General features: G+C 63.3%; 47 protein-coding genes and 5 pseudogenes (1 of these 52 only partly in view). 35 read left to right on the forward strand and 17 right to left on the reverse strand.

Annotation, left to right across the window (positions count from 1 at the left end; genetic code table 11):
- Positions 1 to 124: 124 nt before the first annotated feature.
- Positions 125 to 391 (forward strand): annotated as a pseudogene (locus DN412_RS26960) (IS630 family transposase); the annotation flags it as partial.
- A gap of 297 nt (positions 392 to 688) precedes the next feature.
- Entirely contained in the window at positions 689 to 1,489 is an 801-nt protein-coding gene (locus DN412_RS26965; RefSeq protein ID WP_115214378.1) for an IclR family transcriptional regulator, read from the forward strand.
- Positions 1,490 to 1,543: 54 nt separating this feature from the next.
- On the opposite strand, the gene DN412_RS26970 is transcribed toward DN412_RS26965, so the two are convergent.
- A complete protein-coding gene (locus DN412_RS26970; protein WP_115214424.1) occupies positions 1,544 to 2,785 on the reverse strand; it encodes a tyrosine-type recombinase/integrase in 1,242 nt (413 codons plus the stop codon).
- Between the two features lie 147 nt (positions 2,786 to 2,932).
- Here DN412_RS26970 and DN412_RS26975 point away from each other — a divergent pair, with 147 nt between their 5' ends.
- From DN412_RS26975 to ybgF, 4 genes are all read left to right on the forward strand, one after another.
- Entirely contained in the window at positions 2,933 to 4,138 is a 1,206-nt protein-coding gene (locus tag DN412_RS26975; protein ID WP_115214379.1) for a DNA-binding protein, read from the forward strand.
- A 94-nt stretch (positions 4,139 to 4,232) separates the two neighbouring features.
- A complete protein-coding gene (locus tag DN412_RS26980) occupies positions 4,233 to 5,498 on the forward strand; it encodes an H-NS histone family protein (protein WP_115214380.1) in 1,266 nt (421 codons plus the stop codon).
- 184 nt (positions 5,499 to 5,682) lie between these two features.
- Positions 5,683 to 5,952 (forward strand): H-NS histone family protein, encoded by a 270-nt coding sequence (locus tag DN412_RS26990; RefSeq protein WP_115214381.1) that lies wholly within the window; start codon positions 5,683 to 5,685, stop codon positions 5,950 to 5,952.
- Positions 5,953 to 6,068: 116 nt separating this feature from the next.
- Entirely contained in the window at positions 6,069 to 6,788 is a 720-nt protein-coding gene (gene ybgF, locus DN412_RS26995) for a tol-pal system protein YbgF (protein ID WP_115214382.1), read from the forward strand.
- A gap of 165 nt (positions 6,789 to 6,953) precedes the next feature.
- Here the strand turns inward: ybgF and DN412_RS27000 are convergent, their stop codons facing one another.
- From DN412_RS27000 to DN412_RS27030, 7 genes and pseudogenes are all read right to left on the reverse strand, one after another.
- Positions 6,954 to 7,166 (reverse strand): hypothetical protein, encoded by a 213-nt coding sequence (locus tag DN412_RS27000; protein ID WP_208647663.1) that lies wholly within the window; start codon positions 7,164 to 7,166, stop codon positions 6,954 to 6,956.
- 288 nt (positions 7,167 to 7,454) lie between these two features.
- On the reverse strand, positions 7,455 to 7,802 hold the full coding sequence (locus DN412_RS27005; RefSeq protein ID WP_115214384.1) for a hypothetical protein: 348 nt from the start codon (positions 7,800 to 7,802) through the stop codon (positions 7,455 to 7,457).
- 388 nt (positions 7,803 to 8,190) lie between these two features.
- A pseudogene (locus DN412_RS27010) lies at positions 8,191 to 9,839 on the reverse strand (3-(methylthio)propionyl-CoA ligase).
- 208 nt (positions 9,840 to 10,047) lie between these two features.
- Complete coding sequence (locus DN412_RS27015; RefSeq protein WP_115214385.1) at positions 10,048 to 10,887, reverse strand: SDR family NAD(P)-dependent oxidoreductase; 840 nt, start codon at positions 10,885 to 10,887, stop codon at positions 10,048 to 10,050.
- A gap of 6 nt (positions 10,888 to 10,893) precedes the next feature.
- A complete protein-coding gene (locus tag DN412_RS27020) occupies positions 10,894 to 12,168 on the reverse strand; it encodes an MFS transporter (RefSeq protein WP_115214386.1) in 1,275 nt (424 codons plus the stop codon).
- 81 nt (positions 12,169 to 12,249) lie between these two features.
- Entirely contained in the window at positions 12,250 to 13,305 is a 1,056-nt protein-coding gene (locus tag DN412_RS27025) for a beta-keto acid cleavage family enzyme (RefSeq protein WP_115214387.1), read from the reverse strand.
- A gap of 71 nt (positions 13,306 to 13,376) precedes the next feature.
- The gene (locus tag DN412_RS27030) at positions 13,377 to 13,784 is read right to left on the reverse strand and encodes a carboxymuconolactone decarboxylase family protein (RefSeq protein WP_115214388.1); all 408 of its coding nucleotides are present in this window, start codon (positions 13,782 to 13,784) and stop codon (positions 13,377 to 13,379) included.
- Positions 13,785 to 13,926: 142 nt separating this feature from the next.
- Between DN412_RS27030 and DN412_RS27035 the strand changes: the two genes are divergently transcribed.
- From DN412_RS27035 to DN412_RS27060, 6 genes and pseudogenes are all read left to right on the forward strand, one after another.
- Positions 13,927 to 15,285 (forward strand): AraC family transcriptional regulator, encoded by a 1,359-nt coding sequence (locus tag DN412_RS27035; RefSeq protein ID WP_115214389.1) that lies wholly within the window; start codon positions 13,927 to 13,929, stop codon positions 15,283 to 15,285.
- Positions 15,286 to 15,586: 301 nt separating this feature from the next.
- Positions 15,587 to 17,842, forward strand: a complete 2,256-nt coding sequence (locus DN412_RS27040) for a patatin-like phospholipase family protein (RefSeq protein ID WP_115214425.1) — start codon at positions 15,587 to 15,589, stop codon at positions 17,840 to 17,842.
- A gap of 120 nt (positions 17,843 to 17,962) precedes the next feature.
- A complete protein-coding gene (locus tag DN412_RS27045) occupies positions 17,963 to 19,048 on the forward strand; it encodes a calcium:cation antiporter (protein WP_115214390.1) in 1,086 nt (361 codons plus the stop codon).
- Between the two features lie 893 nt (positions 19,049 to 19,941).
- Positions 19,942 to 20,211: a type II toxin-antitoxin system ParD family antitoxin gene (locus tag DN412_RS27050; RefSeq protein WP_115214391.1), complete on the forward strand. Its 270-nt coding sequence runs from the start codon at positions 19,942 to 19,944 to the stop codon at positions 20,209 to 20,211.
- Positions 20,208 to 20,513 (forward strand): type II toxin-antitoxin system RelE/ParE family toxin, encoded by a 306-nt coding sequence (locus DN412_RS27055; RefSeq protein ID WP_115214392.1) that lies wholly within the window; start codon positions 20,208 to 20,210, stop codon positions 20,511 to 20,513. Before DN412_RS27050 ends, DN412_RS27055 begins: the two co-directional genes overlap by 4 nt.
- Positions 20,514 to 20,667: 154 nt before the next feature.
- A pseudogene (locus tag DN412_RS27060) lies at positions 20,668 to 20,861 on the forward strand (ISKra4-like element ISBte1 family transposase); the annotation flags it as partial.
- Here DN412_RS27060 and DN412_RS45955 read toward each other — a convergent pair.
- A complete protein-coding gene (locus tag DN412_RS45955; protein WP_208647664.1) occupies positions 20,811 to 20,996 on the reverse strand; it encodes a group II intron maturase-specific domain-containing protein in 186 nt (61 codons plus the stop codon). The pseudogene DN412_RS27060 and the gene DN412_RS45955 sit on opposite strands and share 51 nt — an antisense overlap.
- Before the next feature lie 210 nt (positions 20,997 to 21,206).
- On the opposite strand from DN412_RS45955, the gene DN412_RS27070 reads away from it, so the two are divergent.
- From DN412_RS27070 to DN412_RS27110, 9 genes and pseudogenes are all read left to right on the forward strand, one after another.
- The gene (locus DN412_RS27070) at positions 21,207 to 22,127 is read left to right on the forward strand and encodes a DUF2242 domain-containing protein (RefSeq protein ID WP_115214394.1); all 921 of its coding nucleotides are present in this window, start codon (positions 21,207 to 21,209) and stop codon (positions 22,125 to 22,127) included.
- 554 nt (positions 22,128 to 22,681) lie between these two features.
- The gene (locus tag DN412_RS44710; protein ID WP_244222798.1) at positions 22,682 to 22,906 is read left to right on the forward strand and encodes a SpoIIAA family protein; all 225 of its coding nucleotides are present in this window, start codon (positions 22,682 to 22,684) and stop codon (positions 22,904 to 22,906) included.
- Positions 22,907 to 23,367: 461 nt separating this feature from the next.
- Positions 23,368 to 23,544, forward strand: a pseudogene (locus tag DN412_RS44105) (APC family permease); the annotation flags it as partial.
- Positions 23,536 to 23,797: pseudogene (locus tag DN412_RS27085) on the forward strand (H-NS family nucleoid-associated regulatory protein). The pseudogenes DN412_RS44105 and DN412_RS27085, both read left to right, overlap by 9 nt.
- Before the next feature lie 273 nt (positions 23,798 to 24,070).
- Complete coding sequence (locus tag DN412_RS27090) at positions 24,071 to 24,379, forward strand: type II toxin-antitoxin system RelB/DinJ family antitoxin (protein ID WP_115214395.1); 309 nt, start codon at positions 24,071 to 24,073, stop codon at positions 24,377 to 24,379.
- A gap of 49 nt (positions 24,380 to 24,428) precedes the next feature.
- Positions 24,429 to 24,632: a type II toxin-antitoxin system YafQ family toxin gene (locus tag DN412_RS27095; protein WP_482764219.1), complete on the forward strand. Its 204-nt coding sequence runs from the start codon at positions 24,429 to 24,431 to the stop codon at positions 24,630 to 24,632.
- A gap of 89 nt (positions 24,633 to 24,721) precedes the next feature.
- The gene (locus DN412_RS27100) at positions 24,722 to 27,571 is read left to right on the forward strand and encodes an ankyrin repeat domain-containing protein (RefSeq protein ID WP_115214397.1); all 2,850 of its coding nucleotides are present in this window, start codon (positions 24,722 to 24,724) and stop codon (positions 27,569 to 27,571) included.
- A 620-nt stretch (positions 27,572 to 28,191) separates the two neighbouring features.
- Positions 28,192 to 28,878 (forward strand): DUF6088 family protein, encoded by a 687-nt coding sequence (locus DN412_RS27105; protein ID WP_115214398.1) that lies wholly within the window; start codon positions 28,192 to 28,194, stop codon positions 28,876 to 28,878.
- Positions 28,868 to 29,911, forward strand: a complete 1,044-nt coding sequence (locus tag DN412_RS27110; protein ID WP_115214399.1) for a nucleotidyl transferase AbiEii/AbiGii toxin family protein — start codon at positions 28,868 to 28,870, stop codon at positions 29,909 to 29,911. The genes DN412_RS27105 and DN412_RS27110 overlap by 11 nt, the downstream gene beginning before the upstream one ends.
- A gap of 278 nt (positions 29,912 to 30,189) precedes the next feature.
- On the opposite strand, the gene DN412_RS27115 is transcribed toward DN412_RS27110, so the two are convergent.
- Together DN412_RS27115 and DN412_RS27125 are read right to left on the reverse strand one after the other, a co-directional pair.
- Entirely contained in the window at positions 30,190 to 30,438 is a 249-nt protein-coding gene (locus DN412_RS27115; protein ID WP_167471136.1) for a hypothetical protein, read from the reverse strand.
- A gap of 430 nt (positions 30,439 to 30,868) precedes the next feature.
- Positions 30,869 to 31,096, reverse strand: a complete 228-nt coding sequence (locus DN412_RS27125) for a hypothetical protein (RefSeq protein ID WP_115214402.1) — start codon at positions 31,094 to 31,096, stop codon at positions 30,869 to 30,871.
- A 570-nt stretch (positions 31,097 to 31,666) separates the two neighbouring features.
- Here DN412_RS27125 and DN412_RS27130 point away from each other — a divergent pair.
- The 7 genes from DN412_RS27130 to DN412_RS45960 all read left to right on the forward strand — a co-directional run bounded on the left by DN412_RS27130 (position 31,667) and on the right by DN412_RS45960 (position 42,213).
- Positions 31,667 to 33,439: a hypothetical protein gene (locus tag DN412_RS27130; protein ID WP_244222799.1), complete on the forward strand. Its 1,773-nt coding sequence runs from the start codon at positions 31,667 to 31,669 to the stop codon at positions 33,437 to 33,439.
- 411 nt (positions 33,440 to 33,850) lie between these two features.
- Complete coding sequence (locus DN412_RS27135; protein ID WP_115214404.1) at positions 33,851 to 35,281, forward strand: Wadjet anti-phage system protein JetA family protein; 1,431 nt, start codon at positions 33,851 to 33,853, stop codon at positions 35,279 to 35,281.
- Positions 35,274 to 35,960 carry a DUF4194 domain-containing protein gene (locus DN412_RS27140; protein ID WP_115214405.1) on the forward strand — a complete coding sequence of 229 codons (687 nt, stop codon included), beginning with the start codon at positions 35,274 to 35,276 and terminating at the stop codon, positions 35,958 to 35,960. Before DN412_RS27135 ends, DN412_RS27140 begins: the two co-directional genes overlap by 8 nt.
- Positions 35,950 to 39,621: an SbcC/MukB-like Walker B domain-containing protein gene (locus DN412_RS27145; RefSeq protein WP_115214406.1), complete on the forward strand. Its 3,672-nt coding sequence runs from the start codon at positions 35,950 to 35,952 to the stop codon at positions 39,619 to 39,621. Before DN412_RS27140 ends, DN412_RS27145 begins: the two co-directional genes overlap by 11 nt.
- Positions 39,618 to 40,781: a Wadjet anti-phage system protein JetD domain-containing protein gene (locus DN412_RS27150; RefSeq protein WP_115214407.1), complete on the forward strand. Its 1,164-nt coding sequence runs from the start codon at positions 39,618 to 39,620 to the stop codon at positions 40,779 to 40,781. Before DN412_RS27145 ends, DN412_RS27150 begins: the two co-directional genes overlap by 4 nt.
- 661 nt (positions 40,782 to 41,442) lie before the next feature.
- Positions 41,443 to 41,805: a DJ-1/PfpI family protein gene (locus tag DN412_RS27155; RefSeq protein WP_115214408.1), complete on the forward strand. Its 363-nt coding sequence runs from the start codon at positions 41,443 to 41,445 to the stop codon at positions 41,803 to 41,805.
- Between the two features lie 90 nt (positions 41,806 to 41,895).
- Positions 41,896 to 42,213: a helix-turn-helix domain-containing protein gene (locus tag DN412_RS45960; RefSeq protein WP_115214409.1), complete on the forward strand. Its 318-nt coding sequence runs from the start codon at positions 41,896 to 41,898 to the stop codon at positions 42,211 to 42,213.
- Between the two features lie 32 nt (positions 42,214 to 42,245).
- Here DN412_RS45960 and DN412_RS27165 read toward each other — a convergent pair whose 3' ends face one another.
- The 6 genes from DN412_RS27165 to DN412_RS27190 all read right to left on the reverse strand — a co-directional run bounded on the left by DN412_RS27165 (position 42,246) and on the right by DN412_RS27190 (position 50,615).
- Positions 42,246 to 43,589, reverse strand: coding sequence for an MFS transporter (locus tag DN412_RS27165; protein WP_115214410.1), 1,344 nt, complete (start codon positions 43,587 to 43,589; stop codon positions 42,246 to 42,248).
- Between the two features lie 178 nt (positions 43,590 to 43,767).
- Positions 43,768 to 44,583: an enoyl-CoA hydratase/isomerase family protein gene (locus DN412_RS27170; protein WP_115214411.1), complete on the reverse strand. Its 816-nt coding sequence runs from the start codon at positions 44,581 to 44,583 to the stop codon at positions 43,768 to 43,770.
- 3 nt (positions 44,584 to 44,586) lie between these two features.
- The gene (locus tag DN412_RS27175; RefSeq protein ID WP_115214412.1) at positions 44,587 to 46,197 is read right to left on the reverse strand and encodes an AMP-binding protein; all 1,611 of its coding nucleotides are present in this window, start codon (positions 46,195 to 46,197) and stop codon (positions 44,587 to 44,589) included.
- Positions 46,190 to 46,768 (reverse strand): (2Fe-2S)-binding protein, encoded by a 579-nt coding sequence (locus DN412_RS27180; protein WP_115214413.1) that lies wholly within the window; start codon positions 46,766 to 46,768, stop codon positions 46,190 to 46,192. The genes DN412_RS27175 and DN412_RS27180 overlap by 8 nt, the downstream gene beginning before the upstream one ends.
- Positions 46,765 to 47,580, reverse strand: coding sequence for an FAD binding domain-containing protein (locus tag DN412_RS27185; protein WP_115214414.1), 816 nt, complete (start codon positions 47,578 to 47,580; stop codon positions 46,765 to 46,767). Before DN412_RS27185 ends, DN412_RS27180 begins: the two co-directional genes overlap by 4 nt.
- Positions 47,577 to 50,615, reverse strand: a complete 3,039-nt coding sequence (locus DN412_RS27190; RefSeq protein ID WP_279635244.1) for a xanthine dehydrogenase family protein molybdopterin-binding subunit — start codon at positions 50,613 to 50,615, stop codon at positions 47,577 to 47,579. Before DN412_RS27190 ends, DN412_RS27185 begins: the two co-directional genes overlap by 4 nt.
- Positions 50,616 to 51,065: 450 nt before the next feature.
- Between DN412_RS27190 and DN412_RS27195 the strand changes: the two genes are divergently transcribed.
- The 7 genes from DN412_RS27195 to DN412_RS27230 form a co-directional block, all read left to right on the forward strand.
- Positions 51,066 to 51,971 (forward strand): LysR family transcriptional regulator, encoded by a 906-nt coding sequence (locus tag DN412_RS27195; protein ID WP_115214415.1) that lies wholly within the window; start codon positions 51,066 to 51,068, stop codon positions 51,969 to 51,971.
- 324 nt (positions 51,972 to 52,295) lie between these two features.
- Positions 52,296 to 52,586: a hypothetical protein gene (locus DN412_RS27205; RefSeq protein WP_115214416.1), complete on the forward strand. Its 291-nt coding sequence runs from the start codon at positions 52,296 to 52,298 to the stop codon at positions 52,584 to 52,586.
- A 148-nt stretch (positions 52,587 to 52,734) separates the two neighbouring features.
- Positions 52,735 to 55,734: a Tn3 family transposase gene (locus DN412_RS27210; protein ID WP_115214417.1), complete on the forward strand. Its 3,000-nt coding sequence runs from the start codon at positions 52,735 to 52,737 to the stop codon at positions 55,732 to 55,734.
- A gap of 28 nt (positions 55,735 to 55,762) precedes the next feature.
- Positions 55,763 to 56,113 carry a Tn3 family transposase post-transcriptional regulator TnpC gene (gene tnpC / locus DN412_RS27215; protein ID WP_115214418.1) on the forward strand — a complete coding sequence of 117 codons (351 nt, stop codon included), beginning with the start codon at positions 55,763 to 55,765 and terminating at the stop codon, positions 56,111 to 56,113.
- Positions 56,114 to 56,289: 176 nt separating this feature from the next.
- Complete coding sequence (locus tag DN412_RS45965; protein WP_115214419.1) at positions 56,290 to 56,586, forward strand: IS1096 element passenger TnpR family protein; 297 nt, start codon at positions 56,290 to 56,292, stop codon at positions 56,584 to 56,586.
- A 67-nt stretch (positions 56,587 to 56,653) separates the two neighbouring features.
- Positions 56,654 to 56,899, forward strand: a complete 246-nt coding sequence (locus tag DN412_RS27225; protein WP_115214420.1) for an AbrB/MazE/SpoVT family DNA-binding domain-containing protein — start codon at positions 56,654 to 56,656, stop codon at positions 56,897 to 56,899.
- Positions 56,896 to 57,138, forward strand: partial view of a PIN domain-containing protein gene (locus DN412_RS27230; RefSeq protein ID WP_115214421.1) — the 5' portion only. Its footprint extends 153 nt past the window's final position; the window shows 243 of its 396 coding nt (coding positions 1-243); it begins with the start codon at positions 56,896 to 56,898; its stop codon lies beyond the right edge, outside the window. Before DN412_RS27225 ends, DN412_RS27230 begins: the two co-directional genes overlap by 4 nt.

Raw genomic sequence — 57,138 nt, forward strand, 5'->3', positions numbered from 1 at the left:
ATTCTCAGTGGTTAAACCGGCTCCGGCGACGGGGCTTTGAAAGGCTTGAGCGAAATGCGGGGAAACTCGCACGTTTCGTTCTTAGGGGAGGGCCCGGTGGCAACATCGGGTCCTTACCCGACCACACTGCGCCCAGGCCGTCTGGCAGGCGTTTAACGCGCGGCACGATGAGCGGTTTCACTTCCACTTCACGCCGTTGCACGCGAGTTGGGTCAATCAGATCGAACTCTGGTTTGCCCGCTACACGCGCCGGGTACTGCGTCACGCGAGCCACACGAGCATCGCGCATCTGCGCGAACGCACCGAGCAGTTTATCCACGCGCACAATCAGGTGGCACGCCCGTTCAAATGGAGTTTCCGGGGCTACCCGTTGCAAACCGGCGCATTGTAATCAAGGNAGCGGGCGTTGGGAAACATTGCCAGGCAACGGCACACTCGACGAGATGGCTGAGGTGGTCGTCACGCTCCTGCACCCGTATCTGCAGCCCGATAATTATTAAAGCTAATTAAGGGATGTTGTACTAGCTTGGGGGTCAGGGGGCGCGCCAAGGTGCGCGTTTCGCGGTTTACGCAACCTGCATGCCAATATTCGATCTGCATCGATCAATTCGTAATAGATAAAAACCACTAGTTGCTTCGTGTGAATCGATATGCGATTCTAATGACCTCAATCCTGAGATCCCTAGTGATGCCAGACTCTCATCCCCCGGTCGAAGAAGCGGCCAGCCTGCTGTTCAACCAGTCGCTGGAAAAAGGGCTGGCCGTGCTGGCCGCCTTCAGCGCCGTTCGGCGCACCATGACCATCGGCGAGGTTGCCGAGGCGGCTGGCATCAACAAGAGTTCCGCGCAGCGCATGGTCTTCACGCTGGAGCACCTGGGCTACCTGCGCAAACATCCCAAGACACGGCGCTATCAGTTGACGCCGCGGGTGATGCGGATCGGATTCAATTACCTGGCCGCCGATCCGCTGATCGACGTGGCCAATCCATTCCTGTCGGAACTGACCAAGCTGACGACGGAAACCACCTGCCTGACGGAGCCGGACCAAGCGGACATGGTCTATGTCGCGCGCTTTGTCAGCGCCCAGTTCGTGCCGGTACACATGCCGATCGGCAGCCGCATCCCCATGTACTGCACCGGCTCCGGCCGCGCCTACCTGAGCGCTTTGCCGGAAGGCGAGGCGCTGACACTGCTCGAGCGCTCGGAACGCGTCGCGCACACGCCGCATACACGCACGGATGTCGCGGAAATCGTGGCGACGCTGCGTGAAGCGCGACAGCGCGGCTATGCGATCAATTGCGAGGAACTGTTTCACGGCGACATGACGCTTGCCGCGCCGGTGATCGCCGGCAACGGACGGCCGCTTGGCGCCATCCATGTGGTCGCGCCCACCAGCCGGTGGTCGTTGGAAGAGGCGCAGGCGCGGCTGGCGCCGCCGTTGCTGCAGAGCGCGCGTGCCATCAGCAGTTCGGTGCGTGCGCTGGGTTAAGCCGGGTACAGGGACAGGGGCGATGGAGGGAGAGGCCCAGCGCGAGGATACGCCTTAAGCCTTGCCTGAAGCCTTGTTGCTCCAGCCGATACGATGCCGCTCCTGCGTGGCCGCGTGCCGCGCATCCTCTTCGCTGTGCAGGTACGCGCTCGTGGTAGCGATCGAGGCATGGCCAAAGTTGTCGCGCACAAAACGCAGGTCGACCTGCTGGTCGGTCATGTGCGAGCCCGCGGTGTGGCGCAGCCAGTGCGCCGAGGCACTGGCCAACACCGCGGCCTGCGCCTCCCATTCGGGCCCGCGCGCCCGCAGGTGTTCGGCCGCCAGGCCGAACACCTCTTTCAGAATCAGGTGCAGCGCCCCGCGTGACAGGGCCTTGTCGCGCCCCTGATCACGGCCGATGACTGGCAGCACCAGCGGGCGTGTCTCCCCGGGCCGCGGCGTGGCCGGCAGTCCGTGCGCGCGGCGGTAGCGCGCCAGTTCGGCGATCAGCTCGTCGGTGGCCGGTACCAGTCGGGTCCTATTACCCTTGCCGGTCACCTCGAGCCACCAGCGTTCAGTGCCCTGGGCATCGCGCCGGCAGAAGAATGCCCCCATGGCCGTGCCGGTGACCTCAGATGCCCGAAGCCCGCCCAGATAAAGCACCGTACAGAGCCAACGGCAGCGCGCCGCATGCAGGCGCTCGCGCTCGGTCGCGGTCGGCATCGCCGCGACGGTGTCTTTCACGGTCGCCCACCAGTCATGGCTCAGGTAGCGCGTGATGCGCGGTTGGGTGGGCGCGCGCCGGCGGCGGGCCAGCGCGAGCGGGTTGCCGGCCAGGTAGCCGGCTTCGGTGAGCCAGGCAAACAGCGCATTCAGGATAACCATCGCCTGGCGCACGCTGCCGGGCGACAGCGGCCCGGCAAAGGGGCGCCAGTCCGGATGGCTGCGTGCGAGCTTCTTGCTGCCGGCCAGGACCCAGCGCGCGGCCGGCTGCGGATCGGCGAGGAAACGTTCGTACGTGAGCAGATCCTCGTGCGTCAGCGAGGACAGGGGCTTGCCCAACTGCAGCACGGCCCACAGCAGCAGCCGCTCGGCTTCGCGCCGGTAGGTGGCCAGCGTCGCGGCGCTGTCGGCATAGCGCGCCAGCCAGGCGGTCACGGCGGCCAGGTCGTCGGCCGCGGCGATGCGGGTGGCGTTGGCGGGGGCGCGGTTGCTGCCGGCCGCGCCGGACAGCGCCGGGGTCAGGCGCAAGCGCTCGAGCGGGGTGGGAAGCGGGGCGGCCAGGCTATCCAAAGGTTTGATCGGGAGCAGTTCCATGGTGTATCGGCCGAAGCACATGCTATTTGCGTCACTATAGCATATAGGTAGACATAAGCGCAGTTATGTCTAAACTATTGAAACAATCGTTAGCAATTAAACGTATTACGTAGTAATATATCGAGTCATTCCACTCCCTTTTTCCCGATGCCGGCAGCCGACCTGGATCTGACCGACGCTGCGCTGCAGGCCGCCATGGCCAATGACATTGCCGACCTGCGCAGCCGTTTTCCCGAAACCCGTGCGCTCTATCGCGAGGTCTGCGGGCTGCTGTTTTTTCGCTACGGCGTGACGCCCACCGCCAACAAGCTCTACAGCCTGGTGCGCAAGGGCAGCATGGGCACGCCCGCGGAGGTGCTGCAGCAGTTCTGGCGGGAGCTGCGCGGCCGGACGCGCGTGACCATCGACCATCCGGACCTGCCGGACCCCCTCAAGCAGATCGCCGCCGAGGCGGTCCAGACCATCTGGCAGTCGGCCAACGAAGCGGCGACCGCCGAACTGGCGACGCTGCGCGCGGAAGCCCGGCACGCCGCGAGCGAAGCGGAAGCCGAGCGCGATGCGGCGCGCGTGGAGACGGCCGCCGCGCGCGAGGATGCGGCGGCCATTGCCGCCCAGCTGGCGGAAGCGCGGCAGGCGCACGACACGGTGCAGGCAGACCTGGCCGCGGAGCGACAGGCGCACGCCGCCACGCAGGCCCGGCTCGAGGCGGGGAGGACGGAACTGGAGGCGGGCCGGCGCCAGCTGGACGCCTTGCGAACCCAATTCTCGGCGGAGCTGGAGCGCGCGCGCGAGGCGGTGACGCTCGCGCAGGAACGCGCCGAAGCCAGCGAGCGGCGCAGCTTGCGCGAACTCGACCAGGAGCGCACCGCGCGCCAGAAGAGCGAGCGCACGGCCGAAGACCTGCGCGCCGAACTGGCGGCGGCACGCAGCGAGGCGCGCGATGCGGCCGTGGCGCAGGCGGAGGGCCGCGCCAAGCTCGAAGCGCAGGCCGCGGCGCTGACCGAGCGGCTCGCGGTAGCCGAGCAGGCGCAACGCAAGGCGGCGGGCGACCTGGAGGCCGTGCAGGCGGAACTCGCCGCGGCACTGCGCCGGGCCGAGCGCGGCGAAGCCGAAGCGGCGCTCGCGCGCCAGTTGCTGGCCACCCTGCGCGTCGCGCCGCCCGAACGGGACGGCGGTGGTGGAAGGCGGCGCAAGGGCGGCAGTTCGGCGGCGACCGCGCCGGAAGAGCAGGGCGACGGTCAGGGGGAAGCTCAGCAGGATGAGTTGGCCGGAGAACAGGGCGACGAGCCGGGGGCGGCGCTACCCAACAATCAGGACGAAGGCAACGACGGCAGCGATGACAGCAAAGACTGAGCGGGGAACGCGATCCGCTGAAGCGAACGACACGCAAGAGACAAGGTCTCACCGTCCATGGAATAAGGAAGCGTCTGCACCTGCAGTGTCTTCAATGAAGGAGAGCGAATTGACCCCGAAGCAAGTGGTGGAACCCGTTGTCGCGAGCCAGGCGACGGACGGACTTGGTCAGATGGAGCTTCCCATCGCGGAGGCGATGCGCGACGCGGATCCCGTCATGGGTGAAGCCAGGGATGCAGGCGTCGGTCGTGGCAGCGCTGACACGCAGGCCCGACGCATGGACTTCTGGTCCACCAGCCGGGATAGCGGCCCGACGGCGACCGTGTCATATCGGCGCCGGCGGCCTTACGCAGCCCCGGACGCTTCAACGAACGACGTGGCACCGGAAGCATCGAGGGAAGCCGCCGCCTCGGAAGCGTTGAGGGAATCTGACGCGCCGGCAGCGCCCATGGAAGCCATGCCCTCGGAAGCGACCACGGAAGCCGTGGCCGAAGCTCCGGTTGAAGTCCTGGCCACGGACGAGCCGACGGAAGCTGCCGCCCAGGACGAACGGACCGAAACGGCCGCCCCGGTAGCACCGCTTGACGCCCCAGCTCCGGAAGCGGCGCCGGAAGCGAGGCAGGCCCCGAAGCGCGGTCGGAAGCCGAAAGCGCTCACCGAAACTGCCGCGGCGGAAGCTGCGCCGGAAGAGACGCGGGCCCCGAAGCGCGGTCGGAAGCCGAAAGCGCTCACCGAAACTGCCGCGGCGGAAGCTGCGCCGGAAGAGACGCTGGCCCCGAAGCGCGGTCGGAAGCCGAAAGTGCTCACCGAAACCGCCGCTCCGGAAGCTGCGCCGGAAGAGAGGCGGACCCCGAAGGGCGGTCGGAAGCCGAAAATCCTAGCTGAACTTGCCGCTCCGGAAGTCCCGACTCAAGAGACCCCAACCCGGAAGCGCGGGCCGAAGCAGATAGCACTGCCTGGAGTGGAGGCTGCCCCGGAAGCGCCGACTCAGAAGACGCGAACCCGGAAGCCGCGACAGGAGCAAAAAGCGCCTACCGCAACCCAAAGCCCGTCCAAATCCTCACTGCTCGCTCAACTGGCATCTGTCAATGCGCAACTTGAGCAGTTGCGAGCCACGGAAGTGCCAAAGGTCGTGGAGGAGATTCAGCAGTGGATGCAGGAGTACGACCTCAGCATTGAGGACATTGCGGGCAAGCCCAGTGTTGAGCCCGCTGCCCGCGCTGTTCCGACCAAGACGAAGGCCGCGCCGCGCCCGAGGTACCGCAATCCCAAGACGGGCCAGACCTGGTCGGGGCGCGGTCGGGCACCCGCGTGGATTGGCAAGAAGCCCGAGCGTTTCCTCATCGATCGCTTGTCCTGAACGACAGGTTGGCGGGCGCGGCCGGTCCGCCCCCCTTCTGACGAGCAAACTCGGCAGGCCGGAAGTTCGGCGGCCACTGCGTAGGAAGACCAAGGGGAAGAGCTGTGCAACGAGCCGGGGGCGGCGGCGCTGCCTGGCAATCAGGACGAAGGCAACGACAGCAGTGACGGCAGTGACGGCAGCGATGACAGCAAAGACTGAGCGGGCGGACGCGATCCGCTGGATTCAGGCGCAGATGGACGACTACGGGCTCACCTTGGAAGACCTCGACGCGGCGGGGTGCTTCGCGCCGCCGCCGCCGCCGCCGCCGCCTCCACCGCCCGCACCACCGGCGCCGGTGGTCTGCTACCGCAATGCGGAAGGGCTGACCTGGGACGGGCAGGGCGAGATGCCCTCGTGGCTCAAGCGGGCCGTCAATGCGGGGCAGAGCGTCGAGTTTTTCCGGGTGGGATAGGCCCGCCGATGCATTCGGCCCTCAGACCAACGGCAATCTGACGAGGGCTCACCGACACAACCCACGACGACCCATTTATGAAAGTACGCGTTTTTACCCTGTTGTAGCTCGCCGCCATGACGAGCGGCGGTATGCTGCCACCCACGCCGGCACACGCCGGCGTGTTCGACGATGAGCAGGCGCGCAAAACGGTCATCAACCTGCGCGACCAGTTCAACAGCTTCCAGGGCACGGCTACCCAGCGCATTGAGCAGAACAGCCGCACCACGCTCGACCTGCAGAACCAGTTCGAAGGTCTACGCCAGGAACTGGCGCGGCTACGCGGCCAGAACGAAGTGCTGCAGAACACGGTAGCGACGCTGCAGAAGCAGCAGAAGGACTATTACGCCGACCTGGATGCGCGCCTGAAGAAATTCGAGCCGCAGCACGCTTCGGTCGAAGACCGCCAAGGCACGTCGCAGCCGGGCGAGAAGCCCGAATACGACGCCGCGCTCAAGCATTTCCAGGCGGGCGACTTCAAGAGCGCCGGGAATGCGTTCTCGTCGTTTATCAAGAAGTATCCGCAGAGCCCGTACCTGCCGCTGGCCCAGTACTGGCTCGGCAACTCGCTCTACGCGCAGCGCGACTACAAGGGGTCCACCTGGGTGCTGCAGAAAATGATCCATGCCAACCCGACGCATCCCAAGGTGCCGGACGCCATGATCGCGGTGGCCAATAATCAGATCGAGTCCGGCCAGAAGGCTGCCGCGCGCAAAACGCTGGAACAGGTGGTGGCCAGGTATCCCGGTACCGAAGGCGCGCGTGCGGCGATCAACCGGTTGAAGACGCTGAAGTAAGTGCGGGCGGGTTCCAGCCAGCCCGCACAGTGCGCCAAAGGGCCGCCGTGGGGTCATCGATTAGAAGGGACTCCCCGTCCCGAGGTTTCGGCGGAAGCCGCCAGTTGGCACCAACGTGCCATGATGGCGCGTCGAGGCTGCATCACAACCCATGCTGCCGGCTGGCTAAACGGGTACTGACACAGCTGCAGGTGCAATGGCAGTTTTCACGCGAGCGGACCTGGTCCACTTCTTGTCGAGCACGGCGACAACGATCAGCCCAAGCGACGGGCTCAGGATCAACGAGAAGATAATCCATGTGGCGCCGGAGCGTCCCAGTGCGTTGGCAAAAAGGCCAACCGCGAAGGAGCAGGTGATCCAGGCAACAATTGCAAGCATGGCGGCAGATCCCATGAATCAAAGTGATCGCCACGCGAAACGGCGAGCCACCAGTATGGGCACAACTGCAATCAGTAGCACTTGGGGAAAGGCATTAAGGGAAAGCGCTAAATGGACCACTGGATCCGGTGCAGATTGCCGACTATGGGACTGGACGCTGGAAGGCCTCTGAAAGGGCGGGGCGCTTCGGCCAGTCGCCGCCTCCACCCGACCGCCGGTGGTCTGCTATCGCAACGCGGGAAGGCTAGCCCGCGACAGGAAGGACGAGATGCAGTCGAGCATGCGGCGTCAGTGCTCGTCAATGCTTCGCATGGCCAAGGGCGTTTGATTTTGCGCTGCGGCTGTCACTGAGTCGGTTCCTAATACACCGTTCAATGCCATTTTCGCGCCAGACTTCTTGAGGACCGGTCCCCAATCGACCAGCCGATAGACCGGTCCGTCCTTCTCGATACGAACCCCGGCCTGCGCCGCCGCTTGCTTAACTAGCATGGTCACAGTCTTCTTATCGATGCCAGTCCGCGCTACCACCTTGACCAAGGTCGCATCGGTGATGGCGTCGATCGCAGCCAGAACGGTAAGCATTCGCCGCAGGTCGCCCCTGGGGTATTTCGGCACGTCGTTGTCATCAACTGGCATCAATTACCCGCTCACGATGTTGGATCGGATTACCCGCTACAGTCTTTTAACGGCAGAGAAACGACGGGGTTGACATTTGCAGTGCGCGTGGCCATGGCGCAGCCCGGGGGCATGCGCTCTGACGGTCCAGATGATTCACACTAGTCCCGACTCGGCCAACCTAGATGCCGCGGCGCCAGCCCGACAGTCCCAGAACGACCCTTCTCCGTCATCGGCAGTTCAGAGTCGAACGGCCGAAATGGCCAGAGCCGCGGTCATTCCAACCGAGCCTTGGACGTCCGAGAAGGTCGGCAAGAGCTCCTCTTGGCCGGGAGCAAGCTGTAGTTGCCTTCAACCCTAAGTTCGCGGCATTCCGCCTGCCACCAAGGGGAACTGTCCGCAATATCGATCAACTCAGAGGTTCGCCCAGCAGGTGATCACCGAACTGTTCCCGCAAGCGGTTTTTCAGGATCTTGCCGGTCGCACCCAAGGAAATTGCATCGACGAAGACCACGTCATCCGGGGTCCGCCATCTTGCGACTTTTCCTTCATAGAAGGCGAGCAACTGCTCACCCGTGAGCTCTGCTCCCGGCTTCCTGGCGACGATCAGCAAGGGGCGCTCATCCCATTTGGCATGCTTCGCCGCGATGCAGGCCGCCTGCGACACCGCCGGATGAGCCATCGCAATGTTCTCCAGATCAATCGACCCTATCCATTCGCCTCCCGATTTGATCACGTCCTTGCTGCGGTCAGTAATCTGCATGAAGCCATCGGCATCGATGGTAGCAACGTCTCCAGTCGGGAACCAGCCGTGCGCTTCGCCATCGATCTGAAGCGGGCTGCCGCCTTCATTCCTGAAGTAGTTGCGCACCACCCATGGCCCGCGCACCAGCAGGTCGCCGGAGGTCACGCCGTCCCAAGGCAGTTCTTGACCGTCCGCACTGACGATCTTCACATCGACGCCAAATACTGCGCGACCTTGCTTGGACTGCACTTCATAGCGGTCTTCCGGGAGCATTTCCATATGCCTGGATTTCATTGCGCCGACCGTACCGAGCGGACTCAGCTCGGTCATTCCCCATGCATGCAATACCGCTACGCCGTAGTCCTCCTGGAATTTTCGCAGCATGGAAGGCGGGCAGGCCGCGCCGCCAATGATGGTGCGCTTCATGGTCGAAAACTCGAGGCCGCTCTGTTCGAGATAGCCCAACAGGCCCTGCCAGACCGTTGGCACGCCGGCGGAGAGCGTGACCTTCTCGGCTTCAAACAAGTCATAGAGCGATTTTCCGTCCAGTCCCTGGCCAGGGAATACGAGCTTGGCGCCAGTCATGCATGCGACGTACGGAATGCCCCAGGCATAACATGGAACATTGGCCCCACCGGCAGGATCACGTCGCGTGCCGAGCAGTTCAGCGCATCCGGCAGCGCCGCCGCATAGGTATGCAACAATGTGGAGCGATGGGTGTACAGGACGTCCTTCGGATTGCCGGTGGTGCCGGACGTATAGCACAGCGTACTGGCGGTATCCTCGTCGAAGATCGGCCACGTATAGGCCGTAGAACTTTGCTCGATCAGGTCTTCGTAGCACTGCAGGTTCGCGATGATGGAATCCCGCGGCATATGCGTGCGATCGGTCATCGCGATAAAGGCCTTGACGGTCTTGCAGCGGCCCGCAATGGCCTGGACCAGCGGCAGGAAGGTCAGGTCGAAGAAGATGTACTGGTCTTCCGCATGATTGGCGATATAGACGACCTGGTCCTCATGCCGTCGAGGATTGATAGTGTGCATCACCGCGCCCATGCCGGAGATGCCGTAGTACAGCTCCATATGACGATAGCCGTTCCATGCCAGCGTGCCGACGCGGTCGGACGCGTTCACACCCAGGCTGGTCAGCGCGTTGGCCATCTGGCGGGCGCGGCGGTGACAGTCGCGGAAGGTGTAGCGATGGAGGTCGCCCTCAACCCGGCGTGACACGATCTCCGTATCGCCGTGGTGTCGATCCGCATGCACGATCAGTGAGGAGATCAACAACTGCTTATGCATCATCAAACCGTTCATGGGTCAATTCACCTTCTGTAGTCTTGCGTAAGTCTTGGTGTCACGCCGCGAGGCCGGCCTTGGCCTGTGGCGGTATTCGGGCTGTGCCGCAAGCTTGATCCGTTCCTGCGTGGTCATCTGGTCCCGCTGCCCTGTCCGGGGTTGCGTTCTTATGCCACCGGGCAGAGCCTTCGCGGGAAGATCGTGCTGGGGCATGTGGTGCGCACGGTCAGATCACGACTCCGCCATTGGGGCTGATCACCTGTCCGACCAGGTAATGGTCGCCGGCCAGGTAGGTCACGGTCGACGCATATTCCTGCATCGTGCCCAGGCGTCCAGCCGGGACGACCTGCCAGAACTGGTTGCGCTTTTCCTTACCAGCGGCCGCGAAATATTCCGTAAATTCTGGAGTTGCCACACCGCCTGGAGCCATGGCATTGACAAAGATATTGGCGCCGGCTACTTCGGCAGCCACCGATTTGGTGAAGGCGATTACCGCGCCTTTGGTCGCGCAGTAATTCGGGCTATGCGCGCTCATCGCCGAGAAGCCGGCAATCGATGCGATGTTGATGATCTTGCCGTCGCGCTGGGGTTCCATCAGCTTGAGCGCTTCGCGTGTGCAATAGAACACGCCGTGCACATTAACGTCCCAGTAGCGATGCCAATCTTCGTCGCTCATATGGCTGGTAAAGCCCAGCGACTGGCGCGGCACCGGGGAGGTGATATAGGCATAGTGCTTGTTGCGGCGCTCGACGTCGATTGGCCGGTTCGGCACGAGCGCGGCATTATTGACCAGGATGTGCAACGTGCCGAAGCGTTCGGCGATAGCGGCGAACATGTTGTCAACTTCGATGCTCGAGGACACGTCGCAGCGCAGCGCGAGGCACTGTTCGCCGGCCGCTTCCACCGCTGCGCGCGTTTGCTCGAGTGCGGGCATGTCGATGTCACAGATCATGACGTGCGCACCCGCCATGGCGAGGTCGATCGCGATAGCGCCACCCATGCCGCGACCGGCGCCAGTGACCAGGGCGACTCGCCCTTGCAGATTTTTCCTTTGATTCTGCGTCATGATTCCTTACCTTGTGGTTTGCAGGGGATGAATGTCGATGGCCGGCTGCTGGCACGACGCGCGCGCGGCCAGCGCGAAGAACAGTGCCGAAGAAATTGCCAGCACATCCGTGGTCAGCAGCACGCGTGTCAGAGGCACAGTGGTGCCATTTGCGATGAGGTAGTCTGTCGCAGCGCCCACGGCCACGGTGCCAATGGCGATCGCGAAGACGTTGATGCATAGCATCGTGAAGCCAGAGATCGTCGACCGCATTTTTTGCGGTGCCATGCTAGTGATAGCCGCATTGGCCGGGCCGTAAAGTGCCAGCGGCAGGAAGAAGCCCACGCACATGCCGATGTAGAATAGTGCGGATCCGGCAGGGGCGAAACGATAGGCGATGATGAACGGTGCGCAGAACACGACGAGCAGCGTCATGAACGTGGCATGTCCGCCAGGTAGTTTGCGCGCCATGCGGTCGCTGAGGACGCCACCCACCACCGAGCCGAGCGTGCCGAACAGCAGTTGCAGCGCGCCGATGCGGGTGGCGATGCCGGCGGCATCCATGCCGCGCTCATTCACCATCCACAGTTGCGTAAAAGAGAGGCTAGCGAAGGCGATGTGCGTTAGCACGAAGCCAGCAATGGTGAAGCGAAGCGCGCGATGCCCCCTGATCAGCCGAAGTACGGTGAGCACTTGTTGCAGGGCGGGCGCGCCCCGATCCTCGGGCGCAAGCTGGCCGCGATATTCCTTCAGCAATGCCAGCGGCATGGCGATGGCGACGCCGATCACGCCCAAGGCATAGAAGGTCGTGCGCCAGCCGTGCGCGGCACCAATGGTGCCGGCCAGCAGGAAGCTGCAGCCGATGCCCAGCGGGATGCCCATGAAGAACAAGCCCATCGCCGTGCCGCGCCGCTTCTCGGAGAACAACTCGGCCAGCAAGCCCACCGCGGCTGGCACCAGGGCCGCCTCGCCGCTGGCGACAAAGAAGCGCGCGATCGCCATTTGCTCGAAGGTCTGTGCATGGCCAGAAGCCCAGGTGCAGACGCTCCAGATCAGCACGCCGGCCGCGATGATCCGCGTCCGGCTGAAACGATCCGCGAGCGTGCCCATGAACATCGCCATGACGCCGAAGCTCAGCACCCAGACCGCGCCGACCAGGAATCCGTATTGCGCATTGTTGATCGCCAGATCCTTGATGATTTGCGGCGAGAATCCCAGCAGCACGTTACGGTCGATGTGCGCAAGCAGGTGGATCGTCAACAACGTTGCCAGAACGGCAGAGGGGCATTTTTTCCAGAACATCAGATGTCTCCAGAGCGCAGGATCATTTGTCTGCCGGACGGAATACGGTACGCTGCCGCAGTCCGTCCGGGACTCGCCGGCTTACGCTACCTTGCGCAAAGGAACACCGCGCTGCGCCGGCGCACGGTTGGGCACCATGCCCAAGGCTTTCAGCGTCTCATCGGTGGATTGCCAATGGGTGCCAATCTGGTAGATCCGGCGGGCATCGTCGCCGGTGGCGATGTCGCGATTGAGCTCACGCGCAATGCGCACCATCTTCTCGATCTGCTGCACCGAGGTCGCCCGTTTGCCGTCCGGGCCGAACAGCGTGTCTTCGATGCCGACGCGCACATGCAGGCCCAACGCGATGGCCATGGTGTTCATTGGCACGACATTGCGATTCAGGGTTTCCAGCGTGAGCACAGCACCATCTGGCGTGCGTCGGGCGAACTCCAGCATGTCGGCCGGGTGCAGGCCTGAAGCACCACCGCCGATGGCGACGTAATTCAGGTTCAGCGGGCCTTGGTACAGACCCCTACGGATTAGGCGCTCGAGCGTCTCCAGTTGCGCCAGGTTGCCAAGCATGAATTGAGGCTGGATACCATTAGCCACCAGCCGCCTGATGTGTTCCTCATGCCACGACGGGTTGGACGGGGAGACCATGTCCCGGTACGCCGCCTGCACTGCGGGATTGGTGAACGACGTGTCGGCGATGTCCGCCTCGGTCATCAACTCCATGATGTTCATCTGGCCGGTGTTGATGGCAACGGTGACCTGATCCGGCCGGGGATTGAGCTCCGCAATCATATGGCGCGTGTCGTCACTGGGCCACTTGGCGGCTTTTCCTTCATCTTCCGGAGCGAACGAGATGGAACCGCCCACTTGCAATACCATCTTGGGCACGGCTTCGCGCAGGCGGGCCAGCATCTCATTGAACATGGACAGGCGCTTGCTGCCCTTGCCGTCGGCCTCGCGCACGTGGACGTGAAGCACCGTGGCGCCGGCGTTGTAGCAGTCGACCGCCTTCTGGACCTGCTCATCCATGGTGACTGGGATATCGTCGGAGTCGCCAGGAATCCATTGCGGCCCGTAGGGCGCAACCTGAATCACGAGTTTTTCCTGGTTTTCGGGCAGCAGGGAGTCGTCTAGGAAATGCATGGCTTGTCGTCCTCGATGATGTTCGTGGGTTAAGGGATCTGGTGGGGGGGATTGGGGGGGCGGCTTGGTACTCAGGCGGCAGCCCGGGTGGTGGTCGTCCTGGCCTGCTCGATGGCCGCCAGTTCCTCCAGAAGAATCGGTGCCCCCAGGCTGCTGGTATGGATGCCAAGCACACTTACCGCCTGCAGCACGGCAGCAATCTCTGCCCTGGTGGCGCCCAGCTCGAGCGCCTTGCGGATGTGACGGCGCGTGCCCGGTGCGTACATATGGGTGCAGGACGCGTCCACCGCGATGGCGATGAATTCGAGCACCTTCGGCTCCAGCACGCCCGACATCACCGTGTGCGCGCCCATTGCCATGAATTTCTCAGTCCAGGCGGGATCCAGTTCCGCAATGGGATCCCAGGCCGGATTCCAGGAACCGGTTGCGCGCAGGTGATCGCAAACCGGGGTAGCGGTGCCGCTCGTCTTATCGCTCATTACTCGTCTCCTTGACTGTCTTGACTGGCGCGCCGCATATGCGCGCCTCGTGTGTCTGGAGGCAAGTATCGGACACGGGCGGATTGCCAATTTGACATCCCGGGAGTTTGAATTTACATATTGGGTAGTACGGGAAAACCTTATGGCCTACTTAGTTCGCAGTGCCGCCCTGACCGACTACGTCAGGGTGGCGCGATCCGTTGGGATTGATCCCTATCGGCACTTGCGTGATGCCGGCATTGACCGGTCTGCGTTATTGGCCCCGGACATCATGATTCCAGCCGAGGCGGTGGGGCGCCTGCTGGAAGCATCGGCCGAGGCCGCCGGCATCGAGGATCTTGGCCTGCGTATGGCGGAGTCCCGCCAGCTCTCCAACCTCGGGCCGCTCGGTTTTGTGACACAGGAGCAGCCCACGCTACGCAAGGCGCTCGACTCGGTGTCGCACTACCTGCGGCTGCAGAACGAAGCGCTCCACATGCGCATCGAGGAAGCGGAGGGCATCGTCATCATCCGGGAGGACCTGCTCGCCGGCTACGCTGGCTCCATGCGGCAGGCAATGCAATTGGTGCTGGGCGTCTTGCACAGGACGCTGAGCACGCTTCTCGGCGCCGCGTGGCGGCCGCATACCATCTGCTTCACGCATGCCGCTCCCGCCAGCCTCGCCATGTACGCGCGGGTGTTTGGGGCCCCGGTTCTGTTCAGGCAGGATTTTGATGGTCTAGTGTGCCAGGCGGCCGATCTTGAAGTCGCGATCCCGGCCTACGATCCGGTCATGGCGCAGCAGGTGCGCCGTTACCTGGATGCGATGCTCGCTCAGTCCAGCGCGACGATGCCCGACAAGGTGAGGAAGCTCGTCATCACACTACTTCCGTCGGGCACCTGTTCGGTGGATCGCGTGGCGCAGCATCTGGGCGTCGGTCGCAGGACCGTATATAGTCGCCTCGCGCAGCACGGCGAAAGCTACCTGGCTATCGTCGACGGTGTGCGGGAGGACCTGGTGAAGCGGTATATCGATAGCGACGATCGGCCGCTGTCTGAAGTCGCGACGCTGGTGGGATTTTCATCATTGAGCGCATTTTCCCGCTGGTTTGGGCGCCGCTTCGGATGTAGCGTTTCGAGGTGGCGGAGCAGAAGGGGTAATGCTGCGGCACCCAAGGATTCAGGCACAAATGCGTCATATGACATTGGCAACGCTGCGGCAGCCGGACACTATGGCGGCGTGCCTGCCGTCCTGGCCCCTTCCGATCTTCCTGCCGATCCCGAGGCGGTACGCGCCATCGCGCTGGAGCAGAACCGGCTGGCGCGCGCACTGTGGGAGCAGCTCGAGAGCTTGAAGCACCAGGTCGCGCAGCCTGACCGTGCGCAGTCTGGCGCCAGTTCCGAGCGCCTGCTGGGGCAGGCCGAACCCCTTGCAGCGCCGCTGGATCTGCCGCCGCCACCGGTGGCAGCCAAGGCCAAGGGGGCAGGGGCAAGGCACACCCGCAAGATCCAACGATCCTGATCGCGAATAGGGAGGCTCTCAAAAGACGCTCGCGATCGATGACCAGAATCGCGATCCTCCCGCCGAGGCATACCCGCCGCAGGTATTGACTGAAGTTCATGCCGATCGCGTTGCCGACGAGAAAAGGCGGCAACAGATTCAGTACGAACTGACACACGGCCACGTAGCAAAGGGGGCAGCGGCTGAACTTTGGTCCACTATCGGCCCGGCGTTTTACGGTCTAGCCTGAAGCAATCTGCTTCCTTGAACCCCGCCCATGAATGCCGAAGCGATATCAAGAAAGCATCAGATCCCGGCATGGATGGTCCAGGGAGAGAAAGCGCGCCCGTCAAGGCGCGCATACCCCAGGCGCCTTGGGTGCGTACTGGCCGCCGCATTCATCACGCTCCTGTCACCGATTCGTGCGGCGGCGCAGTCTCCTGCCGCTCCCCTCGGCCGGCCCCGAATCTGCCTGGTGCTGTCCGGCGGCGGTGCCCGTGGCGCTGCCCATATCGGAGTGTTGAAGGTCCTGGAATCGCTGCGCGTGCCAGTTGACTGCATCACGGGCACCAGCATGGGTTCGCTGGTCGGTGCGGCTTATGCCACCGGCGTCACCCCGGACGAGATGGAGGCGTTGGTGTCCGGCTTGTCCAGCAAAGAGCTGTTCAGGGAGCGGCCCCCACGGCAGGATCTTGCCATCCGGCGCAAGCTGGAAGACCGCACCAATCTCTTCACCCCCGAAGTGGGCGTCAAGGACGGCAGCGTGGTGCTGCCCAAGGGCGCCATCACCGGCGTGCAGCTCGAGAAGGTGCTGCGCGGGCTGGCGCGGGCGCCGGGCTATCGCAATTTCGATGCCTTGCCGATTCCATACCGCGCGGTAGCGACCGACCTGGTGACGGGCACCGCCGTGGTATTCAGCAAGGGCGAGCTGGCCAGTGTCATGCGCGCCAGCATGTCGGTGCCCGGTGTCGTCGCGCCGATCGACTACGAGGGGCATCTGCTGGTCGACGGGGGGCTGACAAACAACCTGCCCGTGGATGTGGCGCGCGCCATGGGTGCCGACATCATCATTGCCGTCAACCTCGGTACGCCGCTCATGCGGCGCGAAGAACTGGGCTCCTTGCTCGGAGTGACCGGGCAAATGCTGAATATCCTCACCGAACAAAACGTGCGTGCCTCGCTGGCCCAGCTCAGGCCCGAAGACATCCTGATCTTGCCCGAACTGGGCGAATTCTCGGCAACCGACTTTGACCATCTGCCAAAGACCATCCCCATCGGCGAGGCCGCTGCACGCAAGTTGGAGGATCGGCTGGCGCCGCTTGGCCTGCCGCCACAGGCCTATGCCGCATTGCGCAAACGCCAGCAGGACGTTGCGCCACCCGACCTGCGCCCGGTCGACGAGATCCGCTTCGCACCGTTGGAGCGCGTCAATCCGGACTTCGCTGCCGCCACCATGGAGACCAGGCCTGGCCTCCCCATCCAGCAGGCTGAGCTGGATCAGGATATGAGCCGGCTGTTCGGCACCGGGGACTTTGAATACGTCAACTACCGCATTCTCGAGGAGCCCGGCAAGCGGATCCTGTCGGTTGACGCCATCGAAAAATCATACGGGCCAAACTACCTGCGCTTCGGACTGGGACTGAGCACCGACTTCCGCGGCGAGTCCTATTTCAACCTGCTGGCCAGTCATCGCCGCACCTGGATCAATTCGCTCGGCGCCGAATGGCGCACCGATGTCCAGGCAGGACAGACGAGCAGCCTGACCAGCGAGTTCTACCAGCCGCTGAATACCCGGCAGTCCCTCTTTGTGGCACCGCGTGTGGAACTGGAGCGCCGTCCCGTCTACGTGTTCCGCGACACAGACCGTATCGCAACATATGACCTGCGCCGGTATGACATTGCCCTGGATGTCGGCAGCCAGTTCACCAAGTACGGCGAAGCCAGGCTTGGCGTGCTGTTTGGTCGCGAGAACGTAAGCCTTAGTACCGGACCCGCTTTTCTTTCGCCGGGCCCCGACTATGCCAAGCGCGGCGCCGTTACGGGCCGGCTCCTGCTCGACCAACTGGACAGCACGAGCTTCCCGCGCTCGGGTTACGCCGCCACGGCACATGTCTTTGCCTCCGAGCCGGGCCTGGGCGCCAGCCAGGCGTACGTCAAGGCCGATGCCGACGGCAGTTATGCGTGGTCAGAAGGCCGGCACACGCTCAACTTCGGCTTCAAGGCTGGCAGCAATATTGGCGGCAATCCGCTGCCGCGCTATGACTTATTCCAGTGGGGAGGCTTCCTGCAGCAGTCGGGCTACAGCACCGGACAGTTGATAGGGGGCAACCTCGAATTCGTGCGGGCCGTCTACTACTACAAGCTGGCCAGGCAGTCCTTGCTGGAAGGCGTGTATGGAGGCTTCTCGCTGGAAGCGGGCCGTATGGGTGCGCCGCTGGTGCCGGGGAGCCCCACCGGCGTGCTCAAATCCGGGTCGTTGTTTGTAGCGCTCGATACTCCGGTCGGGCCACTATACGTCGCCTATGGGCGTGCTGCGGCGGGTCACTATAGCTTCTATCTGTACCTGGGCAAACCGTGACGCCGGACATTAAACCGGCATTGTCAAGGTATGCTTGTTTTGCACTGCAGCCGCAGATCGTCTCCGTTCGCCCCGTGCGGACATCCGCATCAAAAGCAAGAACGGAAGGAGAATGCAGAGATGACACTTACCTCCAGCAAATTGCCTGCATGGACGATCGTTGCGCCGTGTGTCGCCTTGGTCACGCTGGCTGCCGGCGCATTGCTGCCCGGCCAAGGCTGGCTGATCGCGCTGATGGGCATCGCACTGGCCGGCTCGGTCTTTGCGAGCGTTCATCACGCCGAAGTTGTCGCCCACAAGGTCGGCGAGCCGTTCGGTACGTTGGTGTTGGCCCTTGCCATCACGGTCATCGAAGTGGCACTGATTGTCTCGGTCATGCTCTCTTCCGGCCCGGAAAATGCGGGCCTTGCGCGCGACACCGTGTTTGCGGCAGTAATGATCATCTGCAACGGCATCGTCGGGCTGTGCCTGTTTGTAGGCGGCCTGCATCATCGCGAACAGGCCTTCCAGGCGCCGGGAGCCAATGCGGCCATGGCGGTGCTGGCCGCGCTGCTGGTGCTGACAATGGTGTTGCCGAGCTACACGAGTTCCACGCCAGGGCCGATGCTGACGCCCGCACAACTGGGCTTTTCAGGCGTGATGTCGCTGGTGCTGTACGGATGCTTCGTCTTCGTGCAGACCGTCCGCCATCGCGACTATTTCCTGGTGGAAGGCAGCTCGGATGAAAACGAGCACCTCCCGCCGCCGCCTGCGCGCGTGGCGATGGCAAGTGGCTTGTTGCTGATTGTCTGCCTGGTGGCGGTTGTGGGACTCGCCAAGTTGCTGTCACCGTCGGTGGAGAACGCCATTCTGTCAGCAGGCGCTCCGCCGGCTGTCGTGGGTATTGTGATTGCCGCGCTCGTGCTGCTGCCAGAATGCCTGGCGGCATTGCGAGCGGCGCGCGGCGATCGCCTCCAGACAAGCCTGAACCTGGCACTGGGCTCAGCGCTGGCCAGCATCGGCCTGACGATTCCGACGGTCGCCGCTGTCTTCATCTGGACCGGCCAGCCGCTTGCACTGGGGCTCGGTGGCAAGGATATTGTGTTGCTGTTCCTGACGCTGATCGTGCTGACGCTGACCCTCGGCATGGGCCGTTCTACCATCCTGCAAGGCGTGGTTCATCTCGTGATATTTGCGGCCTACCTGTTCTTGTCAGTAGTTCCATGAGGATAACCAATCGCGGCGCGCGTCAATCTACCATCATGAAATCTATCCGGTGCTCAATTGCGGCGATGACAGCTTTCGCTCTTATGCTTGCAATGGGCAATGCATCGGCGTACGTGGATCATTTCTTACATGGAACGATTCTTGGCACGTTGAGCAGAAGCCAGGCAGATACCTTTACATGAACCTTTAAGGAAGTGCTATCGGACACGCCTGACGGCGGCAAGGTCTCACTCCAGATCCCAGCAGACGGAAGGCGTGCTGCCATTGAAGGCAGTCTCACGCTGCAACGTACCAAGGTGGAGAACGGGGAACGCTGTCGCCAGATGCGAACCGAAGTAAAGCGTGGCAGCCAGAAGGAAAGCTGGGTGGGCTGGTTCTGCAAGCAAGCGAACGGCGAATGGAAGGCAAAACGCGGGAGGTGAGTAGTCGCCCTGAGGAGTTCCTCATGGTGGCATTGATGGGATGGATGCCTCTACCCGTACCCCTATCGCGCGCGACGAACCGCCATCCGAGGGATGGGGTTTATGGTATTTGTGGCTCGCCAGGGGAACTCGGTCGCGAATGGCTGCGATCAGCGAGATAGCGGTCGTCCAAAATTTGGAGTCCATCGACGCTTAGTGGCCGGCTACTGCCGCTGCGCTCCCAGAGCGCTGCGCGCGTGGCCAGGATTCACGTGACGCCGGAGTTGCCAGGGCGCGGCAATAAGGTTCGATAACGCCAGTATCGGCAGGGTGCGCGCCCCGCGGAATACAGTGGACCCCAGCTTTAGGCAAGGGCACCGGGTTCCTTTAAATCCACTTTCATGGATAGCATTTGATAACTATTATCAAGGGGCGATACACTTATGGCACCGGCCGGCGCGATGCGCCGCCCCCCTCTGAAAAGGAGCAAACATGATCAGTGCCGACCTTGGTCAACAACTCGAGCGCTACGTGACCGAACTTGTCGCCTCGGGCCGCTATGGCTCCAAGAGCGAAGTGCTGCGCGAAGGCGTGCGCCTGATTCAGGACCGCGAAGCGCAGCTGATAGCGCTGGACGCGGCGCTCGCGCAAAGCCTGGCCGAGGCAGACGCGGGCCGCGGCACCAACGCGGCCACCGTGTTCGACCGCCTCGAGGCTAAATACCGCGCTGCGGCGGGCGGCACACCCGGGCGCGGCGCATGATCGTCGTTCGCCTGACGCCACTGGCGGAGGCCGAACTCGAAGCCATCGCCGACTACATTGCCCGCGACAACCCGCGCCGCGCGCTCTCCTTTGTGCAAGAGCTGCGCGACCGGTGCCTGTCGCTCGCCGACATGCCGCTCGCCTTCCCGCTGGTGCCCCGCTACGAGGCCCGCGGCATCCGGCACCGCGTACACGGCAATTACCAGATCTTCTACCGCGTGGTGGGCGATCCGCCCTCGCGAATCGACGTGCTACACGTGCTGCACAGCGCCCGCAACTATGCCGCGCTGCTGTTCAACTGAGCTCCGGCCGACGCCGTCCCCGCCATGCCATGGTCAACTACGCCCAGAGTCCCGGAACGCTTACTGCGCGCGACGTGCGACGACCTGCTGCGCCCTGCGATCCTACGTGCTATTCCAACAAATCAATACCTTACTGTCCACTGCTAACTAGCTTATCGTGAACTACGGCGACCGCTATCGCCATGGGGACCCCCATTGCAATCGGGATTCGTCGAATCAGCCGTCAACCAGGTAGTCAGCAAGCGGTTTGTCAAGCGGCAACAAATGGCCTGGCGGCCGCGGCAGGCCCACGCACTTCTACAAGTCCGCACTGCCGTGCTCAATGACCAGCTCCGATCGCACATGGAGTCGCTTGTATTTCCGTTGTGCCCAGTGCACCAGGGCGATATCAACCGTCCGCAGTGCATAGATAAGGGCTGACCGATGGAACCGCCCATAGTACTGAAGCCAGCCGCGTAGAGTCGGACGGATCCGCTCTGCCAACTCATTCAGGTGGCGACCACCACGCGGAAGTCCGCGCGCGTGCGCTCGGAACCCCCGGTCAACAGACGAATCTATAATGACGGCCCGGCCATGCGAGATGGCGTCGCCACAAACGACTGGTGCAAATGATAATTACACGGCACGTGCAGCGGCATCGTCCCGACCGCGCCTCACGGCGCGTCACACGGCCGAGCGCTTTTGATTGACGCCATGCTCCACCGATTCCGCCAGTTGTCCGTTTTGTGCGCGATTGCCGCCGTCTTGTCGGCATGCAGTTTAAGTTCGGCGCCGGCGCCGACGCCGCTCTATCAGCAGGAGCAGTTCGACACGGCGACGAGCCCATACGCGCGCACGTTCAAGGCGAATTCCGACGCGACTTGTGAAGCCGCGCGCCGGGCGCTGCTGAGCCAGGGTTACGTGTCGAGTTCGGCCCATCCCGATACGATCGATGGCAGCAAGAATTTCCAGCCGAGCGACGACACGCACGTCGTGATCGCCTTTCACGTCGTCTGCGCGGACGCGAACGCAGATGGCACGTCGAGCACCGCCTATGTGAACGCGGTACAGGACCGCTACGCGCTGAAGAAGACCAGCACGTCGGCCAGCGTCGGCCTGAGCGTGCTCGGCTCGCTGTCGTTGCCGATCGGCTCGGGCAGCGACTCGATGGTCAAAATTGCGAGCGAGACAATTCCGGCCGGCGTGTTCTACGAGCGCTTCTTCAATCCGGTCGACCATTTTCTGAAGGTCGATCCGGTGCGGCGCGACCGTGCGACGGTGAAGGCCGCGGAGAAGGCGCACGTTGCGCCGCTGCCCGAGCCCGCGCCGACGCATCCGGGCGAGCCGATGAAGATGACGACGCCCGCCGTGCCGACGCCGCCCGCCCCGCCCGTTCCAGTGCAGCCGCCCGCTGCAGCACCTGCACCTGCACTGGAACCGGCACCGGTTCCAGCGACACCGTCGCCTTCGCCGACGTCGAAGGCGCGTAATGGATCACCGGCCGCTGCAGCACCCGCCGCGAAGCTCGACGCTACAGCGCCGACGGCCGGGGCCGCACCAGCCGCACCAGCCGCACCAGCCACACCGTTTGCACCGTCCGCGCCACCCGCCGCGGGCGCGAGCGGCACGAACTGAGCTCAGGCCGTGAAGCGCAGCTCGATAACCCTTTTTCCTGTAGCCGAGGTGCCGTGGCTGGAAGCGCACCTGTGACTCGGGTCAATGTTGATGGACGGACGGACTCCTACGCCCGGCGCCTTGCTGGCCACAGGCGTGGCCGGCGGTAGTACCGGAGGCGGCATCGCTGCGAGCGCTGGGAACATCACTCTGCCTGATGGAATATGCGTGTGGAAGCCCGGGTCTTTGCCGCTATGTGAGGCGTTCGGCAATCGAACCAATGTCACACTGGTCCGGGCGTTGTCAGTCCCGAGGCATGTCGAATGAGCCGAAGGCAAGGAGGGCAGGGACGGGATTTGCCAGCAAACCGCGCACGACTCACATATCACGTCGTGAGACAAAGTGGACAAGACAGGAGATGACCCTGTGGTACGGGACGTGCATACGGAGCATCGCGGTCAGCGCCAGCGGCGAGGTTACGCGGGAGGACTACGAGAAGGTGCTGATGCCCGCCGGCTATCGCACGGCACGACAAGGTACGCATTTACTACGAACTCGGACCCGGCTTCGCCAGGATGGCGGTCGGCGCCATGTGGGATGACTTCAGGCTGGGCGTGACGCGCTACCCGCACTGGGAGGGCATCGCGGTGGTAACGGACCTCGACTGGATCCGTCACGCCGCCGATATCTTTCGATTCCTGGTGCCGGGCCATGTCAGGAGCTTCCAGATGGCCCAGTCCCGCGAGGCACGGGACTGGATCTCCGGTTCGCTCAATACGGCAGGCACGCGCGCTCGCTGAGCGGGGGCGCATTTCACCTCTAGGATGCTGTTGAACTCGTCCGTCTGGGTCAGGAGGCCGGTGTCTGGGGGCACGAGAACGGGCCCCCGCCGCCTGCGTTTGCCAGGCGGATGCCGTGCGTTAACCGCTGGAGCTCATCGCGCTGAACTGCTGCGTCAGGTAAGTGTTGGTGTTTTTCATCTGCGCCATGACTACGTCCAGCTGTGTGAACTGCGCGCGATAGTTGGCGTCGTATCGTTGACACGGTCCTGGCGTTGCCGTGAAGTCATACGTTGCTCTAATTGCCGGCCTTAGAGGCGACCGGAGGTGTCTTTCCGGCAACGCAATCTCTACTGCCAGTTCGCATTGACCGGTTTGCGAGCTGAAGAAATGGCAGCCTTGGAGGCGCAATGAAGCTTGCCAGCACATCCCGCACGGAGCGAAAGTTGGGGCCATCAATGGCGCCCGCGAGTCGCACGCCCATGGACCAACCCGCCACGCTCAACGCCGATTCGCTGGGCCTCGTCGAATCGGTGATCATGGGCATCGCCGGCACCGCGCCCGCCTACAGCATCGAGATCACGACTTCCACAATCATCGGGACGGCTGGCACGTTGTCACCGGCGAGTATCCTGGTGTGCGGGCTCATCATGTTCGGCAAGCAAAAACTCAGCCGGGGGCGGGCGATCCGCTGGATCCAGGCGGAGATGGCCGACTACGGGCTGACCATGGAGGAGCTGGAAGCGGCCGGGTGCTTCGATCCACCGCCCCCTCCGCCACCACCGCCACCGCCAGTGGTCTGCTACCGCAACGCCGAGGGACTCAGCTGGGACGGGACAGGGCGAGATGCCGTCGTGGCTGAAGCGCGCGGTCAATGCGGGGCAGAGTAAGGAATTTTTTCGGATAGGATAAGAGCCTTCAAAAACGAGGATGTGTAGTGGCGTGTTGAAGATTCTCGCCAAACCGGAGGCTTGCCCTTGGCTCCGGATGCCTCCTGCAAGCTTTTTGGCCGTACGTGAGTTGTGATCCTATAGGCACCATAAGTACGCCAACTTGCAATGGCAGCGTTCTGTAGCTACAATGTTCCTACAGCGTCGGATGTAAGTTCTTCGTGTCTTAAAAGTCATATCCAAGTCATCTTTCAATTATCTTTCTCATTTGTCTCGGCGCTGGTTGGAGGTTCCTATGTTTGCCACTGAAGTTAAAACTACCGACGTGCGCGCTCGTATTGAACCCGATCTGAAGGAAAGCGCCCAACGCGTACTTGCCGCCAACGGCTTGACGATCTCCGACGCTGTTCGTCTTTTCCTTCGTCAGGTTGTGCTGTCGCAAGGAATTCCGTTTGAAGTCAGGATTCCGAACGCTGCTACGTTGAGCGCACTGAGGGAATCGGAAGCATTGGCCGCTAAGGCACGCTTCCGCTCTGCTCAGGAAATGTTTGATGAACTCGAAAACAAAGAAGGCAGCGCTGCCTCGTCTGTACGACACGACTAAGGAATTCAAGAAAGACTGGCAACGGCTTAGCCATTCGGGCCGGTACAATATGGGTGAGTTGAAGCGGACAATGCTTCTGCTCATCGCAAATGACGGCCCGCTGCCCGAGGAATACTTGGACCATCCGCTCAAAGGCGATTGGGCCAACCACAGGGAATGCCACGTCGGCGGTGATTTTCTACTGATCTACCGTCTCGACGATGAGAGCCTTATCTTTGTTCGGGCCGGGACGCACGCAGAACTCTTTGAATAATCATTACTCTGTCAAGGATAAGGACCGCTCAGGCGGTCTTTTTTTTAAAATGGCCGCTCTTTCCGCAAACCGACTGGTCAGGCCCGACAATGAAGATCCTCGAATACATCGGCCTTGATATTTCCCGCGTCAGGAGCACTTACCGCAAGGTTGCGGATGCGATCGGCCGCGACGATTTCCGGGCGGCCCAGGTCAAGAAGCTTGCCAGCCTCTCGCATGGCAAGTTCTACCGCGCCCGCTTGGACGACGCTAACCGCCTGCTGTTTTCGCTCGTGCGCCACGATGGGCAGGTCTGCGCGCTGCTACTGGAAGTGATCGAGAACCACGATTACCGCGGTAGCCGTTTCCTGCGCGGCGCGGATATCGATGAAGACAAGATTCCCGAGATCGACGCGGCCGAGGCGGCGCTGGAAGCGGATCCGGTGCGCTACCTGCATCCGGATCGCACCGATATCCACGTGCTGGACAAGCCAATCTCCTTTGACGACGCACAGGAGGCGGTCTACCGTGAGCCGGCTCCGCTGGTGCTGGTCGGCTCCGCGGGTAGCGGCAAGACCGCGCTGACGCTGGAGAAGCTCAAGCATGCGGAAGGGGCGGTGCTGTATGTCACGCATTCAGCCTACCTGGCGCGCAATGCACGCGATCTCTACTACGCCAACGGCTTTGAGCATTCGGCGCAGGAAGCTGAATTCCTGTCTTACCGGGAGTTCGTCGAGTCGATCCGCGTGCCGCAGGGCCGCGAGGCTGGCTGGCGGGACTTTGCGCAGTGGTTTGAGCGCCAGCGCCAGCAGTTCCGCGATGTCGACGGTCACCAGGCCTTCGAGGAAATCCGTGGCGTGATCACGGCATCGGCGCACGGCGTGCTGGATCGCGATGCCTACCTGGCCCTGGGCGTGCGCCAGTCCATCTTTGGCGCTGACATGCGGAGCCGGGTCTATGACCTCTTCGAGCGGTATCGGGCCTGGCTTGCTGACAGCCGTCTCTATGACCTCAATCTTGTCGCCCTGGAGTGGTTGCCGCTGGCGGCGGCCCGCTATGATTTCGTGGTTATCGATGAGGTCCAGGACCTGACCATGGCGCAGCTGGCGCTGGTGCTCAAGACCCTCAGCAAGCCCGGCCGGTTCCTGCTCTGCGGCGACTCCAACCAGATCGTCCACCCGAATTTTTTCAGCTGGAGCCAGGTCAAGAGCCTGTTCTGGCACGACGCACAGCTTGCCGAACAGCAGGCGCTGCGCGTCCTGACTGCCAACTTCCGCAACGGTACCGAGGCGACACGTGTGGCCAACACGTTGCTGAAGATCAAGCATCGCCGCTTTGGCTCGATCGATCGCGAGAGCAATTTCCTGGTCGATGCGCTGGGTGGGGATGCTGGCCAGGTGACGCTGCTGCCGGACAAGGACAACGTCAAGCGGGAACTGGACCAGAGTATCCGCCGGTCGACCCAGTGCGCGGTGCTGGTGCTGCGCGACGAGGACAAGGCGGAGGCGAGAAAGCACTTCTCCACGCCACTGCTGTTTTCCATTCATGAAGCGAAGGGGCTGGAGTACGAGAATATCGTGCTCTATCGCTTTGTTTCCGACCAGCGTGCCGAGTTCGCCGAGATTGCCGATGGCGTGGGCAGACAGGACCTGGCAGCCGACACGCTGACCTACCGGCGCGCCAGGGACAAGCACGACAAGTCGCTGGAAGTCTACAAGTTCTTTGTCAATGCGCTCTACGTGGCGCTCACGCGCGCCACCAAAAATCTTTACCTAATCGAGTCAGATGCGGAGCATCCGTTGTTCGGGCTCCTCGATCTTGCGCACGGCAGCCAGGCCAGGGTCGAGGCACGCCAGGCTACGCTGGAAGACTGGCAGAAAGAGGCGAGGAAGCTAGAGCTGCAGGGCAAGCAGGAGCAGGCCGACGCCATCCGCAGCAGCATCCTGAAGGAGGTGCCGCCGCCGTGGCCGGTGTTCGACCAGGCGAAACTGCAGGAGTTGCTGCTCAAAGTATTCCGCGTGCAGGTGCCGGGGAGCAAGCCCAAGCAGCAACTCTATGAGATCGCCGCCAGTTATGACGAGCCGGGCCTGGCGGCATGGCTCGCACAGGAGGCCGGCTTTGTCGCGGCTCGGCAGTTTTCCGGTGAACGCAGCGGCCTAGCCCGCAAGAGCTTTGCGGCGTACTTTGCAGGCAATTTCAAGGACATCTTGCGGCAGTGCGAACGCCACGGCGTAGAACACCGCCTGCCGATGAACCAGACGCCGCTTATGGCGGCCGCTGCCGCCGGCAATGTGGCGCTGGTCGAGGCACTGCTGGAGCGCGGTGCCGATCGCGACAATTTCGACCACTATGGCCACAACGCCTTGCATTGGGCGATGCTGGAGGCGTTCCGCTCGCCCCGGTTCGCCAGCGGGCCTTTTGGGGCGCTCTATGAATTGCTGGCGCCGGCTGCTATCGATGTTAACAATGGAACACGGCTGGTGCGCATCGACCGGCATCAGTCTGAATACTTCCTGTTCCAGACCATGTGGGCGCTGTTCAAGTCGCGCTTCACGCATCACCAACGCCGGCCCTACGCCGCCTTTGAAACGCAGGCCATTCTGGAGGCTTGGGAGTTTCTGCCTGCCAGTGTGGTGCGACCAGAGCGCAACAAGCGGCAGCACCTGTCCGGCGTGCTGGCAAGAAACGAAGCGGAGCGCGACTACGCGTACAACCGCATGCTCTTCAGGCGCTTTGGGCAAGGTTGGTACCAGCTCAATCCTGAATTGTCGGTGCGGCGCCGGGCGGAAGGCGAAGACGTCTGGGTGCCGGTTTACGCGGCGCTCAACCTGGCGTTGATCAACGAGCTTTCATGGCCACCCGTCTGGCCGCAAATTGATATTTACCTGGCGCTGGCCGGGTTACCTGAACGCACGACGCCGATTGCCGCGGAGCGTGCCATGGCCAGGGAGCTACGGTAAACGCTGCTTGTGTGGCGTCGATATTTGCAGTCAGCATGCAGCCCCTGACGCGGTATGACGGGGACAGCGCTAAGCTGGGGAGAAGGCGTCCAGGGGAATTCCCGATACCTGTCGCGCGCTGCGCTGCGCTCGAAGTCCGGTCAGCCATGACGCGGCGTTAGGGTCCGATAACGGGGCCTTGTCGTCCGTGATCAGCACGCAGAGGTCTTACGCCCCCTTGCGTTGCTCCGGAAGCTATTGCGACCGACGGAAGAGCGGTGGAATCCGTAGCTCGTTGCCTTTCGGCCCATTGCCAGTGGCTTCGTCGAATCGGTCGACAATGCTTGATAAGCCCAGCTATCAAGAAACGAAGGCAGATCCCCTAGCCCGCATTTTAGAATGAGGATCCCACCTGTCGGCAGCGCCCGAAGTCACCGAGTCGGGCCGCGGCCAGTTTCACATGCTGCGACGAACTGCCGAGAGGTCGGAACGGACCTTGTGATGTTTACGTCTCAGATCCGTGAGAAAGTGCGCGCTCGCCCGAGCGGACGAAAGGCCATTGTCCGAAGTTTGACTACACTTTTCGGAGGCGCTAAAGTGGCTGTCCGAAAAATGTATGTAAATTGCGGACCCAGACAGCCATGCCTGACCTCCGAGCGAACATCTCTGCACTTATCGAACAGGCCAGCCCAGGTAAGGTCTGGGTACCGACCGATTTCGCTCACCTTGGCAGCCGAGACGCTATCGACAAGGCGTTGCAGCGGTTTGTACGGGCCGGCCTGCTCCGTCGAATTGACCGAGGCCTCTATGATCTGCCCAAACTCAATCGGCTGACCGGACGCCCCACCATGCCCGACTATCGGGCTGTGGTTGAAGCGATTGCAAGGCGCGACAATCTGCGCCTGCTGGTGGACGGCATGACCGCGGCCAACGACTTGGGGCTGACCGACGCGGTACCGGCACGCGTCACCATTCATACGGACAGCCGCCGGCGTTCGCTGAAGTTCGACAACCTCACGATCGTCTTCAAACAGACCGCACCAAGCCGGCTGTATTGGGCAGGACGTCCTGCAATGCGCGTCGTTCAAGCATTGCATTGGCTTAAAGACACCATTGCCTCTGACAGCGAGCGGATAGCAACTGCGCTTCGCACCGTGCTCGAACACCCCGACCATGGTCAGTCAATCCGCGAGGACCTGATGGCAGGCCTCGGTGCCATGCCAGCATGGATGCGGACCTTTGTTCGCGATCTCCTGGATTGCAATGGCACAGGGGCCGCCACCGGCGAATGCGATGCGAAGAACGGGAAGGTGTCCCATGAAGCCTGACTATCGTCAAATCATCGAGGCAACCGACACGGACCGGCGAGACCTGTTTGTAACTACGGCGGCAAGACTCGGGACGGCAGTCCAGCATATCGAGAAGGATTTTTGGGTGTGTTGGGCCCTAGATGCGCTGTTCAATGGAGTAGCTCAGCCGCCCCGCATCCTGTTCAAGGGAGGAACTTCGCTGTCGAAAGCGTTCTCGTTGATTACAAGATTTTCCGAGGACATAGACATAACGGTGTTCCGGGAAGATCTTGGGCAGCCAGTTCAGGTAGCGGAACTCGCCGCGCTAAGCGGGAAGAAGCGGCGCGTGCGGCTAGAAGAAGTTCGGCAAGCCGCGCAAGCCCACATCGCAGGCCCGATGCGTGAACAATTCGAAGCGCTGGTGCAAGACCAGATGCCAGCAGGACGTTACCGGATCGAGCTTGACCCCGCCGACAGGGACAACCAGACGATCCTTTTTTGGTATCCCGCGGTCACCGCCAACGACAATGCGTACATCCGTTCTGCAGTGAAGATCGAAGCGGGAGCTAAGTCGGCCCTGGACCCGCATGTAACGGCCTCCATCACGCCATATGTCGCGAATGAGCTCGCTTATCTTGATCTCGCCGTTCCCAACGTGACGACTGTGGCGCCCGAACGGACGTTCTGGGACAAAGTGATCATTGCGCACGGCCTTCGGCAATGGCACGGGCACAGAGGGGAAATCCGGCATGGTGGTCAGCGAGTGACACGACATTACTATGATCTACATAGCATGCTCGAATTGGCCAAGCGCAGCGGATGGCATTTGCGTGATGACTTGGCCAATGACTGTGCCACCCACGCGGACATGTTCTTCGGCAGCCCCGATCTGGGCTTGGACCAAGCAAGGCGGGGATGTTTTACGCTAGCGCCAACGGAGGATATGCGAGCAGCTTTGGAAAAGGACTTTCAGGCGATGAGCGGGATGATTTTCGGTGAAGTCCCAGCCTTTTCAAAGGTGATCACTGCCGTCGAAGAGCTTGAGCACCTCGTAAATTCGGAGAGTCAATGATGAAGGCAAGGTTGGTTCGGTGCGACGGTCAAGCGAGACACTTTCACCCGGAATTCCTGAGTGAAACGTAAATCCATATCACAGCAAACCGTCCGCGTTTGCTGTGACCGCAAATTCAGGTCATACGCTAGGTGGGGTTGGTGGACCCAACGAATGGGGTATCGATGCGATGCAAGTGGATATATTTGACATAACGCTCGTAGAGCGAAATATTGCCGGGTTGCTGTGAGGTTATGTTGAAGGGGTGAGGGTGGACGTCTGTCCGCGGAGCTCGCACTTCAGTCGGCCGTTGACGCGCCGGCGCGCGAAACGGCAGCAAAGTCGAAGTGGGCTGCGGCATAGGTGGCATTGCACGCCCAGACTTCTTCACCGTCTTTGTAGAAGGTGACCCATTTGCCGTCGCTGATGCAGTGGGCGCCAGGGAACACTTCGTCATGGCCGTTCGGACCGTCCAGCGGAAAGGGCGCGCGTGGCGTGGCCCAGTAGTGGCCTCTCGGTAGGGGCGCGATCGTCTTTGGCATTCTCATCCGGCCCAGTGCGGTGTTACAGAAGGGCTCCGGCCCCATTACGGGGAAACAAAGGCGGTGTCAATCCTGCAACGGCGTAGCACCGTCTTGTGGCAGCTTCGTGTAGTCTCGTCACCCAACCACCCTCTTGCTATCCGGTGCGATTTCCATGGCGCGATACCTTCAGTTTGTGGTCCGGGCCTTCAGTGTCGGCGCCATCATTGTGATCGTCGCCATCGTCTCCCGGCAAGTATATCTGCTCAATGTCGCGGAAGCCGGCACAGTCGGCGCTGAGCAGGAGCCTGCGACGAAGATGTTAATCCGCTGCGAGACGATGCATAGCCGCCTTCACAACCGGCACAGTTCCGCGGACACTGCGGATGCTGACGAGCAGCCACGTGCTCGTTGTAGGGAATCTTGAAGCCGGCGGCGGCTGCGGGGGGGGGCATGGTCACTGAGCTGTGTCGCCTCGCTTCTTGAGCGCCGCCACTACCCGTTCGTTCAGGCCCAACCGGTAGAGTGTTGCACCTACTTGGGTCAACAAGGCCCGTTCTTTCCCCGCGACCGCTGGATCGGCCAACAGCACCGCCAAGCCGGCAATCGCGTCGTCGACCTCCAATTCCGTTGTGTCATCCAGCGCAAGGCGCCCGAAATCTCGTATCACGTCATCTGGGTCCATCGTGGCTCCATGTGGCTCCATGTGGCTCCATGTGGCTTCCTGCGCCAGTCTAGCCGAGGAGGCGGTCGTCAGTGAGCGCGGAGCGATCCGCTGAATCCAGGCCCAGATGGCGGACTATGGGCTGGCCATGGAGGAGTTGGAAGCGGCGGGCTGCCCGCCTCGCCACCACCGCCTTCTGCAGTCTGCTGCCGCATCGCCGAGGGGCTGAGTTGGGACGGACAGGGCGAGATCTGACTGGCCGCGGCGGGCGGTCATTGCGGGGCAGAACGTGTAGTTTTTCCGGGGCGAGTAGCGGGAGGAAAGAGGGCCCGGGTGTTGCGAGGTCAGGGCGCATCTTTATCTTTCTGGAGCAGGGGCTGGCGGATATCACAATCCGACTGACACAGCTCGTGACGGGCGCCGAGTGTGGACCTGGATGCGGCGGTGCGAATGGGGGATGAATGCGAGCAAATATCCGCTGTAGTAGCCCGATTCCTGATTGTCCGGACTATCATCACGTTTGCTGGTCCCCGGCCGACTTTGCCCCGAGGCCGTACGCGGCCTGAAAAATTGCCATCATTACGTATGCTCATGATTTCCCTCACTGAAGCGCTGAACAATTTGACCGTAGACGATCTGAAATCGCTGATGCGCTGGCTTCCGGATGCGTCACGCATCGGAAAGAAGAGTGGGCTGGTCGAAGAGATCCTGCGGAGCCTTGCCGGCGACAGGCTGTGCGCGCTGTGGGAAGGGCTGGACGAGACCCAACGTTTGGCGGTGGCAGAGGCCACGTATGCCGGGGATGGCTGCTTTAACGCCATGCGGTTCCGAGCGAAGTACGGGCGTTTGCCGCACTTTTTTGTCCGGGACGAGCGGCGCCTACGCCAACACTCTGGGCCGCCCACGGCGTTGTGCCTGTTTCTGTACTATCAGAACGGATGGCACTGCGTGCCTGCCGATCTGAAGGAGCGGCTCATGGCATTCGTGCCGCCGCCCGAGCCTGTCCGGCTGGACACGACCGATACGCTTCCCGAAATGAACGGTGAAAGCCCGTTGACGGTGCGGCTGTGCGAGCGCGATGCCCTGGCGGATCTTCCGGTGCTGCTGCGCCTGGTGGATCAGGGAAAGGTTCAGGTCAGCGAGAAGACATCGCTGCCGGGCACGGCGACGCTGCGTTTGTTGTGCGGGCAACTGTCCGGTAGCGACTACTACGCCGACCACGCGCCGAATCCCACCGATCAGGAGATTGGTCCGATCAAGGCATTCTCTTGGCCGATACTGCTTCAGGCAGCCGGACTTGTACAACGCAACGGCAGCAAGCTGGCGCTGAGCAAGGCAGGACTGAAAGCCCTGACGGCGCCCACGGCTGACGTGCTTGGCACAATTTGGCGGAAATGGCTGAAGGCGACGCTGCTGGATGAATTCAGCCGCATAGATGTCATCAAGGGGCAAAAGGCCAGGGGCGGTGCGATGGCTGCAGTGGCGCCGCGCCGCGCGGCGATCACCGAATTGCTGCAGCGTTGTCCGGCCGGGGAGTGGATCAGCATCGACGCGTTTTCCGGCTTCATGGTGGCAACCGGGCGTACCTTCGACGTGGCCCGCGACCCTTGGAGTCTTTACATCTGCGAGCCGGATTACGGCAGCCTGGGGCACAGCGGCTACCATGACTGGGACATCCTGCAGTTGCGCTACATGCTCTGCTTCCTGTTCGAGTATGCGGCGCCACTTGGCATCATTGACGTCGCATACACCGAACCGGCGGGGGCTCGGCCTAATTTTCGCGATATGTGGGGAACGGATGAACTCCAGTTCCTCAGCCGCTACGATGGGCTGGCCTATTTTCGCGTGACCTCGTTGGGCGCCTATTGCCTTGGCGCCAGCGCCCACTACACGCCGGCGCAGGTCCGGGTCAGCTTGAGGCTGTCTGTCATGCCCGGCATGCAGGTCAAGGTCATCGGGGACAGTCTGTCGGCGGAAGAATCCCTGATTCTGGACATGTGGGCGACGGAAGAGGCGGACAAACTCTGGCGGCTCGACCTTCAGAAGGCCATCGTTGCGGTCGAGAGGGGGCATGACATCGCTGAACTCCGCGAATTCCTGCAGGCCCGGGACGACCAGCCGCTGCCAGACACGGTGGAATCGTTCATCAAGAGCGCCGGCAAGCAGGGCAAGGCGCTGAAAGTCGCAGGGACCACGCTGCTGATTGATTGCCATGACGCGCAAATGGCAGCCATGCTGGCCACTCGCAAGGAGACCGCCCGTCTGTGCCTGCGCGCCGGTGATAGGCATGTGGTAGTGCGGCTCGAGGATGAAGAAAAATTCCGGACACATATTCGCGCGTTGGGCTATGGGATGACGGCCTGAGGTTTGCACGGGTCGGTTGTGCCATGCGAGGGGATGGCGCCGGGGCGAGGGCTAATGGAATAGTTCAAGTGTCGTCATCCCTCGGACGAGACTGGGTTCGACTACCGACCGCGGGCATACCTGCATATGCCTTATTTTTAACATCATGCGTTCCGCGGCTTTCGGTTGTCGTTATTTCCCGTCGCATTTGGGCCAGATCCAAATGCCGTGCCCATACCGCCTCGTAGGGGCTTGACCGGTTCGGCAAGGCGCAACCGGGGGGGCGCGCCGGTGGCAGACCGCAATGGTTGGAATCCCTGAAGCAGGTCGCGCCTGGCGGCGCAGCGAGGGGGTGGTATCTTACGCTTTTGGTCGCTGCGTCGATGGTATGCAGGTGCAACGCCAGAGTATTGAGAGGGGACATCAGCCGCCATGGTGGATTCGGCTTATCCGCAGTTCTTTCGTCCGCTGACGTTGAAGAGGCGCCGGCTGATCGCTGCCTGCATCCGCGCATTCTATGCGCGGCTTTATGGTTCCCATGCCGACTACCGTTCCATCCTCGGGCGCGAGGACTTGCGTGACTTGTTTGTTCAGACCATGCAGTCTGCTACGCTGCCGGCCGACCCTGCCGGGGAAGATGGCGAAGATGGATTCACCGCCGGTGACCTTGCCGACGACCAGAAGCTGGCAAGCGCCATCGTGCGCCTCCTCGTCGCGGACGGCTGGCTCGAAACCGCGGAGGATCGCGTCCGACTGGTTACAGCTTATCGCTTTACCCGCGCCGGCAAGATCTTCGCTCAGGCGTTGACGCTGGCCGACCGCCCACGGGAACGGACCCGTCAGCGCAACATGCGCTCCTGCAAGAATGCACTGAGCGCCTTCATCGAGCGCCGCGACGTGGAAGACCTGCTCGACGCCTACGAGTATGCTGATCGGGTCATTGCCGACCTCTCCGAGGACATCGAACTCTTCTACGACCTGGCCCGCAAGATATTGCTCGATGCGCATGTGCAGGGCAATTGGGATGGGTTCATTGAGTTCGTAGAGCGACGTTTTCGTGATGAGTTCTCGCCCCGGCTGGTCTATGACAATGCCGAGCGCCACCGGCTGGACATCGGGGCGCTGATTGAACGTCTTAACGAGTTGAGCGCGGCCGAGATGCAGGCCATTGACGATGACCTGGCCAACCACGCGGCGTGGGCCGCACAGTCCGCGCCGGACGGGGCTATCTTGAGATGGATGCTTGATCGGATCGACGAGATGGTGACCGCGGCCTGCCGGACGAAGCAGCCGGAATTGTTCCGGGCCATGGAAAGCTATGTCCGCCGCCATGTGGTCTTGTTGTCGCAGAGCCTGTTCATGGGGGCATCGGGCGGCGGGGCGGCATTGTCCACCTTGATCCGCCGCCTGGGGGAGATGCCAGAGCGGGAGCAGGGCGCGTGGCTGGAGCGGCAGGGGGCCGCGCTCGCACCGGTAAGCGTGGCGTTGTATGATCCCGCCGCGGTGCAGCCGAGAAAGGCCGGCGAGCGTAATCGGGCACAGGCCGTGAGCATTGTTCCGGAGATCACGCGGGAAGAGCGTTTACGTCAGTTCGTACGGCAAGCGGAGGAGCGGGCCTTCTCTCTGTCGCATCACGATGTCGTGGATTACCTGCTCGGTTCCATGCGTGGCACGGGTGCGCTGCGCCTGTCCGAGTTGCCGGTCGACGATGCCATCCAGGCGTTGTCGTTGTTGCGGGCCGTCGAGGCGGCACGGGACCATGAGGGACTGGACGTGGAGCGGCTAGACGCCGAGCCGCTGGACAATGCCATCATGTCGGGCACCAACTATGCAATCAGGAGGCGACACATCGGCCATGGATGAAATTACGATTGGCCAACTGGTGGAAGCGGAACTCAAGGCCGGGGGCGTTAGGCCGGAGGCGTTCCGGCAGATTATCGGCCGCCTGTTCGGGCTGTCCATCCTGCACCGGGAGGACAGCTCCATCGAGCGTCAGCTCTACGACGACGCCGTGCGTATCGAGGGCCTGCTCAATGCGTACTTCGACGTGGGCGGGTTCCGGCTGCTGCACGAGCGGCATCAGAGTTATTTTCGGCTTTACCCGCCGGGGGCGCGCGTGCCTGGACTGCCCGCCGAGGACGATGCTATCGCGGTGGACGCCGTGCGGGCGAAGCTCTCCGCCGATTTCGTGGCATGCTGCCTGGTGCTGCGCTTGCTGTACAACGAAAGCCTGCGGCAAGGCTCGATCAACGAGCGCAACGAGGCGCTCGTCACCGTCGAATACCTGAATGCCACGCTGACTGCGCAGGCGCGCCGCTCACTGCCGGCCAAGACTGCGCGGGAGAAGCTCTTCGCCGACCTGAAGCGTGCCCGCCTGATCGACTACCGGGCGGATTCCGAGGTGGAAGATGCTGACGCTCTGATCGCCATTCGTGGAACGATCCTGCAGTTCGTGGCGGATTCCGCCATCGATGCCCTGCTGATCGAAACACGGACACCCGTGTCGGTCGTCACGTCGCCGGAGTCTGACGATGAAGCTTGAGAAGCTCATCCTGGTCAACTGGGGTTTCGTGGTGTCCCGGGAATACCCCTTTGGTCACACCACCTTGCTGTCGGGTTCGACCGGCGTTGGGAAGTCCTCTTTCCAGGACGCGATCCAGCTGGTCATGACCGGAGGCAAGCAGCACATTAACGTTTTCAACTCCGCGCAGGACGAGAGCGGCGCCTCGCGCGCGGGCGGCAAAGTGAGGCGAACGCTGGCGTCCTATGCGGTAGGCATGCGCGACAATCTCTGCGTCCGGCCGTATGGGTCGCACACCTATGTCGTCGCAGTCTTCGCGCCCGATGACGGGGAGTCCGCCGAACCATTCACCGCCGTGGTGGCAGTGGAAGCCGCCGTGTCCGGTACGCGCGAGCAAGGTCGAAGCGTCGACGTGGCGCGCAAGCTCTACTTTGTGCTACCGGGCAGCCGCGCAATGGAGGCGGATTTCATCGAGTCGCGCAAGGGCAATTCGATTACGGCGGTGAAGGTCGAGGATATCTACCATCGGCTGCGCCAGCGCTATCCGCGCGTCCTGCCGTTCGAGAACAGCATCGAAGACTATCTGTGCAAGCTCTATGCCGAGTTTCGCGGTGGCGGCAAGACACTGGTCGGGCCGCGTGAGGCCGAAGCGGCGGCACGGGCCTTCGTCCAGTCCATTGCCCGCAAGACCGTCGGCTCGGTGGACGAGCTGATCCGGGAGCAAGTACTAGCCGAGCCTGATTTCTCCGATCAGATCGGGCATATCGCTTCGCTCATGCAAAACGTGCAGCGTCTGCGCAAGATCGCCACCGAATTACTGGCATGCCGGGAGCGGCTGGGCGTGCTGAAGGCACACGCGGATGCGTTCCTTGCTGCGTTCGAGGAGGCCATGGAGGCCGAACTGGGCGAAGCGCTGCGCCGGCGGCAGGATGTCGAGGAGGAAATCCAAAGACTGGAGGCCTGCCGGCACCGCGCCTTGGCCGATGTCGAAAAGCAGCAGGCGCTTGCCGACCGGCATGCACAGGCGCTAAAGCGCGCCACGGAGTTGCACGGCACGGCCAAGGCGCGGCTCATTGGCAATCCGGTGGCGCAGGAGCGTGAGCGGCTCAGCCGCGAGATGGCCGCGGCCACTGAAACTCGATCCCGAATCGCGCTGGACGTCCTTGGCGCCCTGACGGGCTTGCAAGGCGTGCTGGACGAACTGGCTGCCCTGGCTAGACAGCCAGCAGCTCCAGCCTGCGCCTATGCAGCCCATGTGGAGCGTCTGGTCGTCCAGGCCGTGGCGATCGATGCCGCCGAGGGCCGGGCTGCCGCGCGTGAGCTGGCGGCGATGCTGACAGGCGCGCAGATCGACCCGGCGAGCCTGCGGCGCGACCGGTTTGCCAGGCTGGATGCCGCTCTGGCCCCTATTGCGCAGCAGCTGCACGGCGCGGAAGGCCTGTATGGGGCAGTAGTACAGGAGCAGACGCGAGAGTCGGATCGCGCTGCCGCCCTGCAAGGGGAAATCGATGACCTGAAGCGGCGCCGGCAAGGGCTGGAAGATGGCCACTTTGACTTGCCGGCGCATGTGGAGGTCGCGGTCCGATATCTCGAAGCTCAGATGCCGGGAGCCCGTCCCAGGGTGCTTTGCAACCTCGTCCAGCCGCGGGAGGGCTCACGCTGGCAGAACGCCATCGAAGGGCTTTTGGGCGGCAACCGCTTCGTGATCCTGGTGGACGCGCAGTACGAGGGGAGCGCCATCCGGGCGCTGCGGCATGAGATGCCGGCGACTAGGCAAGGGCGAGAGGCTTCTGTGGTGCAGGGCGAACTGGCCAAGCGGCGGGCGGAAAATCAGGCGCTGTCGCCCGATGCCGTGCTGCAGGAACTGGTGATTGCCGATGAAACCGCGCGCGCTTATCTGATTGCAAGCTACGGGCGTTATGTCAAGGTGGCGGATGCGCAGGCGCTGCGGGGCGCGCCACAGGCACTGACCGTGGACGGCATGGCCAGCGGTGGGTTCAAGATGTTTTCGTCATGGGTGGAGGACGGCGAACTTGCCTTCGGTGCCGAGGCACGGCGCAAGCGTGTGGTGAGGCTTGGCCGGGAGATCGACGAAAAGACGCGGGAAAGGGACGCACATCGCGCAAGCGCCGCGGGGTTGGCTGCATGGGGCGCCCGTCTGCTCGGCCTGAAGCTCGTTCCTGTCGCGCCAATGCTGGACAAGCTGGGTGAGACGCAGCGTGAATTGAGCAGTCTCGCGGCGCAGCTCGCCAGCCTGGATGACTCCGATCTTATCGTGCTGGAGCGCCGCGTGGCGCGTGCAGCGCAGCTATTGGACGGCCACCACCGCTTATCCAATACCGCATCGCGCTTAGCGGGCGAAGCGGAGGGGCAGGCGCGTGGCTTCGAAGCGAACATCGCTGACGCGGAGGCTAAGCTTGCTGGGTGCCAGGACGGCGTGAGACAGGTCAACGCCCGCGTGGCTGAACTGATCCGGCTCAATCCACACTTCGATCCGGTCCGGCTGGACCAGCGCGCCCGGGATGCGGCCAGGGAGCAGACCTCCGCGTCCTTCGATGGACGGCGGCGCCAGCAGGCCGGCCTCTACCGCCAGGAGCGCGAGGCATTCGAGCGGAAGCTGGAGGCACACAACCTCTTGTCTTCCTCGTTCGATGAGCGGGTCGATTTTCAGCCTTGCCAGTCGACCCAGGAGGAGTACGAGTGGCAAGCCTATGGCGGCGTACCCGCCGCCCGGCGGCAGATCTCGGCCATGCTCGAACGGCTCGACCAAGTGCGCATTCTCAATAACACCAGCGAGCTGCGCGGCGCCGAGAAGAGCTTCAACAATACCTTCAGTACGCATTTCGCGCTGGCCGTACGCACCGCGGTGGAACAGGGCATCGATCCGCTCAAGCGGCTTAATGAGAAGCTCAAGCGCTTGGCATTCGGCGAAGACCGTTTCGAGATCGAATATGGGCAGATGGTCAAGGAGTACAAGAAGTACTTCGACCTGTTCCAGGATCTGAACCGGCTGGCCGAGACGCAAACGCCGGTGGATCTGTTCTCCGCGGCCGAAGGCGTGCTGTCCGCCGACAGCGTCGTGGCGCTGGACGACATCAAGCTGCTATTGCTCGACACCAACCGCGACCACGCGTTACGGCGACTGAAGGACATAGCGGATTACCGCAACTATCGGCAGTATGACATCCGCAAGTATTCGGAAGATGGACGCGAGGCGTCCTTGGCGAGAATGGCGACGTTCTCGGGAGGCGAGCTGATGACGCCGGCCTATCTCGTACGGGCCGCAGTGCTGGCCCAGGCGTTTCGCCAGTTCGAGAAGACGCCGAGCCTGAAACTCATGATGATCGACGAGGCCTTCGACAAGATGGATGAGGGCCGCACCGCTGCCGTGATGCGCTATCTCAATGAGAACCTTGGCCTGCAATTGGTGGTTGCCATGCCGTCCCGCGCGTCCGGCCCCCTGCTCGAGTTGTTCAGTTTCGAGCATCGTTTTTCCCTGATGAAGGTGGAGGGTCTGGCAGGGGAACTTGATAAAATTACAGAGGTGGACAGCTCCCTGTTGAAGGCCGACCGGCTGCATGCCCTATGGACTGAACGCCGGGAGGCGGTGCGGCGTGAAGCGGCATTGCAGTTCGACTTGCAGGAGGCACGTAAGCAGTTGGTCTCGGACATGGGGACATGAGCGCCGACGGCATTCCGGGGCGCCGGCCGGCCGCCCTCACCGCGTTGCTGAATGCGCTGGTGGACCGCATCGAGGCGAAGCCGTTTGCCGAGAGGCGCCGCGATATCAGCTTCCCGTTGAGTGCCGGGACGTGGCCAGAGTTTTTCGCGATCGCCCTCCACGGCGAACGTATGTTCGTGTGGCGCGCCCTCGAAGCGCTGCAGACGCAGCCCGGGTTGGCGCTGGTGCTAGACCAGCGTCGCGGCCAGCGGGATCTTGATATCTGGGAGCGCTCACCGAAGCTCGTCATTGCCGCGCAAGCGGAAGCGTTTCTTCGCGATGAGACGGGGCGCCAGCCCAGTGCCTTGGTCGCCTGGATGGCTCAGTGGCGGCAGGCTGTGCCGGCGCGCTTCAGCAACGCGGCGCTGTGCGAGCGGCTGCTGTCCCGTCCGATCCTCATCCTGCCACGTTCACCGGAGCAGGTACTGGAGCGTCTCGCGGGCATCCCGGCGCTTGCGGGCGAAAACCTCATGCTCCATGAGGTGGCAAGCCGGCAGTTCTGGGGCTTGTCTAAAATTCTCAACGGCCAGCAGGAAGCCATTGCCCTGTTGCTGGACACGGATGTCTGCCCGTTTCCGGACAAGCCGGTGCAACTGCTGGTAGCCGCCCGTACAGCCGATTCTGCCGCCCCGATTCTGTTTGTGGAAAACGCCGCAACGTTCGAAGCGATGGCGGCGGGGAGGCTGAGCGCCGCCGAAGGTTTTGTCCTGATATACGCATCAGGATACAAGGCGAGTGCGAGGCGCCTGCGCCAGCCGGTTGGCAGCTCGGTTTATTTTGCTCCGGGCGTGTTTGAGCGGAATGCGGCATTGGGGCTTAGCGTTCTTGCATGGCTACATGGCACCGACGTCACGCGCCCTGTTCATTTCTGGGGCGACTTGGATTTTTCCGGGATGGATATTCTCAAGGAGTTGCGCGTGGTATTCCCAGGCGCGCAAGCGTGGAAGGCTGGCTATGAGGCGCTGCTTGCACGCCTTCTCGCGGAGGAGTCCCACGCGCCGGATGAAGCGAGGAAGTCGGGCCAGACCGATCCGGGCCTTACCGGCTGCCCTTATGCGGATGAAGTGCTGCTGCCAGCACTACGTAGGCTGGGCCGATTTGTCGACCAGGAAAGCCTGTAGCATCTCGACTGTGAATAGGGAGCCCCGCGCCAGACAAATACGCGAAAATCTGCCCGGTTGAGTGCATGCCTTTTAAGACAAGGCTTCGTATTGAGCACCGCATTTCCATGCTCTGGCACACTGCGCGTCGCACAAAAACTTGTCCATTCGCTTGCAATCGAGTCAAGGCAAAGATACTTCCGGCCCGATTCATTCTGGATTGTTACTGCGCTATGGGCTGTTCGTGCTTTCGCTGCAAAATGATACGCCGGCGCGCGAAATCCACTTTGATATCAACAATTTGTACACAACGACTTTTCCACGAAAAGCCCTTTGCACGAGTAGGTTTTCTTGCTGAAACCGTGTCAATCCGCAACGAAAGTACGACCACCCCTGCTACCGCAACGCCGAGGGGCTGAGCTGGGACGGGCCGGGCGAGATGCCGTCGTGACTAAATCGGGCGGTCAATGCGGGGCAGTCGGTGGAGTTTTACCGGGTGGGATAGTCTCGCAGACTATTCCGGTCCTCTGTCCAACGGCGACGTGACGAGGCTGCCCCTTCGCGACGGCCATGGCCGCCTGCAGCAGGTGGATTGGGCGCTCGCGGACGCGGGGCGTTGCGATGCGGTGCTGATTCCCGGCATCGTGCCGGGCGAAGACAGCCTGCCTCCTTGCTCGCAGGGATGCGCGAGGCTGGCGCATGGCTGCGGGACCAGCACGCGCATGGCGCGCTGATCGGCGGCTCGTGCGCGGGTGTATTTGTATTGGGCGAAGCAGGCTTGCTGAACGACCGGCGCTGCACCACGACATGGTGGTTGCATGAGGAACTGAAGCACCGTTTTCCCGGGGCGGATGTCGTATGGGGCTCGGCCTTGCTGGAAGATGACCGGGTGATCAGCGCTGGAGGCCGCCCGTTGTCCTGGATCGACCTGGCGCTACATATGATCAGCAGGCTTGCGGGGCCGCAAGCCGCCCGCATTGCAGCGGACTTCGCCGTCGTCGACAACACACCGCTCCAGCAATCCTTGTATGCCCCCAAGGGCTAGTGAACTCGCGCGACCCGTTCCTGCTGAAGGCCGAACAGGCCGTGCGCGGCATGCCGGGAGGAATCACGAACAGGCAGCCTCGCCGCGACCCTGGCAACCAGCGAGCGGACGCTGCACCGCCGCCTGACGGCGCTCGTCGACGAGTCGCCGAAAGCGTTCATCACGCGCATCCGGCTGGAGACGGCATGCGTGTTGCTCGAAGGCAGGGCCACCAGCATCAAGCGCGTTGCCCTGCGGAGTGGCTACGAGGACGAAAGCAGCTTTCGGCGTGCCTTTTTCCAGTTCGAGGGCATGAGCCCGAGCTCCTATCGCAACTGGGCAAAACAGCGCCTGGACGCAGTGGCGCCGTCGAGGCCCATGCCAGCGCACGAAGGGATGCCTGACCGTCCAGTCCTGCGACAGTCCTGAACGGCCGGTTTTCCCAAACTGCGCAGTCACCCTCACTTTTCCCCAAGGCGGCCGGCGGTCTCCGGAACGATCGCCGCACCGGCCAGGTAAATGGCAGTGACCACCGCGACGAAGATCCCCAGCACTTTTGGCAGGTCGGCAGGGGTGCTCGCGCACAGCGACGCAATCGTCGGCATCATGCCGCCGATGGCAAAGCCGATATTCCATGACAGGCCAGTCCCCGTGGCACGGATGCTGGTGGGGAACCGTTCGTTCAGGAAAATGAGGATCGGAGCAAAGCCCATGCTGCCCAGCATCGCCAGCGCCACGGCATACATGCCAAGCGTGGTGACATCCGGCACCGCGGGCATCCGTTGGTAGATCAACGGCAGCAGCACGACGTTCAAGGCGCCGATCAGCAGGAAGGATCGCTTGCGACCAATCAGCGTGCTGAGGTGACCGGCAAATATCGATGCCACGATAACGCCGACACTGCTGGCCATCAGGATGGCCGCGGATGCGCCCGCCGGTGCCTTCACCACGACCTTGAGGAAGGTCGGCAGATAGCCTGAGGTCAGGTAGTAGGCGCTGCCACCGCCGATCGTGAGCAGGATGTTGACAACAAGGACGCCGCGGTACTTGCTGGAGAACAGGACACGTAACGGGTTCTCAACCGGAGCGGCATGTCCCTTGGCCGCCTGCAACTGCTTCCACAGCGGCGACTCCTCCAGCGAATTGAAGATGAATAGGCCGAGCACCGAGCTGATGATGCCGGAGAAGAACATGCAGCGCCAACCCCAGGTGTCGAACGCATCCCCGGGAAACAGCGCGGTCATTGCCATGTAGGTGATGGAAGCCAGCAGTGCCCCGATACCGGCGCCACCGCCGCCAACCAGCCCCGAGACGGCGCCGCGCCAGGACGGCGGCACCGATTCAGTGCCGATGGTGTGGGTGGATGCCACCACGCCGCCGACAAAGATCCCCTGTACCAGCCGCAGCAGGATGAACAAGGCTGGCGCAAGCAGGCCCACCTGTCCCACCGTGGGCAGCAGCCCGAACGCCGCCGTGGACAAGCCAACGCCGGTAACCGCAACCACCATCGCGCCCTTGCGGCCGTGGCGGTCGGCATAGGAGCCGAAAATCGCGGAGCCGAGCGGACGCATCAGCAGCGTCACGGCAAAAGACGCATACACTGCCGCCAGCGACAGCATGGCGTGCTCCGACGGGAAAAACAGCCTGCCGATCACCGGCGCCACGAACAGTAGGATGAACAGGTCGAACAGGTCCAGCGCCCATCCCATGCATGACGCCGTCACGGCACCAAACACCTGGCGATTGCCCGCCGCTGGCAGCGGCTCGCTGATCGTCTCTGTACTCTTCTTTGCTACGGCTTCCATTGTTGTCTCCTTTGATTTGGATCTCTGCTTGGATCATTACGGCAGCGATGGCGCGCGGGCGGTGCCTTGCCGGCAGGCGAGCGCTCCCCCGCGATGCTTGCGCCGTGGCAGCGGGCATCGTTATCCGGTCAATTCGTCCGGGATGCGGGCGGCCTTGCCGGCGCGCCCGCGATTTGCATCAGCTGCCGCGGAACGCCGGCTTGCGCTTGCCGTGGAACGCTTCCACGCCTTCGCGGAAATCGTCCGAGCTGCGCAGGCGGCTGTAGCAATGCCCTTCCAGCTCGATGGCGATCGACAGCGGCGCATCCTCGGTGTCGTTGAGCAGCTTCTTGGCGGTGCGCTGCGCCAGCGGCGAGAAGCCGCGCAGCTCGTCGACCAGCGCATCGGTGGCGGCTTCCAGCTCGGCGTCGGCCACGCATTCCACCGCGATGCCCCACTCGTAGGCTTCTTTGCCCGAGATACGGCGCGAGCGCATCACAATGTCCTTGGTGCGGCCGATGCCTACCATCTTCTGCAGGCGCGCCGAGCCGCCCGAGCCAGGGATCTGCCCGAGCTTCTGCTCCGGCAGCGCGTACTGCGTGGTCTCGGTGGCGATGCGGAAGTCGCAGGCCAGCGATAGCTCAAAGCCCACGCCGAAGCAATAGCCGCGGTTGGCGGCAATCACCGGCTTGCTGCAGCGCGCCGGCGCCGCCACGTTCCAGGCCAACTGCGAGACGTGCTCGGGCGAGGCCTCCAGGAAGCCCTTGATATCGCCGCCGCTGGAAAAATGCTCGCCCTGCGAGCGCAGCACGATCACGCGCACGCGCTCGTCGGCATCCAGTGCTTCGATGGCAGCGCGCAGCTGGTCGCGCGCCGCCATGGCGATCACGTTGTACGGCGGACGGTGCAGGATGATGTCCGCGCGCTCGCGCGCGGCATTGATCTCCACGGAGAAGCCGTCGAGCTGTTGCAGGCGTTGCTGGTCGGGATGGATCAGTTCGGTTACCTGGGTCATGTCTTACTCCTTGATCGTGTCGACAGGCGTGGCGTCCGCTGCCTGGTTGGGGTTGGGGTTGGGGTTGAGATTGAGGTCAGGATTGCGGGAATGCGAGGCCGGCTCGTACTCGCCGGCGGAGAGCTTGCGGCGCAGGATCTTGCCGACCGGCGACTTGGGGATCTCCTCCACGAAGACGTAATCGCGCGGGCGCTTGAAGTTCACCAGGTCCGAGCCGCGGCAGTAGGTATCCAGTGCCTGCGCATCGACGTTGCCGCGCGACTTGACGAAGGCCACCACCTTCTGGCCCCAGCGCGGGTCTGGCACGCCGGCCACCGCCACTTCTTCCACCGCCGGATGCAGCGACAGCACCGACTCGATATCGACCGGCGAGATGTTCTCGCCGCCGCTGATGATCATGTCGTCGACCCGGCCGCTGACGAAGAGGTCGCCCTCGGCGTCGAAGTAGCCGGTGTCGCCGGTGAAGTACCAGCCGTCGCGCAGCGACTTGGCGTTGGCGTCGTCGCGGTTCCAGTAGCCTTCGAAGGCCTCATCGCCGCGCAGGTCGGCGATGACCTGGCCTTCCTCACCAGTGGCCGCCAGATCGTCGGGCGAGCGGGCGTCCAGGCGCACCACGCGCAGGCGCGTGTTGATGCCGGCGCGCCCCGCGCTGCCGGGCTTGCGGGTGGCGCGCTGGTCGATGCTGAAGGTGTACACCTCGGATGAGCCGTAGTGGTTCACAAACAGCTCCGGCTCGAAGGCCAGCGCAAGGCGGCGCAGCAGGCCGTCGCTCATCGACGCGCCGGCAAAACCGAGCTTGGTCGCGGTGCGGATCGCCGAGGGATCGAATCCCGGATCGGCCAGCAGGTCGTGGTACAGCGTCGGAACCAGGTACAGGCAGGTGATCCGGTGGGTGGCGATCTCCTTGAGCGCCTGCCCGGCGTTCCAGCGCCGCACGCAGACGAACAGGCCGTCCACCAGCGCCATCGCCAGCAGCGAGCGCACGCCCATGGTGTGGTAAAGCGGCATCACGCCAAGGGTGCGCTCGCCATGGCGATACAGGTTCTGCGCGACGTGGGCGAGCGCGGCGGCGCGCTCCTGCCGGTGCCGGCGCGGCACGCCCTTGGGCTTGCCGGTGGTGCCCGAGGTGTAGAGCATCAGCGAGACAGCGCTCGCTTCGGCCACCGGGGCGTCATGCAACGCAACGCTGTCCAGCAGCGAGGCGAACGACATCGAGCCGCCCGCCGCGCAGTCCAGCGCAATGCAGGGCACGGCCTGCGCCGCAGGGCTGGCCAGCACGGCATCGGCGCTGACCGGCTCGAACACCAGCGCCTTGACGGCGGCATCCTGCACGCAATAATCAAGCTCCTCCGGCTTGGCGCGCCAGTTCAGGGGCACCATCACGATGCCGGCGAACTGGCAGGCCCAGTGCAGCGTGGCCATTTCCCAGCGGTTTTGCAATACGACCAGCAGGCGGTCGCCTGGTTCCAGGCCAATCTCGCGCAGGCCGGACGCGACGCAACGGATACGCTCGTACCACTGCGCATAGGTGAGCATCAGGTCGCCATCGACGATGGCGGGCGCATGCGGGCTGCGCTCCACGCTCTGCAGGAAGGTGCGGCCGAGATCAAGCATCGCAGGCCTCCTCGATAACTACGCCGGCAGCAGCATGGCGAGCCCGTGCACGGATCGCGGCTACGTCGAGCACGGCGGCCACGATGGGGGTGTAGCCCGTACAGCGGCACAGGTGCCCGGACAGCATGTCGCGCACATGCGCTTCGCTGGGTTCCGGCACGCGTTCCAGGTAGTCCGCGCACGACATCAGAATGCCGGCCGTGCAGAATCCGCACTGCAGCGCGTGGTGGCGGCGGAAGGCCTCCTGCAGGTCGCTTAGCCCCTCGGCCGGCGCCAGGCCTTCGACGGTATCGATGGCGCGGTCCTCGGCCTGCACGGCCAGCATCAGGCACGAGCGCGCGGCTACGCCGTCGACCCGCACCGTGCAGGCGCCGCAGACGCCGTGCTCGCAGCCAACGTGGGTGCCGGTGGCGCCGAGCTCGTGGCGCAGGAAATCCGACAGCAGCTCGCGCGGCTCGCAATAGCCGCTGCGTTCGCGGCCGTTCAGGGTCAGGGTAATGCGGCGCCGCTCCTGGCGCTGCATCACCTCGGCGGGCTTGCCGGATTCGGCGCCCTTGGTGGTCTTGCTCATTTTGCCTCCTCGATCACACGCATGCCCAGTTTCCGCACCAGGTGCCGACGGTACTGCGCGCTGATATGGGCGTCGTCCTGCGCGCCCAGTTTCCAACTGAAATCGTTGATGGCCTCCTCCAGGTCCTTGCCCTGCAGGCGCGGCCAGGTTTCCAGCACCGGCCGGTCCGCCACGCCACCAACCGCCAGCGCGATGGCGTCATCGGTCACGGTGGCCGCGCAGGCCACCAGCGCAAAATCGCCGTGGCGCGCGGAGAATTCGGCAAAGCCGTAGCGCGCCCCGGGGCGCCGCAGCGGAAAGCGCACCGCCTCCACCAGCTCGTCGGGCTCGCGTGCCGTCATCAACATGCCCTGGAAGAAGCTGGCCGCCGGCAATACGCGGCGGCGCCGCGCGGCGCGCAGCACAACCTCGCCGCCCAGCGCGGTCAGCACCAGGGGCAATTCGGCGCTCGGATCGGCATGAGCCACCGAGCCGCACACGGTGCCACGGTTGCGAATCTGGAAATGCGAAATATGCGGAAAGGCCATGGCCAGCAGCGGCACCTCGTCGGCCAGCGTGGCGCGCCATTCGACGCTGCCCTGCGTGGCCGCGGCACCCACCACCAGGTGAGCGTCTTCCACCCGCACCGTGTTCAGCTCGGCGGTGCGCGAGATATCGATCAGCAGTTGCGGCTGCGCCAGGCGCATGTTGAGCACCGCCATCAGCGACTGGCCGCCGGCCAGCACGCGCGTGCCCTCGCCGCCACGGGCCAGCGCATCGAGCGCGTGCTGCGTGGTTTCGGCGCGCAGGTAATCGAAAGCGGATGGTTTCATCGACGGACTCCCAAACGGGCCAGCAGGCGGGCAAGCCAGCCTTGCGGCCGTACCGGCTTGCCGGCGGCCTGGCGGCCGAGCGATTCGAACAACTGGCGCAGCACCACCTTGGCGGCGCCTTCCAGCATGCGTCCGCCCACGGCGGCGACCTTGCCGGATACCTCGGCCTCGTAGTCGTAACTCAGGCGCGTGCCGCTGCCATGCGGGACCAGCTCCACCAGGCCGGCGCCGCGCGCGCTGCCCAGCGAGGACATGCCGGCGCCCGCCAGCCGCAGCCGGCACGGGGGATCGAGGTCCGACAGGGCGATCTCCGCCTCGAAGCGCGCCTTGATCATCCCGACCCCTACCGTCACGTCGGCGCGGTAGTGGTTCTCGGCGGTGCGCTCCAGCGCGTGGCAGCCGGGCACCACCTTGGCCAGCGCCTGCGGGTCCAGCAGCACGGCGAAGATGGCTTCGGGCGTGGCGTCGAGATCCACCGAGCCGCGCGCGGTGAGCGCCTTGCCACTGCCCTTGCGGGCCGCGGGCACGGCGGCCTCGCGTATGGCTTCCAGCAATTCGGGGCGCGACGGTGGCGGATCGTCGAAGCCCACCATGGCCATCACCTTGGCCGGGGTCAGCGGCAGGCGGATGTCCTGCACGCCGAGCGCGTCCGCCACCGCGTTGGCGATGCAGGGGGGCGTGCTCATGTTGTTGCCCTCGCCCAGGCCCTTGGCGCCGAGCGGCGTGAAGGGGCTTGGCGTTTCCAGGTGCACGATCACCGGATCGGGCACCTCGCAGGTGGTCGGCATCAGGTAGTCGGCCAGCGTGCCGGACTGGAAGCTGCCGTCGGCGCCATAGCGGAACTCCTCCATCAGCGCCGCGCCCAGCCCCTGGGCGAAGGCGCCGCGGATCTGGCCATCGGCCAGCGCCGGGTTGAGCAGCGTGCCGGCGTCGTGCGCGGTCACGTAGCGATCGATACGCACGCGCCCCGTGGCGCGGTCGATCTCCACGCCGCACATATCGAAGGCAAAGCCGTAGGCGGCCGAGGTGTTGATGCGGTCGTTCTCATCCGGCGCTTCCAGGTTGGGCGGCGACCAGAACACCGTCTCGCGCAGGCCAGGCTCTTCTCCCGCCGGCAGCTGCTGCGGTGACCAGTGCGGCGCATTGCTGGCTACACGCGTGAACGGCAGGCCGGATTTGGGCGCGCCTTTGCGGGCAATGCGGCCGTCTTCGAACACCACCTCCGCAGGCGTGCAGCCGAACTGCGGCGCCACGATGCGCGCCAGCTTGTCGCGCACCCGCTCGGCGGCCAGATGCACGGTGCCGGCCACCGCGCCGGCAAAGCGGCTAGAGTAATTGCCGGCGGCAACCGACCACGCATCCTTGTGGGTATCGAACTCGACGTTCACCACCACGTCGGCCGGGTCCACGCCAAGCACGTCGGCCACGACCTGCGCGCACACGGTCATATGGCCCTGCCCGGCCGGCGTCGAGGCAATGGTGACCACCACGCCGCCGAGCAGGTCGACGCTGACCGTGGCGCTGGCGATGGCGCCGTTCTTCGGCCCCACCTTCTTGCGCGCCTCGGCCGGCATGGCGGTGGTGATATAGCCCATGTTGGACACGGACGGCTCGACGATGGCGGCAAAGCCTATGCCATACAGCCGGCCCTCGGCGCGCGCGGCTTCGCGGCGGCACTTCAGCTCGGAGTAGCCGCCTTCTTCCAGCGCGCGCGCCAGCGCCAGCTGGTAGTTGCCGGAGTCCAGCAACGCGCCCGCGGCGGCGCGATAGGGAAAGGCATCGGCGGCAACAAAGTTGCGGCGATACACATCGAGCGGATCGAGGCCGAGCTGCGTCGCGATGCGCTGCACCAGCCGCTCCAGGGCGAAATAAACTTGCGGGCCGCCAAAGCCACGCACCAGGCCGGTGGGCGTCTTGTTGGTCATCACCACCCGGTTGCGCACCAGCAGGTTGGGGATGTCGTAGGCGCCGGTCAGGCAGCCGTGCATGCGGTAGAAGGTGGCGGGCTCCGGCGCGCGCAAGTAGCCGCCGCAGTCTTCGACCTGGTCATAGGACAGCGCCACGATGCGGCCATCAGCCTGCACCGCGGCTTCCAGCGTGGACAGCCGCGCGGTGGCGGAGGTGGCGGCGCTGAGATGCTCGAGCCGGTCTTCCACCCACTTCACCGGTGCGCCGGCCTTGCGGGACGCCAGGCACATCAGCACCGCATAGGGAAACACGGCCTGCTTCACGCCGAAGCTGCCGCCGGAATCGCGCGAGGCTTTGTGGCGCAGCCGGTTGGCCGGCACCTTGAGCGCCATCGCCATCACCGCATGCAGCGAGAACGGCCCCATGAAATTGGAGGTGACGTCGTAGCCCTCGTCACCGGGCAGGAACTCGGCAATCACCACGCCGCATTCGATCGGCGTGCAGGTGTTGCGCGGATAGTGCGCGGTCAGCGTGACCCGGTGCGGCGCCGCGGCAAAGCCGGCTTCAGGCTCGCCGTAGCGGAAGTGGCGGTCGCTCACCACATTTGCGCCTACGCCGGGATGCAGGATGGGCGCCTCGTCGGCCAGCGCGGCTTCGATCGATACCACCGGCTGCAGCACGCGGTAAGTGACGCGCACCAGGTCGAGCGCGTCTTCGGCCAGGGCACGGCTCTCGGCCATTACCACGGCCACCGGCTCGCCCACATAGCGCACGCGGTCCATGGCCAGCGCCCATTGCTCCATTGGCGACTTCACGGCGACCACGAAGGGACGCGACCAGGCCGCCAGGTCGGCGCCGGTAAGCACGGCGTGCACGCCCGGCGCGGCAAGCGCGGCGGTGGCATCGATGGTGCCAAGTTCGGCATGCGCATGCGGGGAACGCACGATGGCCGCGTGCAGGGTGCCGGGCTTCACGCCCAGGTCGTCGCCATAGCGGCCACGGCCGGTGAGGATCGCGGCGTCCTCGAGCCGCTCCATCGCGCGGCCCACGTGACGCTGGCGCCCGGCCGCAGCGCATTCAAGGTGGAGGGCCGCTGCTGCTGCCGGCAGGCTGCGCTTGTCGCTCATGACCGGTCCTCCCGCGTGGCGGGACCCGGGCGGTCCATCTGGTTAGCGGGGATTGTGGGCCGGCACGGGAAAGCGTGTCGCGGCGCGGGGCAAACGCCCGCTGCCACTGTCTCCTGTGTCGTGCCGGTCATGCCGCCAGCATCGTTTGTTCTCATTCCTGACTCCGTTCTGCAGCCGGATCCGGTGGGCGAATCCGCCGGTTCATGCAACGTTGAACAGGAGCTTAGTGAGAATATTGTATCAGTTCTAATATTGTTTTTTGATTGTGTTCATCAATTCTGATGATGCAAGACAGGGCGGTCCTTAGTGGGTGCGTGCGGCCTCACAGCATCACAGACAAAGGGTTTTCCCTAGATATCGGCCAGGTTTTCCGAGACCTGTCGCAACAAAAAAGCTGATACGCTCAGCCCCGTTATACAAATTCGTTGATACCGAATCGACCCACTTAGCATGGACCTCAGACAGATCCAGTACTTCATCGCGCTGTTCGAAGATGGCTCCGTCACACGCGCGGCCAAGCGGCTGAATATCGTGCAGCCGGCGCTGAGCATGCAGATCGCCAAGCTGGAGGAAGAGTTCGGGCAGAAGCTGTTCGATCGCATCCCGCACGGCATGGTGCCGACCGCCGCCGGCCGCATGATGTACCGGCTGTTCCTGCCGATCACGCGGGACCTCGCCAATGCGCGGCAGCAACTGATGCAACGCGAAGAGCAGGTGGCCGGCAGCATCTCCATCGGCATGGTGGCGTCGGAAACGGAAAGCGTGCTGGTGGGGTCGCTGGCGCGCTTCAACGCGCGCTACCCGAATGTGGAGGTATCGGTCGCGGACGGGTTCAGCGCCACGCTGATCGACCTGGTCTCCGCCGGCCAGCTCGACGCGGCGGTGGTGCATAAGCCCCGTGGCAAGCTCTCGCTCCATGTGCAATCCCTGCACGACGAGGAAATGGTGCTGGTCACCAGCGCCGAGCATGGCCCGGAACTGCCGGCGGCGGTGGAACTCACCAAGCTGCCCGGGCTGGAACTGGTGCTGCCCACCAAACGCCATGGCTTGCGCGGCGTGCTGGACGCCGCGACGCAGAAAGAAGACGTCACGCTGCAGCCAAAATTCGAGATCGACATCCTCGGCACCATCGTGCAGTTCGTCGAGGCCACGCGCTTTGCCACGGTGCTGCCACGCATCGTGGTGCAGCGCGCGGTGGATGAGGGCCGGCTGCGCATGTACCCGATCCTGGCGCCGCGCATCGTGCGCCACTTGGTGTGCGTGAGCCATCCGCAGCGCCCGCTCAGCACGGCCGCCGACGCGCTGATCGCGATCGTGGCCGAGGAGATCCGCAGGGTATCCGGAACGCCAGCCTGATCCTGGCGCAGTGGCCCTGGCTACCGCCGGCCTTCCACCGGTCTGCGCACCTCGCGCGGCGCATCGCTGCGCGTGCCGAACAGCGTGTCGCAGATCGGGAAGGTCAGGTTGAAGTTCTGCGTGGCCATCAGGGGGGCGTGCCGGGATAAAGCCGGAAATGACACATATGCCAAAAAGTAATAAAAAACCCGGCCTTTATGCCTTTGGCCTGACCTAGAGACGTCGGCTGGACCGGTTTTCTGCCAGCCGACAGCGTCGTGCAGTAGCTTGCGGACCCCTGCCGAGAGGCTGTCGGGTAACACACCGCCACGGCGGCTTGCAGCCATGGAGCAATGGCATCGCGACCAGAGCTTCCCCGCCCCGACCAAGGCGCTGCTCGTGCGCAACGTGTTCCGCGGCATCGGTTCCAGAGAAAGCGCGTCAAAACCGCTGCGACTCGTCCCGTGGGATCAGGTCGTGTACTGGCTCGATGCGACCAGCGAGACGGCGCGCGCGGAGCGTTTCGCCATCGCGCTCGTAGAGGGCATCACCTGCTGTTTCCTACAGACGATGAGCGACCGCCACTACCTGATTGTGCGGCTTCGAATCGAATCGGCGCGCCGACCGGTTCTCTGACTCCAACCCAGCGTGGTGGCAGGCAGCGCCGCAGGCTTGGCGTTCCGGCATCGACTGCCTATTCTGGTCAGTTCGAGCGGGTTCCGCGCAACCTCGCGAAGCGCCTTACCGAACAAGTCCACCGATCCCGGATGGGGAGTCCCTTGCCATGGCCAGCATCGAACGAACTGCCTATCCTCGGTTTCCGCGTACCCTCACGCTGAAAGATCTGCAGGCCTCGTTCACGCCGCGCCCAGAGGAAATCGAGTGGGCGCAAGGCTTCGCGCGCACCGCTGAACGGCGTCTTGCGCTTCTGGTCAACCTGAAGTGTTTCCAATACCTGCGCCACTTTCCGGCAGTGGAGGCGGTGCCCTCCGAAGTCGTCGAGCACGTGTCGGCCTGCCTGGGCATGGCACCGGTTCAGCGCATCACCTATCCCGCTGCGCATACCGCGCTCTATCGCCATCACAAGGTGATCCGTACCTCGCTGGGCATCAAGCCGTATACCGATGCCCAGACGCGCCTCGTCGCGAACCGACTTGCCGAGGAAGCCGCTAGCGTGGTGGACACACGCGTGGACATCATCAACATCACGATCGAAGAACTGGTTCGGCTGGGCTACGAACTGCCGGCCTTCCGGACGCTCGATGAGATCGCGGAACAGGCCCATGCCGTGGCCGAAGCCACGCTCCATCGCCACATCGAGCAGCGCCTGTCCGCCGACCAGCGCCAATGGCTCGATCAACTGCTGGAAACCGAGTTGCCGGCGCGGCGCTCGCACTATCAGCAGATCAAGCGATCCGCAAAAAAGGCGACGCGCAAACACCTTGATCTCGTGCTGGACCAGTTGAAGTGGCTCGAATCGCTGCCTGACAACGACACGCTACTCGACTGCGTTCCGGCCACCAAACTGAAACACTTGGCCAATATGGCATCCGCCCTCGACGCGGGTGACATGAAGGACTTCCGGCCCTCCAGGCGACACGCATTGATCCTGGCCTTGATCCGCCAGATGCGCATCGGTGCGCGCGACGACATCGCGGAAATGTTCATCCGCCGCATGGGGGCGATCCACAAGAGTGCCAAGGAAGAACTCGCTCTCATCCAGGCGCGACAGCGCGAATTGAGTGAAGAACTGGTTGCCGCGCTCGAGCTAGTCATCGGCATTTTGGCCGAGTCCCTGGACGACGCCCGGACCGGCCAGCGCGTGCGCGCGCTGCTGGCACCGCACGGCGATCTGGACAAGCTGCAGGCCGATTGCGAAGCAATCCGCGTCTGGAGCGACGGCAATCACTTGCCGTTGCTGTGGAAGCCTTTCAAGTCCTGGCGTGCGGCGATGTTCCAGATGGCGAAAGGGCTGCGTTTTGTCGCGGCGACCGAAGACCGCCGACTGCTCAAGGCGTTGGATGTCGTGCTGCAGAACGAACAGCGCAAGACCGAATGGCTCGCCGACGAAGTGGATTTGTCGTTCGCCTCCGAGCGCTGGCGAAAGCTGGTGCGTCGTTCGGTCACCTTGGGCAACCCGACGAATCGGCGTTACTTGGAGGTGTGCGTGTTTTCCCATCTCGCCGGCGACCTACGCTGCGGCGACGTCTGCATCGAAGGATCGGGCAATTTTTCCGACCTTCGTCAGCAATTGATGCCTTGGGGGGAATGTCAGGCGTTGCTCCAGGACTATTGCGATCGGATCGGTCTAGCGTCCGATGCGCAAGGTTTCGTCGACAATCTCAAGAAGCTGCTGACGGAGACGGCCGAACAGGTCGACAGTGAATTCCCCCAGCACGCCGGCGACGTGACGATCAGCCCGAGCGGCGAGCCCACGCTCACACGCGTCGTGGCGCGCGAAATACCTCCCTCGGCCATTGCCTTGCAAGCCGCCATCGACAGCCGTCTCGTGCCGCGCAACCTACTGGACATCCTCGCCAACATCGAGCACTGGACTGGGTTCACCCGCCATTTCGGGCCGCAGTCGGGCGATGATCCGAAACTGCGCAACGCGCGCGAACGCTATCTGCTTACTGTCTTTGCCATGGGTTGCAACCTGGGCCCTAGCCAGGCGGCGCGACACTTGTCGAACGGCGTGACGCCACATCAACTGTCGTACGTGAATCAGCGCCACATGGGCCTGGAGCAGCTGGACGGTGCTTGCCGTGACCTGACCGAGCTGTATCTGCGGCTTGATTTGCCAAAGTTGTGGGGCGAAGGCAAGAAGGTGGCCGCCGATGGCACTCAGTACGACGTCTACGAGCAGAACCTGCTGGTCGGCATGCATTTCCGTTACCGCCGCATGGGTGCCGTGGCCTACCGGCATGTGGCCGACAACTACATCGCGGTGTTCCGCCACTTCATACCGCCAGGCGTGCTGGAGGCCATCTATGTCATCGAGGGCTTACTGAAAGCCGGCTTGAGTGTCCAGGCCGACACCGTCTATTCGGATACACACGGCCAATCCGAAGCCGTCTTTGCATTTACCTACCTGAACGGCATCCAGCTGATGCCGCGCATCCGCAATTGGAAGGATCTGCGCTTCTACAAGGCAGAGAAGGGCAGCCGCTACAAGCACATCGACCGTCTGTTCAGCGATGTCATCGATTGGCAGCTGATCCGCAGCCACTGGAAGGATCTGATGCAGGTGGCGATTTCAATCCAGGCCGGCCGCGTCATGTCGCCAATGTTGCTTCGCAAGCTGAGCCACGAGGGCCGGCACAACCGGCTGTTTGCGGCGGCGCGTGAGCTCGGTCGCGTGCTGCGCACGGTCTACCTGCTGCGCTGGATCTCGCAGAAGGAAATGCGACAGGAAGTTACGGCGACGACCAACAAGATCGAGTCGTATCACGCCTTCACCAAGTGGCTCGACTTCGGCGGCGACGTCATTACCGAAAACGATCTGAACGAGCAGCAGAAGCGCGTGCGCTATATCGATCTGGTGGCCTCGGCCGTGATCCTACAGAACACGGTCGACATGATGCGGATCATGCAAGAACTCCATGCTGCCGGCAAACCGGTGTCCGCGGCCGATGTCACCTTCATGAGCCCGTATGGCACGACCGGTGTCAAGCGGTTCGGCAACTATCACCTCGATTTGAAGCGGCCGCCGGAGCCATGGCTCAAGGAATCCTTGTTCCGCCAAGCCGTGAAACGAGCGCGCACCGACGCTGGCAATGGTTGAGCAGCAACAACAACCCAGGAGGATTGATATGAGCAATTCCGACGATACGGTCGAGACGGCCTACGGTCGCCTGGACCGGGCAGCATTGCTGCAAGCACAGCAAACATATGACACCACGAGCCTACTGCGCATGGTGGACGGTCTCGATGCCATGTTGGGGGAAGCCCAAGGTGAGGATGGGCTGCGCGATATGCTGCTGCGCCTGCATGGGATGGCGCATACCGTCATCAACGGCGCGGGGATGACAGTCGCGACCGGCGAAGAAAGTTTGCCGGAACTCGCGTTCGACACGCTATCCGAAGTGCTGCGAATCGTCACGATGCTGCAAGGCTGGCTCCGTCAGATCGAGCCGCTTGAGCAATTGGCACCACGCAATTAGTGCATAAAGGCCGCGATCTTTATTACTTTTGGGATTATGTGTCATTTTCGGCCTTATCCCGGCATGACCCCATCAGCTCAGGATCGTGATGCGTGACGTGCAGGGAGACCGCGCCAAAACGGGGGCAAACCACCAGACCACTGCCGAGAGGCCAATGAGGCACCTACAATGCGCGCATGGCTTCCGATCCTGGGCCGGCGACCCCCGTCCTTCAACTTCGAATTGCTCTGCGCGGCCTGAGCCCGCCGGTTTGGCGGCGCGTCCTCGTTCCAGAGCACTTGACGCTCGGACAATTGCACCATGTCATCCAGGTAGTCATGGGTTGGGACGACGAACATCTGCTCGCGTTCAGCATTCGTGGCAGGCGCTACGGCGAAGGCCATGGAGGAGGTGGGGGACAGTCTAGGCAACTAGTGCTGCGTGTGACCCGGAGGCCTCTCCAACTGCGCCGTGGTGGTGCCGATACAAGGTGAGAGAGAATGCGCTTGCCCTTCCTGATTCCTTACATTAAAGTAAGGAATGCAAATATCAGGAGGTGCTATGGCTTCTGCAACTATGACATCAAAAGGGCAGGTCACGATTCCTGTGGATGTGCGGACCCATCTGGGGCTGTCTACCGGGGACCGGATCGAATTCGTGCTCAATGAACAAACGGGACGCTATGAAGTGGTCCCTGCCACCCGCTCGGTAACCGCTCTCAAGGGCATTATTCGCAAGCCCGCGAAGCCGGTCTCGATCGACGACATGAACGCAGCGATAGCGGAACAGGGGGCTTCCGCCCGATGATTGGCCTCGACACGAATGTGCTCGTCCGGTACTTCGCGCAAGATGATCCTGTGCAGGCTAAGCAGGCAACCGAACTGATCGAGTCGCTGACTGCGGACTCCCCGGGTTATGTCACCCAGGTGGCCCTCGTCGAAGTCGTGTGGGTATTGGGACGGGCTTATGGTGCGGACCGCGATGAAATCACGAAGGTGGTCGAGACGCTGCTACGGACGAAAGAATTGGTAGTCGAATCGGCGGAA

This window comes from Cupriavidus lacunae (assembly GCF_003353055.1).
Taxonomy (GTDB): domain Bacteria; phylum Pseudomonadota; class Gammaproteobacteria; order Burkholderiales; family Burkholderiaceae; genus Cupriavidus; species Cupriavidus lacunae.

What these genes read in the sequence shown, in the direction of transcription:
- DN412_RS26965 (WP_115214378.1), top strand. Translation starts at nt 689, where the DNA reads ATGCCAGACTCTCATCCCCCGGTCGAAGAAGCGGCCAGCCTGCTGTTC.
- DN412_RS26970 (WP_115214424.1), bottom strand. Translation starts at nt 2,785, where the DNA reads ATGGAACTGCTCCCGATCAAACCTTTGGATAGCCTGGCCGCCCCGCTT.
- DN412_RS26975 (WP_115214379.1), top strand. Translation starts at nt 2,933, where the DNA reads ATGCCGGCAGCCGACCTGGATCTGACCGACGCTGCGCTGCAGGCCGCC.
- DN412_RS26980 (WP_115214380.1), top strand. Translation starts at nt 4,233, where the DNA reads ATGAAGGAGAGCGAATTGACCCCGAAGCAAGTGGTGGAACCCGTTGTC.
- DN412_RS26990 (WP_115214381.1), top strand. Translation starts at nt 5,683, where the DNA reads ATGACAGCAAAGACTGAGCGGGCGGACGCGATCCGCTGGATTCAGGCG.
- ybgF (WP_115214382.1), top strand. Translation starts at nt 6,069, where the DNA reads ATGACGAGCGGCGGTATGCTGCCACCCACGCCGGCACACGCCGGCGTG.
- DN412_RS27000 (WP_208647663.1), bottom strand. Translation starts at nt 7,166, where the DNA reads ATGCTTGCAATTGTTGCCTGGATCACCTGCTCCTTCGCGGTTGGCCTT.
- DN412_RS27005 (WP_115214384.1), bottom strand. Translation starts at nt 7,802, where the DNA reads ATGCCAGTTGATGACAACGACGTGCCGAAATACCCCAGGGGCGACCTG.
- DN412_RS27015 (WP_115214385.1), bottom strand. Translation starts at nt 10,887, where the DNA reads ATGACGCAGAATCAAAGGAAAAATCTGCAAGGGCGAGTCGCCCTGGTC.
- DN412_RS27020 (WP_115214386.1), bottom strand. Translation starts at nt 12,168, where the DNA reads ATGTTCTGGAAAAAATGCCCCTCTGCCGTTCTGGCAACGTTGTTGACG.
- DN412_RS27025 (WP_115214387.1), bottom strand. Translation starts at nt 13,305, where the DNA reads ATGCATTTCCTAGACGACTCCCTGCTGCCCGAAAACCAGGAAAAACTC.
- DN412_RS27030 (WP_115214388.1), bottom strand. Translation starts at nt 13,784, where the DNA reads ATGAGCGATAAGACGAGCGGCACCGCTACCCCGGTTTGCGATCACCTG.
- DN412_RS27035 (WP_115214389.1), top strand. Translation starts at nt 13,927, where the DNA reads ATGGCCTACTTAGTTCGCAGTGCCGCCCTGACCGACTACGTCAGGGTG.
- DN412_RS27040 (WP_115214425.1), top strand. Translation starts at nt 15,587, where the DNA reads ATGGTCCAGGGAGAGAAAGCGCGCCCGTCAAGGCGCGCATACCCCAGG.
- DN412_RS27045 (WP_115214390.1), top strand. Translation starts at nt 17,963, where the DNA reads ATGACACTTACCTCCAGCAAATTGCCTGCATGGACGATCGTTGCGCCG.
- DN412_RS27050 (WP_115214391.1), top strand. Translation starts at nt 19,942, where the DNA reads ATGATCAGTGCCGACCTTGGTCAACAACTCGAGCGCTACGTGACCGAA.
- DN412_RS27055 (WP_115214392.1), top strand. Translation starts at nt 20,208, where the DNA reads ATGATCGTCGTTCGCCTGACGCCACTGGCGGAGGCCGAACTCGAAGCC.
- DN412_RS27070 (WP_115214394.1), top strand. Translation starts at nt 21,207, where the DNA reads ATGCTCCACCGATTCCGCCAGTTGTCCGTTTTGTGCGCGATTGCCGCC.
- DN412_RS44710 (WP_244222798.1), top strand. Translation starts at nt 22,682, where the DNA reads ATGGCGGTCGGCGCCATGTGGGATGACTTCAGGCTGGGCGTGACGCGC.
- DN412_RS27090 (WP_115214395.1), top strand. Translation starts at nt 24,071, where the DNA reads ATGTTTGCCACTGAAGTTAAAACTACCGACGTGCGCGCTCGTATTGAA.
- DN412_RS27095 (WP_482764219.1), top strand. Translation starts at nt 24,429, where the DNA reads ATGGGTGAGTTGAAGCGGACAATGCTTCTGCTCATCGCAAATGACGGC.
- DN412_RS27100 (WP_115214397.1), top strand. Translation starts at nt 24,722, where the DNA reads ATGAAGATCCTCGAATACATCGGCCTTGATATTTCCCGCGTCAGGAGC.
- DN412_RS27105 (WP_115214398.1), top strand. Translation starts at nt 28,192, where the DNA reads ATGCCTGACCTCCGAGCGAACATCTCTGCACTTATCGAACAGGCCAGC.
- DN412_RS27110 (WP_115214399.1), top strand. Translation starts at nt 28,868, where the DNA reads ATGAAGCCTGACTATCGTCAAATCATCGAGGCAACCGACACGGACCGG.
- DN412_RS27115 (WP_167471136.1), bottom strand. Translation starts at nt 30,438, where the DNA reads ATGAGAATGCCAAAGACGATCGCGCCCCTACCGAGAGGCCACTACTGG.
- DN412_RS27125 (WP_115214402.1), bottom strand. Translation starts at nt 31,096, where the DNA reads ATGGACCCAGATGACGTGATACGAGATTTCGGGCGCCTTGCGCTGGAT.
- DN412_RS27130 (WP_244222799.1), top strand. Translation starts at nt 31,667, where the DNA reads ATGATTTCCCTCACTGAAGCGCTGAACAATTTGACCGTAGACGATCTG.
- DN412_RS27135 (WP_115214404.1), top strand. Translation starts at nt 33,851, where the DNA reads ATGGTGGATTCGGCTTATCCGCAGTTCTTTCGTCCGCTGACGTTGAAG.
- DN412_RS27140 (WP_115214405.1), top strand. Translation starts at nt 35,274, where the DNA reads ATGGATGAAATTACGATTGGCCAACTGGTGGAAGCGGAACTCAAGGCC.
- DN412_RS27145 (WP_115214406.1), top strand. Translation starts at nt 35,950, where the DNA reads ATGAAGCTTGAGAAGCTCATCCTGGTCAACTGGGGTTTCGTGGTGTCC.
- DN412_RS27150 (WP_115214407.1), top strand. Translation starts at nt 39,618, where the DNA reads ATGAGCGCCGACGGCATTCCGGGGCGCCGGCCGGCCGCCCTCACCGCG.
- DN412_RS27155 (WP_115214408.1), top strand. Translation starts at nt 41,443, where the DNA reads ATGCGCGAGGCTGGCGCATGGCTGCGGGACCAGCACGCGCATGGCGCG.
- DN412_RS27165 (WP_115214410.1), bottom strand. Translation starts at nt 43,589, where the DNA reads ATGGAAGCCGTAGCAAAGAAGAGTACAGAGACGATCAGCGAGCCGCTG.
- DN412_RS27170 (WP_115214411.1), bottom strand. Translation starts at nt 44,583, where the DNA reads ATGACCCAGGTAACCGAACTGATCCATCCCGACCAGCAACGCCTGCAA.
- DN412_RS27175 (WP_115214412.1), bottom strand. Translation starts at nt 46,197, where the DNA reads ATGCTTGATCTCGGCCGCACCTTCCTGCAGAGCGTGGAGCGCAGCCCG.
- DN412_RS27180 (WP_115214413.1), bottom strand. Translation starts at nt 46,768, where the DNA reads ATGAGCAAGACCACCAAGGGCGCCGAATCCGGCAAGCCCGCCGAGGTG.
- DN412_RS27185 (WP_115214414.1), bottom strand. Translation starts at nt 47,580, where the DNA reads ATGAAACCATCCGCTTTCGATTACCTGCGCGCCGAAACCACGCAGCAC.
- DN412_RS27190 (WP_279635244.1), bottom strand. Translation starts at nt 50,615, where the DNA reads ATGAGCGACAAGCGCAGCCTGCCGGCAGCAGCAGCGGCCCTCCACCTT.
- DN412_RS27195 (WP_115214415.1), top strand. Translation starts at nt 51,066, where the DNA reads ATGGACCTCAGACAGATCCAGTACTTCATCGCGCTGTTCGAAGATGGC.
- DN412_RS27205 (WP_115214416.1), top strand. Translation starts at nt 52,296, where the DNA reads ATGGAGCAATGGCATCGCGACCAGAGCTTCCCCGCCCCGACCAAGGCG.
- DN412_RS27210 (WP_115214417.1), top strand. Translation starts at nt 52,735, where the DNA reads ATGGCCAGCATCGAACGAACTGCCTATCCTCGGTTTCCGCGTACCCTC.
- tnpC (WP_115214418.1), top strand. Translation starts at nt 55,763, where the DNA reads ATGAGCAATTCCGACGATACGGTCGAGACGGCCTACGGTCGCCTGGAC.
- DN412_RS45965 (WP_115214419.1), top strand. Translation starts at nt 56,290, where the DNA reads ATGGCTTCCGATCCTGGGCCGGCGACCCCCGTCCTTCAACTTCGAATT.
- DN412_RS27225 (WP_115214420.1), top strand. Translation starts at nt 56,654, where the DNA reads ATGGCTTCTGCAACTATGACATCAAAAGGGCAGGTCACGATTCCTGTG.